41 protein-coding genes, 3 tRNA genes, 1 pseudogene and 1 riboswitch (1 of these 46 running past the window's edge) are annotated in these 57,671 nt (G+C 39.9%); of the genes and pseudogenes, 18 read left to right on the top strand and 27 right to left on the bottom strand.

Annotation, left to right across the window (positions count from 1 at the left end; translation table 11 throughout):
* Positions 1-10: 10 nt before the first annotated feature.
* Positions 11-859, bottom strand: a complete 849-nt coding sequence (gene tcdA, locus GWI58_RS03675) for a tRNA cyclic N6-threonylcarbamoyladenosine(37) synthase TcdA (RefSeq protein WP_161768901.1) — start codon at positions 857-859, stop codon at positions 11-13.
* 108 nt (positions 860-967) lie between these two features.
* The gene (gene mltA, locus GWI58_RS03680) at positions 968-2,062 is read right to left on the bottom strand and encodes a murein transglycosylase A (RefSeq protein WP_004245504.1); all 1,095 of its coding nucleotides are present in this window, start codon (positions 2,060-2,062) and stop codon (positions 968-970) included.
* 257 nt (positions 2,063-2,319) lie between these two features.
* Here mltA and GWI58_RS03685 point away from each other — a divergent pair.
* The 3 genes from GWI58_RS03685 to GWI58_RS03695 all read left to right on the top strand — a co-directional run bounded on the left by GWI58_RS03685 (position 2,320) and on the right by GWI58_RS03695 (position 2,612).
* Positions 2,320-2,396 (top strand) — tRNA-Met (locus tag GWI58_RS03685).
* A 41-nt stretch (positions 2,397-2,437) separates the two neighbouring features.
* Positions 2,438-2,514, top strand: a tRNA-Met gene (locus tag GWI58_RS03690).
* Between the two features lie 21 nt (positions 2,515-2,535).
* Positions 2,536-2,612: transfer RNA gene (locus GWI58_RS03695), tRNA-Met, on the top strand.
* A 198-nt stretch (positions 2,613-2,810) separates the two neighbouring features.
* Here the strand turns inward: GWI58_RS03695 and amiC are convergent.
* Positions 2,811-4,073: an N-acetylmuramoyl-L-alanine amidase AmiC gene (gene amiC, locus GWI58_RS03700; protein ID WP_161768902.1), complete on the bottom strand. Its 1,263-nt coding sequence runs from the start codon at positions 4,071-4,073 to the stop codon at positions 2,811-2,813.
* A 244-nt stretch (positions 4,074-4,317) separates the two neighbouring features.
* Between amiC and argA the strand changes: the two genes are divergently transcribed.
* On the top strand, positions 4,318-5,652 hold the full coding sequence (argA, locus tag GWI58_RS03705; protein ID WP_036895561.1) for an amino-acid N-acetyltransferase: 1,335 nt from the start codon (positions 4,318-4,320) through the stop codon (positions 5,650-5,652).
* Between the two features lie 98 nt (positions 5,653-5,750).
* Here argA and recD read toward each other — a convergent pair whose 3' ends face one another.
* The 14 genes from recD to rppH form a co-directional block, all read right to left on the bottom strand.
* Entirely contained in the window at positions 5,751-7,667 is a 1,917-nt protein-coding gene (gene recD / locus GWI58_RS03710; RefSeq protein WP_161768903.1) for an exodeoxyribonuclease V subunit alpha, read from the bottom strand.
* Positions 7,660-11,298: an exodeoxyribonuclease V subunit beta gene (gene recB, locus GWI58_RS03715; RefSeq protein WP_161768904.1), complete on the bottom strand. Its 3,639-nt coding sequence runs from the start codon at positions 11,296-11,298 to the stop codon at positions 7,660-7,662. Before recB ends, recD begins: the two co-directional genes overlap by 8 nt.
* Positions 11,295-14,183 carry a pitrilysin gene (gene ptrA, locus GWI58_RS03720; RefSeq protein ID WP_161768905.1) on the bottom strand — a complete coding sequence of 963 codons (2,889 nt, stop codon included), beginning with the start codon at positions 14,181-14,183 and terminating at the stop codon, positions 11,295-11,297. The genes recB and ptrA overlap by 4 nt, the downstream gene beginning before the upstream one ends.
* A 15-nt stretch (positions 14,184-14,198) precedes the next feature.
* Entirely contained in the window at positions 14,199-17,576 is a 3,378-nt protein-coding gene (recC, locus tag GWI58_RS03725) for an exodeoxyribonuclease V subunit gamma (protein ID WP_161768906.1), read from the bottom strand.
* A gap of 15 nt (positions 17,577-17,591) precedes the next feature.
* A complete protein-coding gene (locus GWI58_RS03730) occupies positions 17,592-17,876 on the bottom strand; it encodes a hypothetical protein (protein ID WP_004245514.1) in 285 nt (94 codons plus the stop codon).
* A gap of 40 nt (positions 17,877-17,916) precedes the next feature.
* Positions 17,917-18,375, bottom strand: coding sequence for a DUF2509 family protein (locus GWI58_RS03735; RefSeq protein WP_004249493.1), 459 nt, complete (start codon positions 18,373-18,375; stop codon positions 17,917-17,919).
* Entirely contained in the window at positions 18,372-19,010 is a 639-nt protein-coding gene (locus GWI58_RS03740; RefSeq protein ID WP_161768907.1) for a prepilin peptidase-dependent protein, read from the bottom strand. Before GWI58_RS03740 ends, GWI58_RS03735 begins: the two co-directional genes overlap by 4 nt.
* Positions 19,004-19,483, bottom strand: coding sequence for a prepilin-type N-terminal cleavage/methylation domain-containing protein (locus tag GWI58_RS03745; protein ID WP_094959816.1), 480 nt, complete (start codon positions 19,481-19,483; stop codon positions 19,004-19,006). Before GWI58_RS03745 ends, GWI58_RS03740 begins: the two co-directional genes overlap by 7 nt.
* A gap of 245 nt (positions 19,484-19,728) precedes the next feature.
* The gene (locus GWI58_RS03750; protein WP_049199423.1) at positions 19,729-20,658 is read right to left on the bottom strand and encodes a nucleotidyl transferase AbiEii/AbiGii toxin family protein; all 930 of its coding nucleotides are present in this window, start codon (positions 20,656-20,658) and stop codon (positions 19,729-19,731) included.
* A complete protein-coding gene (gene abiEi / locus GWI58_RS03755) occupies positions 20,651-21,184 on the bottom strand; it encodes a type IV toxin-antitoxin system AbiEi family antitoxin (protein ID WP_004245520.1) in 534 nt (177 codons plus the stop codon). The genes GWI58_RS03750 and abiEi overlap by 8 nt, the downstream gene beginning before the upstream one ends.
* A 177-nt stretch (positions 21,185-21,361) precedes the next feature.
* The gene (locus GWI58_RS03760; protein ID WP_161768908.1) at positions 21,362-22,213 is read right to left on the bottom strand and encodes a thymidylate synthase; all 852 of its coding nucleotides are present in this window, start codon (positions 22,211-22,213) and stop codon (positions 21,362-21,364) included.
* Between the two features lie 31 nt (positions 22,214-22,244).
* Complete coding sequence (gene lgt, locus GWI58_RS03765) at positions 22,245-23,129, bottom strand: prolipoprotein diacylglyceryl transferase (protein ID WP_004245522.1); 885 nt, start codon at positions 23,127-23,129, stop codon at positions 22,245-22,247.
* Positions 23,130-23,215: 86 nt separating this feature from the next.
* Positions 23,216-25,462 carry a phosphoenolpyruvate--protein phosphotransferase gene (gene ptsP / locus GWI58_RS03770; protein ID WP_004249490.1) on the bottom strand — a complete coding sequence of 749 codons (2,247 nt, stop codon included), beginning with the start codon at positions 25,460-25,462 and terminating at the stop codon, positions 23,216-23,218.
* Between the two features lie 8 nt (positions 25,463-25,470).
* The gene (gene rppH, locus GWI58_RS03775; protein ID WP_004245524.1) at positions 25,471-26,001 is read right to left on the bottom strand and encodes an RNA pyrophosphohydrolase; all 531 of its coding nucleotides are present in this window, start codon (positions 25,999-26,001) and stop codon (positions 25,471-25,473) included.
* Positions 26,002-26,113: 112 nt separating this feature from the next.
* Positions 26,114-26,205, top strand: a riboswitch (TPP riboswitch).
* 64 nt (positions 26,206-26,269) lie between these two features.
* On the opposite strand from rppH, the gene thiB reads away from it, so the two are divergent.
* The 8 genes from thiB (at position 26,270) to rluA (ending at position 36,983) form a co-directional block, all read left to right on the top strand.
* Complete coding sequence (thiB, locus tag GWI58_RS03780; protein WP_004250228.1) at positions 26,270-27,283, top strand: thiamine ABC transporter substrate binding subunit; 1,014 nt, start codon at positions 26,270-26,272, stop codon at positions 27,281-27,283.
* Entirely contained in the window at positions 27,283-28,863 is a 1,581-nt protein-coding gene (gene thiP / locus GWI58_RS03785) for a thiamine/thiamine pyrophosphate ABC transporter permease ThiP (protein WP_110229491.1), read from the top strand. Before thiB ends, thiP begins: the two co-directional genes overlap by 1 nt.
* The gene (gene thiQ / locus GWI58_RS03790) at positions 28,856-29,557 is read left to right on the top strand and encodes a thiamine ABC transporter ATP-binding protein ThiQ (RefSeq protein WP_004245527.1); all 702 of its coding nucleotides are present in this window, start codon (positions 28,856-28,858) and stop codon (positions 29,555-29,557) included. Before thiP ends, thiQ begins: the two co-directional genes overlap by 8 nt.
* A 127-nt stretch (positions 29,558-29,684) precedes the next feature.
* Positions 29,685-30,137 carry a helix-turn-helix domain-containing protein gene (locus GWI58_RS03795; RefSeq protein ID WP_004245528.1) on the top strand — a complete coding sequence of 151 codons (453 nt, stop codon included), beginning with the start codon at positions 29,685-29,687 and terminating at the stop codon, positions 30,135-30,137.
* Positions 30,137-30,706 carry a PIN domain-containing protein gene (locus GWI58_RS03800; RefSeq protein WP_017827532.1) on the top strand — a complete coding sequence of 190 codons (570 nt, stop codon included), beginning with the start codon at positions 30,137-30,139 and terminating at the stop codon, positions 30,704-30,706. Before GWI58_RS03795 ends, GWI58_RS03800 begins: the two co-directional genes overlap by 1 nt.
* 115 nt (positions 30,707-30,821) lie before the next feature.
* Positions 30,822-33,176, top strand: coding sequence for a DNA polymerase II (locus GWI58_RS03805; RefSeq protein WP_060554859.1), 2,355 nt, complete (start codon positions 30,822-30,824; stop codon positions 33,174-33,176).
* A gap of 191 nt (positions 33,177-33,367) precedes the next feature.
* Positions 33,368-36,271: an RNA polymerase-associated protein RapA gene (gene rapA / locus GWI58_RS03810; protein WP_004249485.1), complete on the top strand. Its 2,904-nt coding sequence runs from the start codon at positions 33,368-33,370 to the stop codon at positions 36,269-36,271.
* 58 nt (positions 36,272-36,329) lie between these two features.
* On the top strand, positions 36,330-36,983 hold the full coding sequence (gene rluA / locus GWI58_RS03815; RefSeq protein ID WP_004245532.1) for a bifunctional tRNA pseudouridine(32) synthase/23S rRNA pseudouridine(746) synthase RluA: 654 nt from the start codon (positions 36,330-36,332) through the stop codon (positions 36,981-36,983).
* Between the two features lie 244 nt (positions 36,984-37,227).
* On the opposite strand, the gene djlA is transcribed toward rluA, so the two are convergent.
* Entirely contained in the window at positions 37,228-38,028 is an 801-nt protein-coding gene (gene djlA / locus GWI58_RS03820; protein ID WP_094959820.1) for a co-chaperone DjlA, read from the bottom strand.
* 425 nt (positions 38,029-38,453) lie between these two features.
* On the opposite strand from djlA, the gene lptD reads away from it, so the two are divergent.
* The 6 genes from lptD to apaH are packed head-to-tail and all read left to right on the top strand — an operon-like array spanning position 38,454 to position 45,235.
* Positions 38,454-40,817 (top strand): LPS assembly protein LptD, encoded by a 2,364-nt coding sequence (gene lptD, locus GWI58_RS03825; protein ID WP_161768909.1) that lies wholly within the window; start codon positions 38,454-38,456, stop codon positions 40,815-40,817.
* Between the two features lie 47 nt (positions 40,818-40,864).
* Positions 40,865-42,202 (top strand): peptidylprolyl isomerase SurA, encoded by a 1,338-nt coding sequence (gene surA / locus GWI58_RS03830; protein WP_094959824.1) that lies wholly within the window; start codon positions 40,865-40,867, stop codon positions 42,200-42,202.
* Positions 42,192-43,193, top strand: a complete 1,002-nt coding sequence (pdxA, locus tag GWI58_RS03835; RefSeq protein ID WP_161768910.1) for a 4-hydroxythreonine-4-phosphate dehydrogenase PdxA — start codon at positions 42,192-42,194, stop codon at positions 43,191-43,193. The genes surA and pdxA overlap by 11 nt, the downstream gene beginning before the upstream one ends.
* Entirely contained in the window at positions 43,186-44,004 is an 819-nt protein-coding gene (rsmA, locus tag GWI58_RS03840) for a 16S rRNA (adenine(1518)-N(6)/adenine(1519)-N(6))-dimethyltransferase RsmA (RefSeq protein ID WP_004245541.1), read from the top strand. Before pdxA ends, rsmA begins: the two co-directional genes overlap by 8 nt.
* A 29-nt stretch (positions 44,005-44,033) precedes the next feature.
* On the top strand, positions 44,034-44,411 hold the full coding sequence (apaG, locus tag GWI58_RS03845) for a Co2+/Mg2+ efflux protein ApaG (protein WP_004245543.1): 378 nt from the start codon (positions 44,034-44,036) through the stop codon (positions 44,409-44,411).
* Positions 44,412-44,413: 2 nt separating this feature from the next.
* On the top strand, positions 44,414-45,235 hold the full coding sequence (gene apaH / locus GWI58_RS03850; RefSeq protein WP_004245544.1) for a bis(5'-nucleosyl)-tetraphosphatase (symmetrical) ApaH: 822 nt from the start codon (positions 44,414-44,416) through the stop codon (positions 45,233-45,235).
* Positions 45,236-45,602: 367 nt separating this feature from the next.
* On the opposite strand, the gene folA is transcribed toward apaH, so the two are convergent.
* The 9 genes and pseudogenes from folA to cpdA all read right to left on the bottom strand — a co-directional run.
* On the bottom strand, positions 45,603-46,088 hold the full coding sequence (folA, locus tag GWI58_RS03855) for a type 3 dihydrofolate reductase (protein WP_004245545.1): 486 nt from the start codon (positions 46,086-46,088) through the stop codon (positions 45,603-45,605).
* Between the two features lie 674 nt (positions 46,089-46,762).
* Entirely contained in the window at positions 46,763-47,956 is a 1,194-nt protein-coding gene (locus tag GWI58_RS03860; RefSeq protein ID WP_161768911.1) for a hypothetical protein, read from the bottom strand.
* A 106-nt stretch (positions 47,957-48,062) separates the two neighbouring features.
* Positions 48,063-49,013 (bottom strand): annotated as a pseudogene (locus GWI58_RS03865) (autotransporter outer membrane beta-barrel domain-containing protein); the annotation flags it as partial.
* A gap of 171 nt (positions 49,014-49,184) precedes the next feature.
* Entirely contained in the window at positions 49,185-50,606 is a 1,422-nt protein-coding gene (gene ftsP, locus GWI58_RS03870; protein ID WP_017628569.1) for a cell division protein FtsP, read from the bottom strand.
* Positions 50,607-50,960: 354 nt separating this feature from the next.
* Positions 50,961-51,710 (bottom strand): 1-acylglycerol-3-phosphate O-acyltransferase, encoded by a 750-nt coding sequence (locus tag GWI58_RS03875; protein ID WP_004249478.1) that lies wholly within the window; start codon positions 51,708-51,710, stop codon positions 50,961-50,963.
* 64 nt (positions 51,711-51,774) lie between these two features.
* Positions 51,775-54,732: a DNA topoisomerase IV subunit A gene (gene parC / locus GWI58_RS03880; RefSeq protein WP_094959271.1), complete on the bottom strand. Its 2,958-nt coding sequence runs from the start codon at positions 54,730-54,732 to the stop codon at positions 51,775-51,777.
* A 33-nt stretch (positions 54,733-54,765) separates the two neighbouring features.
* On the bottom strand, positions 54,766-56,661 hold the full coding sequence (parE, locus tag GWI58_RS03885; protein WP_004245554.1) for a DNA topoisomerase IV subunit B: 1,896 nt from the start codon (positions 56,659-56,661) through the stop codon (positions 54,766-54,768).
* A gap of 107 nt (positions 56,662-56,768) precedes the next feature.
* Positions 56,769-57,359, bottom strand: a complete 591-nt coding sequence (gene yqiA / locus GWI58_RS03890; protein ID WP_004245556.1) for an esterase YqiA — start codon at positions 57,357-57,359, stop codon at positions 56,769-56,771.
* A 3-nt stretch (positions 57,360-57,362) separates the two neighbouring features.
* Positions 57,363-57,671: the 3' end of a 3',5'-cyclic-AMP phosphodiesterase gene (gene cpdA, locus GWI58_RS03895; RefSeq protein WP_004250217.1), read on the bottom strand. The gene runs 531 nt beyond the window's last position; the window shows 309 of its 840 coding nt (coding positions 532-840); its start codon lies off the right edge, out of view; the stop codon is at positions 57,363-57,365.

Consider the following 57,671-nt stretch of genomic DNA (forward strand, 5'->3'; position numbering starts at 1 on the left):
CAGTATGTGACTAGTGCGAATGAATGCGGTCAACAACGCTACAACTTGAAGTATGACGAGTACGTTGCGCCTTAGCTAACATCTTCTTCAATGCATGAGAAACGGCAATAAAACCAAAGGAAGCAGTTACCATTGTCACCGCGCCAAAACCCGCTGAGCAGTCCATACGCTTGACACCATCGGCAGTACTTTTGGCCCCACACACCATACCATCTCCTTGAGGGTAGACTAATTGCTCGGTTGAAAAAACACAATCTATGCCTAATTTACCTTTGCTATTTTTCACAACATTAAAATCAGATTTTAAACGCTCTCGTAATTTAGCGGCTAATGGATCTTGAATGGTTTTCGCTAAATCAACGACTTGGATTTGAGTTGGATCAATCTGTCCGCCTGCACCGCCTGTGGTGATAACAGGAATTTTATAACGACGACAGTAAGCTAATAATGCAGCCTTTGGTCTAACACTATCAATAGCATCAATCACATAATCAAATGAGTTTTGCATCATTTCTGCCACATTATCAACCGTAACAAAATCATCAATACAAGTAACTTTGCATTCAGGATTAATTTGCAAAATTCGCTGCTTCATCACTTCACATTTAGGCTGCCCGACATGCTCTTTTAGCGCATGAATTTGTCGATTGGTATTGGTGACACACACATCATCCATATCAATTAACGTAATAGCGCCGATCCCACTGCGAGCTAAGGCTTCTGCAGCCCAGCTACCAACGCCACCAATACCGACAACACAAATATGTGCCTGAGAAAAATAATACAGCGCTTGTTGTCCATAAAGACGGCCAATACCAGAAAAGCGTTGCAGATAGGAGTCTGATAATGAATTTTGCATAATGCGATAACAACCTAGATAGCAGAAATAATCATGGCTATTGTTAATCAATAGCCATGGCGTTTGCTCATTTTACCGTTAATATGACAATATAAATAGTCAATCGTTTTACTGTATGGGGTTCAGTAAGGTGGGTTGCGATTTTTTTAATACCCATACACGTCCATAATGATTATAAAAACCCGCCATTTGTCCGGCTTCTTTACCAATACCATGATAAATATCGAAATGATGTCCTTTAATGGCTCCCCCTACATCCAAAGCAACCATTAAACGCATTTGGTATTGTCCAGTAAACTTACCGGTATTATCTAAAATAGGGATTTCCGCTAATAATACGGTTCCTGCGGGGATAATACTTCTATCCGAAGCCACTGACGCTTTAGCAATCAGCGGAATAGCACTTGCCCCTCTTACTGGCGTAAAAGGTTCAGGTTTAAAGAAAACGAAAGAGGGGTTCTGTTCTAATAATTTTCTGACTTCTTGTTCACTATGCTTATCAGCCCACTCTCTAATCGCCAACATTGACATCGCTTCTTTTTCAACTTCACCATTGTCAATCAGCACTTTGCCAATACTGCGGTAAGGATGACCATTTTTCCCAGCATAACCAAAGAAGGTTAAAGGTTTACCATCACCATAATCGACATAGCCACTGCCTTGCACTTCCATCATAAAGTTATCCATGATGGAATTACTATAAGCGGCAATTAAAGTGGGACTTAAAGCACCGTTATAGATAGCCGCTCGTGAAGGCAATTTACCACGCACTTTGGCTGGCATGCGGTAGAGCGGATATTTAAAGTCACCTTGTGGCGTTAAACGTGCTTCTAAAACAGGGGTATAATATCCGGTAAATTTTACATTCCCATAATTATCTTCCCCTTCCATTTGAAAGGCTGCGATATTAAATTGACGTAATTGACGCGTATCTGCCCCTGAGCGTAACCAATTTTCCACTGCTTGATAAGTATCTTGATTACTATTGTATAGACGTGAAGATGTTTGATTTATTTGGTTGATTTGTTCAAGGTAATCTGAGCCATTAATGGGCTTGCCTTGCGTATTTGGCGAGTTAACTTCAATAAGATCTTGCTTAAGCTTACCATCTTTATACTGTTGTCCCTGATCTGTTGGACGATGGCAGCCTGTTAAGGCAAGCGCTAATATCCCCAAAAGCAACGATTTTCGCCAAGTAACCATTTTTTACTTATATTCCTACTTTAAAAAGAGTTGATGACAAGAAAGATACCAAAGCCAAATCAAGAAAGATATCGATACAGAAGTGGTTGCGGTTTTTTTAATTATCGGCTTCACCATTTAGTGTGTTATCTAAAGTATAACTGTCTAAAATTACACCTCTATGTATTATTTCTGACCGTTTTTAAAAGAAAATGGCAAAAATTACATAAAAAACTTGCAAGTTATCAGATCCTGAGTATAGTGCCCCTCTGTGGAGACGCGGGGTGGAGCAGCTTGGTAGCTCGTCGGGCTCATAACCCGAAGGTCGTTGGTTCAAATCCGGCCCCCGCAACCAATTCACAACATACGCAGTAAGTTAAAATTTATAGATTCAGTCGCGGGATGGAGCAGTCTGGTAGCTCGTCGGGCTCATAACCCGAAGGTCGTTGGTTCAAATCCGGCTCCCGCAACCAATTTCTATAAATATTTTCGGACGCGGGGTGGAGCAGCATGGTAGCTCGTCGGGCTCATAACCCGAAGGTCGTTGGTTCAAATCCGGCCCCCGCAACCAATCCTTTCCTAATTTTATTTTCTACGAATTCCCATTAAATACTCTCTTAATCCCTACTCTATTTACAATAACCAATAGGCTCCCTGTTACTGAGTTATAATTTAACTTATCGGATAAAAAACAATAAGTTGTTACCTCTAGTAGAAAATAACTATTTTTTTCCCACTAGAAGTCTCAAAAATAAGTTGTATAGCGAGATCAGCTTCGATCAGCTAATGTCAGTTCACCACCATTAGCAAAATAGGCTTTAATACCTTTGAAAATAGATTCAGCAACTTGTTGCTGGAATTTAGCCGTTTTGAGCTTTCGCTCTTCTTCAATATTACTAATAAAAGCCGTCTCTACTAAAATAGAAGGGATCTCAGGGGCTTTTAAAACCGCAAATCCGGCTTGATCGACCTTATTTTTATGTAGCTTATTCACGCCACCTAATAATTTTAATACCTCACTACCAAATTTTAGGCTGTCATTAATTGTCGCGGTCTGTACTAAATCAAGCATTGCGTGATCAACATAGCGATCACCACTTCGACTCACCCCACCAATTAAATCCGCTTCATTTTGGGTTTGAGCAAGGTAACGTGCGGTATTACTTGTTGCACCTGTTTTGGATAGCGCGAAAACCGAAGAGCCTCTAGCCGAGCGATTGGTAAATGCGTCTGCATGAATAGAGACAAAGAGATCAGCCTGCATTTTACGCGCTTTCGCTACTCGCACTTTTAAGGGGATAAACACATCCTCATTACGCGTCATATACGCTTTCATTTTGGCATCTTTATCAATCAATGCTCTTAAGCGACGGGCAATTTGTAGTACAACATCTTTCTCACGAGTTTTATATTTCCCCATCGCTCCCGGATCTTCACCACCATGGCCGGGGTCAATCATGATAATAATCGGCCTATCTCGTCCTGCTCTTCCGGGCTTACGCGTATCCGTTTGTTCAGGCACAGCTTGTTGTAAATCACCTTCGTTATATTCACGCAATAGCGCTAATAGCGGATCATCTTCACTCGTCGCCGCATGGCTTGGATAGAAATCGAGTACTAAGCGATTTTTAAATTCAGCAACTGGTTTTAAAGTAAACATTTGTGGCTGAACGGGGGTTTTAATTTCAAACACTAAACGAACCGTAGTTGGGGTATTTTGACCGACACGAATAAGTTTTAAGTAAGGATCGTTTGTTTGCACTTGACTAGCCATACCTTTCAGAACGCTATTCAGTTGGATACCTTCAAGATCAACCACAATTCTATCTGGTGCTGATAACGCAAACTGGCGATATTTCAAGGGTCTACTTGATTCGATAGTCACACGTGTATAAGTCGATGCAGGCCATACCCTGACGGCAACCACTGATGATGTTGCCGCTAAGCCAACAGGACTAACACTTAATAACAATAACGCGCCAATTCCTTTAATAAGACGACGACGTGTTTGATTATGTTCTGAATGACTCATGAAAATATTCCAAAAAAAACGATTAACATCAAAAAGTGCTAAAACAGACGGTCAAAAAATATCTGAACGAAAAACTTTACCGAATCCACACTTCACTGTCACTTAAAAACAGCACAATTACACACTTTTATACAAATATTCTGCCTTCTGTTAAAACAGTAAGATCGGATTTTACTTGCCATTTCCGCTCAAAAAGAATAAAAATACATTAAATGCGAATAAAAATTCACTTGAGAGGGGCTTTATGAAAGAGCGTAGCACCGAATTGGTCGATGGTTTTCGACACTCGGTTCCGTATATTAATGCACATAGAGGTAAAACATTTGTCATTATGCTAGGGGGAGAAGCAATAGCCCATGAGAACTTTCCCTCTATCATTAACGATATTGGTTTATTGCATAGTTTAGGAATACGGTTAGTGGTGGTTTACGGCGCTAGACCACAAATCGACATGGCTCTTGAAGAGCAAAAAATTTCTCCGCTCTATCATAAACACACACGAATTACTGATAGTAAAACCCTTGAAGTCGTTAAACAATCTGCCGGTACCTTACAACTCGATATTACTGCTCGTTTATCAATGAGTTTAAGTAATACGCCCTTGCAAGGAGCGCATATTAATGTGGTTAGCGGTAATTTTGTCATTGCCCAACCTTTAGGTGTCGATGATGGGGTTGATTATTGCCATAGCGGTAAAATTCGCCGTATTGATGAAGAAGCCATTCATCGTCAGTTGGATAACAATGCCATTGTGTTAATCGGCCCTGTTGCCGTCTCTGTTACAGGGGAAAGTTTTAATTTAACCTCTGAAGAGGTCGCAACCCAGCTAGCTATCAAACTTAAAGCACAAAAGCTTATTGGCTTTTGCTCTTCGCAAGGGGTTGTAGATGCAAGTGGCCAGATTGTGTCTGAACTCTTACCTAATCAAGCAGAAGAACGAATTCAAGCATTACAAACTACAGGCGATTATCACTCAGGTACTGTACGTTTTTTACGAGGTGCGGTAACAGCCTGCCGTCGTGGTGTTGAGCGTAGCCATTTATTAAGCTATCAAGCGGATGGTGCCATTGTTCAAGAGTTATTTTCTCGTGACGGTATTGGTACGCAGATTGTGATGGAAAGTGCCGAGAAAGTCCGCCGCGCCAATATTAATGATATTGGTGGCATATTAGAGCTTATTCGTCCATTAGAGCAACAAGGCATTTTAGTACGTCGCTCAAGAGAGCAACTTGAGATGGAAATTGATCAATTCACTATTATTGAGCGCGATAATCTCACCATTGCTTGTGCCGCCCTCTATCCTTATCAGTCTGAAAAAATAGGTGAAATGGCCTGTGTCGCCGTTCATCCTGATTATCGTAGCTCTTGTCGAGGTGAAGTGTTGTTACAACGCATATCAACCCAAGCTAAACAGATGGGGTTAGATAAATTATTTGTGCTCACGACTCGTAGTATTCATTGGTTCCAAGAAAAAGGCTTTACGCCTGCTGAAATCGATAAATTACCTATTGAAAAACAGGCTCTGTATAATTATCAGCGCCGCTCTAAGATCTTAATTTTAGATCTACATAAAGAGTAGTTTTATTAATAAAGTAAAAAAGACAGGCTCCCCCTCTCAAAGCCTGTCTTTTGCTATTCACTATAATTATATTAATTCGTATTAAATTAAAAAATCACTCAGTAACGCAGTTTTTCAACTAATCCACTGCGGCGTTGAATACGTGTCTGGATCGCCATTTTCACCATATATTCAGAAGAATAAAGTGATAGCTTCTGCTTGGCTCGCGTTATCGCCGTATAGAGTAATTCTCGGCTAACAATAGGAGAAAATTGTGTCGGCAATACCAATGCCGTATGGGTAAATTCCGAACCTTGTGATTTATGCACTGTCATCACATAAGCAGTCTCATGTTGCGGTAAACGACTAGGTTGGATAGCTTTCAATGTGCCATCAGGCAACTGAAAGAAGGCTTTCATTTCTCCTTCATCGTTATTAAGCATAATGCCGATATCACCATTAAATAGCCCCAATGTGCTGTCATTACGCTGGATCATAATTGGTCGCCCAATATACTCTCGCTGATAGCTATTTATAGGTCGTCGTATCAAGCGTTGGCGATGTAACAGCATCTCAATACGTTCATTTAACCCTGTGACACCAAAAGGTCCTTCTCGTAAGGCGCACAATAAACGATATTGATTAAAGCTATGAAGAATAGTTTCTGGTGCTGCTTTTTGTGCGACTAACGATAGATAGTGATGATAAGCCTTAGCAACATCTTGAAGCATCTTCATATAGCTCTCATCGGTGTCTAATGAGATAAATTCGATGTCCTGCGGATCGGTATGTTTTTCTCGCTCAGTGCTCTCTTGTGTTACTGTCGCTTTTTTCAGTAATGTCATAGCACTCTTCACTTGTCCTTGATTAACCGCAAAAGCTAATTGACCAATACCTGAATGTGAGCCAAAACGATAACTTTTACGCAGTAAACATAGTGAATCACTGACCACCGAAACTGGCGTAGTAGAAGTCGTCATAGAAGCGAGATCTTTCTGTAATTCACCTTGTGTTAAGCGATCAATCTGCTCAAAACGGCGTTGGCTAAACCCCTGATCCGCAAAACGACAAATATCCCCTAAAACAGCTCCCGCCTCTACCGAAGCGAGCTGATCTTTATCGCCCAGAAAAATAACATGGCAATGTTCCGGTAAAGCCTCAATTAAACGCGCCATCATCGGTAAATCCACCATAGAAGCTTCATCTATAACCAAGATATCAAGTTGTAGCGGATTATCGCGATGATAACGAACTTGCTGACTTTCCGGTTGGGCACCTAATAAACGATGAATGGTTTGCGCTTGATCGGGCATCCATTTTAACTCTTCTTCACTTAGTGCCAATTGCGCTAATGCTTTACCTAATGATTCGGTCAATCTAGCTGCCGCTTTTCCCGTGGGTGCGGCTAGTTGAATAATGGGTTTTTCATTCGCCGTTAGCATGACAAAAGCAGCTAAAATCTTTGCTACTGTCGTGGTTTTCCCTGTTCCTGGGCCACCCGAAATAATCGAAATAGGGCTTGTAATAGCAACCGCTGCGGCGACTTTTTGCCAGTTAGTTTCAGCATCTGTCTTAACACTTGGGAAAAGTTGATTTAATACGTTTGTTAATTGATTTTCATCGATATCAACCCCCCGTTGCTCTTGGCGAAAAAATTGCGCAATTTGCTCTTCATAACGCCACATTCTTTGTAGATAAAGTAATCCGTTATCGAGAATAATAGGTGAAGGTAAGTCACTATGGCCTTGATTAACACACTCGCTCTGATTAAGCTCTGCCAGTATTTCTTTCGCTGATGGTTGCGCCATTTCCTGCCAAATGGCTTGTGAAAGCTCGGTGTGTCGTCCATCAAACAATTTATCTTGTTGTATGATATTTAACGGTAAGCAAACATGGCCCGCCCCTGTTTGAGCACTGAGATAGGCAAAAATAAACAGTAGGATAGGATTTTCATCTGCCACCAGCATTTGAGCAAAACGTAAATCTAACGGGCGCAATAGGTTTTGTGCAATTGCTTGTTCTAATAATTTAATCATTTGAATTGTTCTCACCCAGCACGTTCACTTTACTGCCGTTAACCTCAAGCGCTTCCCCTTTAAATAGCGCATCTAATGCCTCTACAAACTTTTCTTCAGGGAGATAGGTATAGACGCCATTGCCCGGGTAGTCAGCATCAATACCACGTAAGAAGAGATAGCAGATCCCACCAAAATGACGTTGATAATCATAATCAGGTAAGCGTTGTTGTAAAAATCGATGTAGCGCTAAAGTATAGAGTTGATACTGTAAATCATAACGATGATCGCGCATTGCATTGCTCATCGCCTCTTGCGTGTAATCCTCACTCGATTCACCAAGCCAGTTAGATTTATAGTCAACCACATAATACTTACCCTCCCAACAAAATACTAAGTCAATAAAACCTTTTAGCATGCCTTGCACTTGCTGAAAATTGAGGGCTGGACATTGTGCAGATAAAGGATCGTATTGACGGGTTAATGCTGTTAACTGTGTCGCCGACATCTCCTTTTCAATAGGCAGATAGAATTGTAGCTCATCGAGTTGATGCTCCTTGGGAATATCAGCTAAACATAAGCCTTGCGTATTTAATGGGGTGTGAAAAAGGGTTTCCATCCAACCCACCAACAATGGCGTCCATTTCTCCTCAAAACCTTGGGCAATAAGTTGCTCTTGCATCCAACTTTCATCAATAGGCTGTGAAAAATCAAGCTCTTCAAGCAAACTATGTAAAAATGTCCCCGCGACTGCACCACGAGGGAAGTGATGAATAGAGAGTTCATCGCTGTATTGCGCTGTTTTCTCACCTTTAGCATCGGTATCTAAGCCCGGAGCGATAGATTGCACCAAGGCATCCAAATCAGCACTATCAAATAGATATCCACGAGCAGAGTGTTGTGCCGTTAATCCCGAATAACTGGTGATACGCCAATTATCATTAATTTTTCGCTTAAATATGGCGGCATCTAAAGCAATATCCGTTGTATGTGGAGATTGATATCGATGCGTTGAGGGATCACCTAACGTGATCACTTTTATATTATCATCAAGCAATTGATTAATGGATTGATGTAATAGCTCACTATTACCCTCTTCCCCATGCTGCAACAGATATCCCAGCGCATTTTTATGCAAATCAGTTAATCCTGACTTACGTTTATTTCCTTTAACCAAAGGCGCAACACCAACATAACAACAAAATTTCGCCCGAGTTAATGCCACATACAACAAGCGTAAATCCTCTGCCAATCGCTCTTCATCAGCAAGACGCACGCTATCAGGTTGATTAAAAATATCTAATTTTGCGTAAAATTCATCTCTATCATGATAAAGCGCGCCCTTTTGTTCTTGATAATTACAGGCAAAAGGTAGACAAACAATGGGATATTCCAATCCTTTAGATTTATGAATGGTACAAATTTGCACTAGATTTTTATCACTTTCCAAACGCATTTGCTGACTTTCCGCTTGTGCATCTGGTCGAGAAATTTGCTGGGCTAACCAACGAATAAGGGCGTGTTCGCTATCAAGCTGTAATGATGTTTCTTGTAGCAACTCGCCAATATGCATGATATCGGTTAAACGTCGTTCTCCTGCTTGGCTTGCGAGTAAGTTCTCAGCGATTTGGTTTTCTATCATGACTTTACGTAGCATAGGTAACACACCACGTTTTTGCCACAAGACAAAATAATCAGCGAATTGCTCCACATAGCGGTTCCAACGCTGTTCATCTTGATTAAGTTCGTCAATTTGTTGTGCGTTAAATCCAAATAGTGCACTGGCAAGAGAAGCTCTTAACACCCGTTCTTTTTCAGGGGTTACCACTGCTTGTAGTAACCAAAGTAGATCTTTGGCTTCATTGGTTTCAAACACACTTTCTCTATTGGATAAAAATACTGATTGGATAGATAACAGATCTAATGCATCTCTGATCAATAATGCTTCTCGGCGACTACGCACTAGCACCACAATATCGGCAGATGTAACAGCGCTTTTATTATCTTGTTCGATTAACCAAGCTTGTTGATTGTCACCGGCTGATAACCAGTCACGAATTTGCATCGCACATTGCGAGGCCATTAATTGTTCATAATTACCAGTTGAAAGGCTTTCACCTTCAGCTAACCAAAAATTTAATGGGGCAACCGTTTTTTGCTGGTAAATAAACTTCATATGCTGATTTTTTTCAGCCGAATTGACCTCAATAAAAGGAATATGATCAAACAAAAAAGGGGTTTTAGAACGTAAAAACAGTTTATTAACTGCACTTACCATACCCGGAGCCGAGCGCCAGTTAGTATTCAATGTATAGTGGTGATCGGTTTGTTGCCTTGCCCGAATATAGGTAAAGATATCTGCACCACGAAATGCGTAAATGGCTTGTTTGGGATCACCAATAAATAGCAAACCACTCTCTGTATGCTCACCATAGATAGTATCAAAAATACGATACTGCTGAGGATCGGTATCCTGAAATTCGTCAATCATCGCGACGGGATAACGTTGGCGAATAGCATCTGCTAATGCTTCGCCACCTTCTCGTTGCAATGCCTTATCGAGACGCGTTAACAGATCATCAAATCCCAACTCACCACGACGCATTTTTTCATTTTCTATCCCTTGGCGTATTTCAGGGATGGCATTAGCAATGATCACATCACGTAACGTTAAACTTTGTTGGCAAAGTAGTTCGATTTCCGCAAATAAAGCGTGCTCAGGCGCAGCACCCTTTGTAGTTTTTTCATGTAGGGTTGCTTGCGAAAAACGACTTAAACAGTCAGGTAACTGATAACTTTTGGTTTCGAGTGGAGTGGCCCATGCGGTGATTTCATCGATCCATTTAGGTAAGAAACGACTACTGTAACTGCGTTTATCAACACCAGATGAAGTTATCCAATCTGCAATTTCATTGCAATGATGACGCCATAGTGCTTTAACTTTATCAATAGCCTCAATGACTGCTTGATGACGCTGTTCAACAGTCTCTTTTTTAGCGTCGAAATCAATACCTTGAATTTCGGGGCATTCACCTTGTAAATAGGGTTGAATTTCATAAAGCAGTTGCTCAGGGCCAGACCAAATTTCGCTTACCGCATAGGCAACATCATAAGAAAGGGGATAACAGTGCCTGCGCCAAAAATCAGCGCAGACACGTTTTTTTAACTCATATTCATCTTGGATCAACACCTGTTCAAACAATACACCAGATTCAAAGGCGTTAGTGGCTAACATGCGCTGACAAAAACCATGAATAGTATAAATGGCGGCTTCATCCATTTGACGCTCAGCTTCTAGTAGCCATTGCGCCGCCACCATTTTATTCGGGATTTGATCTAATAATATTTGGTAAGCGTTATTGTCATTTTCTACTTGATGACGGATACAGGCTAGCCTTAACTGATGAATATTTTGACGAATACGGGCGCGTAATTCATCCGTTGCCGCTTCGGTAAAAGTAACGACTAAGATCTCTTCAACACTTAAGGGGCGATGAAATGCTGATTCGCCCCCTAATCCAAGCAGTAATCGTAAATACAATAACCCTATAGTGTACGTTTTCCCTGTTCCCGCAGACGCCTCAATGAGGCGTCTTTGATACAAAGGAAGTGTATAGGGATCTAATACCTGTGCCTGTATCACTTCACTCACTCTTTAATTTCCTCAACAGGTAATGTTTTTTGTAATTCACTCACGGTTGAATAGATTTTCCACTGTTTATTTTGCGCATAATCAGCGTTGTTACCCTCTTTCCCGATTATTTGTGAAACAAACACGAGTCCTGTCGGTTTAATTATCGCTTTTTCATAAAATTCGATTGCTTGTTTTAGCGTTACATTATTCAGTTGGGCTAAAAACTTCTCACGACCATCATATTTTAAGTTATTACGATAGAAATCATTACGATAAAGAGAAACCTCTTCATAAAATGTTTGCGGTGGTTGTTTTACTTCATCAATAATGGCTTTTTTATATTGATTAAATTCAGCTTCACTTAGCTTTTTCAAGCGATCATAAGCTTGTTGATAAAATGCATGATAGCGCTCATTGAGATAAACAGGTGGTTTAGCATTACTTTGCAGTAAAAAGCCTAAACCGGACTGCTCACCCATTGAAGCTTGGAAAGCAAAGACCGCATAACCTAATTGCTCTTCTGTTCTGAGTTGTTCAAAGAACCAAGGATGCACGATAGAGGATAATACTGATGTAATTGCTTTTCCTTGTAGACGCTCATAGCCAACAGGGATAAACAATTCACCTAGCGCATTATCGGTGCTTTTAGATTTATTTTGGAATGTAACTTGATTTAATTTATCAAAAACTAATGTGTCGCCAATCCAATATTCTGTTCCTTTATTGCCTAATAATGCCTGTGCCGATTTAACTATCTCACGGCTCTGCTCTGGCGTTAAATTACCGATAATTAATGCTTGAAGCGCTGCATTTTCAATGACATCACGACGATTATCTTTAATATCTTGTAACGTTATCGACTCTAACGCCTTAAGTTTATCGGCTTCTTCATAATAAGGGATCGTATTTAGGCGGCGGGCAGGTAACATTGCAGCATCATACGCTTTAAGGTTATGCGTCACTTCCAGTTGTTCACGATACCAAGATTTAGCTTGATCAAGCTCTTGCTGAGTAGCTTCAAACGTTATATAGCTTTTTAGTGTGGCATTCACTAGCTCTGGTAAATGTTGAGTATAACCATTGACTGAGAAATCGACTCCACGCCCAGAAGAAGAGGAGATATTCATGCCGGCAACAGAAGCTTGATAAGCCAGTTCACTAGAGGTTAGATCAGCAAGGTAATTGGTCAATGTTTGTATGACTTGCTGTTTAACTGTGCGATCTGCATTTTTGTTCACTAAACTTAACGTCACACTGGCTTTCGGCTCATCAGAAAAATAGTGCGATGGCATATAGAATAACCGAGCATGACTGTCTTGCCATAATAATTGAGGCTTAGTGATGTTACTATCAGCATCAATAAGTGACAGATTATCAGGAATATAAGGGTTTAGTGTCGGTAATGACAATGAGATGTCGCTGGCTAATTCCTGCCATGAAGCTAATTGCTTCGCAGTAATTTTATCCACTTGATAAGGTGCATGAACAAAATAGGCTTGCTTATTTGAAGGCTCATTAGGGCTAATCACCCAAATACGCGCATTTTCTGGTGTAAGCGATTCTAGACGAGAAAGGATCGCAGAAGGTTGATAATCATCGGCAATAAAATCTGCATTAAGAATATTTTTAATCGGATAGCGCAGCATCATATCGGAGATATCTTCAATATAGTTCATATCTCTAACAATAGAGCCATAGCGGAATGAGAGGTCAAGCACATTGGCTATTTCTTTAAAATAGCGCTCACTGACCCCTTTATTTTGGATCAGTTGAATATAAGAAAAAATCGCTGAAATAACTTTATCTTTCTCAGCAAGGCCTTTGTCTGTTAGAGAAACATAAATGGTAAATGAACCTTGGTTGCGATCGATATAGGATTCAGATGAAGCACTAATATTCTCTGCTAATCCTTGCTCTTGTAACCAAGTTGCTAGTGTTCCCGTGCTACGATTGCTAATAAGGTAGCCAATATATTCATCTGATTTACTGCGAAAATCGGCAAGATTATTATCAATACCAAATTCGATTTGTAAGGTTTTTTGTGGCTGAGCTGGGACTAAGTGGATCATTATCCCTTTTTCTTTTTCTGTCATCGCAGGCACCGTCGTTACTGGTGCTTGGGTGTTTTTATTAGGAATACGGGAAAAAGTATCAGCCGCTAATTTAGCGAGTTCGTCCAGTGATTTATTACTATAAATCACCCCATTCATTAAGTTACCAGAATAGTATGTTTGATAGAATTTCACTAATTCATCTTGTAATTTACTCTCTGGCTTATCACTTAATGTTTCTAAGTTTCCTCCCATAAAACGAGAGCTTGGATGAGCCGGATTCAAGGTTTCAGCTCTCACTTGCCAAAAACGCATTCCATCGCGGGAGCGAGCCATGGTTAATTCCGCATTAACCGCATTACGTTCACGATCGGCATATTTAGGATCAAGTAATGGCTCCGCTAATGCATCTGCCAAGCGATCGACTGCTTCATTAATGGCGCTATTTTCAACTTCTAAATAAAATGCGGTGCGGTAAGTGGTTGTGCTGGCATTATGAGAGCCACCATTTTTATTTAAAAACTCTGTCAGATCCCCTGATTTTGGGTATTTGGTCGAGCCCATTAACACCATATGTTCTAAATAGTGGGCAAGACCTTGTTGGCTATCTGGATCTTCTAATGCACCGACAGGCAGAGCAACGGCGGTTAATGATTTGACCGCTTTTTTATCTGAAACCAGTAATACGGTCATATCATTAGCTAATTTAATAGCCTGATAATCACGTGGATCACTTTCACTTTTTTCAATGCTATCCGGCAATACTTGCCAAAGTGGATCTGTTGCGAAGCTGTTGATACTGACTAGCATCAATAGCAACATAATCCAAAGTTGCGATAAGTATTTTCTCATCTGATATGAGCTCCCTTATTTTTTTATAAATGGAATGATTGGCTTAAATATGGCTAACGTGGTCTGTTTTACTGCCTCAAGAAAAGGTGCATCAAGCTGATGAAATACACGTTGAATATAGATATCATTCATTTCACCTTCTCGGTTATAGCTATCGGTTAAATATTGCGTTAATACCAATTCTGCCTTGTTTTGTATCTCTTCATCATCAAATAAAAACGTCTGTGTTTTTTTATCGAAGCAAGCTTGTAACCAAGCCCAACCACTGTTGGCGAATAAGGCTAAAGGTGTATTCATCCCTGTTTGATAATCTTGGATCAATCTTTCAAGGGTTGAATACGCAATATCCGCAGACACCGGTGATAGACACCATTGCGACTCTTTTCTACCATAAAAACGGCTTTCGCCAGTTCCACCACTTAAGCAGTACACGAGATGTTCTATCCATAATTGCAGTAGATCATTAGCTGTTAATGTGGCGGGTCGCCAACGGAGTAACCCATCGGCTTGTACTTCATTTAAACGACCAATTAATGGGATCGTATTAAATTGGTATTCTATTGTGACAGAATGGGTTGCTAAACGTTCACTTCTGACTTTTTCGGCTAAAGGTTGCAACGTTTCTATTTGTTGCTCCCAATAAATTTGACCAAACGCACTAGCTGGTAATTTTCCAGCAGCTTTAATGCGTTCATAAAGTGCTTCTGTTGATGTCCCTTCGATTAAGGCTTTTAATAACCATTGGTTTAATAGATAACGTTGTAATGCATTAATGACAAAAGGCTCTTCTTCCGGTAGCTCGGTCTCTTCAATAACAAAATTCGTTTTTAGACTTTGCTGGAAAAAAGCGCGTACGGGATGGCGATAAAAGCGTGATAGTTCATCTAAAGAGACTTTCTCAATTTTTTTATTTAATGGCGTTGAAAATGCTTGGTGAGCAGTCCCTTTCCCACTTGCTGCCGGTAACCATTCAGCGGCATAAGAGCGATATAGAGCATCCGTTTTAAAGTTTTCTGGCGCAAAAGGCACTCGACTATGTTGGGTTAATAAGTGGCTGATGATACGCTGCGCACTGTCATCAACATTTAATGATGCATCTTCCCTTAAACGGAAATTTTGCCCAATATAATCTTGTAACTCTTTAATCAATACCGAAGGATTACATTCGCGATCGTCACGAATAGATTTACCAATATAACTGATATAAAGGTATTTTTCTGCTGAGCTTAATGCTTCTAAAAACAGGTAGCGATCATCATCACGACGTTTTCTATCACCTCGACGACGTTTTTCTGCCATTAAATCAAATCCTAATGGCTGAATATTACGTGGGTAGACCCCATCATTCATTCCCAATAAACAGACTGCTTTAAATGGAATTGAACGCATTGGCATTAAGGTGCAAAAATTAAGGCTTCCGGCTAAAAAGCGTTGGCTAATTTTCTCATCATCAAAACGCACTGTAAGTTCATCGCGGATCAGCACTAATGGAATTTCATGTTGATAGTGCGCCTCTAGACCATTTTTTATCACCTTTTGCCACTGTTGCGTGATAAGCGCCAATACCAGTTCTGTCTCTTCATCTGTGTCAAAAAAGGCATCAACAAGCTGTTGACCGATATCAAGCCACTCTTCTAAGTTGCGAGTTTCGCTTAATCGTGTTCGCCATTCACTTAAGGTATATAAAAAATCTGCTAGATGCCCTGCTAACTCAGCGACTAGGCCACTTGATTCATCGTAAGGCAGTACCCCTTGCCACGGCCCTGCCTCACTGTCCATCGCATAACCAAGAAGCATCCTTAATAACCCAAACTCCCACGTATTTTTTCCTGTCACAGGTAATAAAAAGGAGGCCACATTTTCATCATCTAACCCCCAACGTATACCTGACTCTTCAACCCAGCGCCGTAGTAGCTTCAACTCATTTTCAAAAATGGCAAAATGTGCAGCTAAGGCGGGTACTTCAAGTAATGCAAGCACTTGCTCTGCGGTAAAACGGCTTTGAGGTAATTCTAATAAAGTGATAAAAGCTTGTAAGACAGGATGTACTTGGCGAGCTTTTCGGTCTGAAATGGCAAAAGGAATATAACGCTCTGCGGGCGCATTACCAAATACGGCTTGAATATAGGGCGTATAGCTATCAATATCCGCCACCATAACAATAATATCTCGCGGTAATAAATCAGCATCTTGCTCGAGGAGATGCAGTAATTGGTCTTGTAATACCTCAACTTCCCGTTGTGGGCTATGGCTAGCATGAAAGGTCAAAGAACGATCATCATTGGCGATGATCCGTTTTTTTTCACTACTTTGGTAATCCTCAAGCGTCTGACCTATTTGTGAAAAATCCTCTAAATCGAGTATATCGGCCTGAAGTTGATGCAGTAAATTATCTCTTGGTATATCAACAAAAGCATCTAACACATCGCTATATTCAAGCTCAGAAAGAAAATAGAGATTATCTTTACCTAACTTTCCCCAAGACGCTAATAGTGGATTGCCGACATTTTGCTCCCCTTCTTCATTAAATAGTGTCGATGCATTTTGTTCATCTTTAAACCAAGGTAGTTCATGAAGTTGCTGATAATGTCGAGGCTTTCTACTATTTAGACGAGCGAGGAATTTTGGATCTTGAATATCTCCCCAGTAATAGCGGCAAGGATTAGTAAACAATAAATAGATTTCGGTATGTCTGCCGATTGCTTGCAGTGCTTGCAAATAGACTTGTGGCAATGCTGAAATACCACAAATAAAAATACGCGATGGAAAACAGTGCGCTAGCGCCCCCACTGGCGCATCATTCAAAGTAGAAATAAATTGTTGATAAAGATTAGCACGATGCCATTTGGGTTGCGCAAGATCTTCTGTATAGCGTTGCAGTGCCAACCACAGTGTTTTTTGCCAGTATTGATTGTCACTCAAGCCATCAATTAGTTGATCATTTTCCCATGCCGACAACCAATCGGGACGATAAACCAGATATTGGTCAAAGAGATCCGCCACACGCCCCGCTAGTTGATGTAATTTACGTTTGTCTTCATCATCTTTAAGATAATGTAGCAAGGGTTTAAATACCGGATCATCAAGGTAATTAGGCAATAATGCCATTAGTTTCCATGTCATGGCATCTTTAGAAAACGCACTTTCTTTAGGTATACCTGATAATACCCGAGTAAACATTTCCCAAATAAAAGTAGCGGGTAATGGATAACGGATATTAGCAGCAATACCCAAACTTTCTGCTAATTGGATTTGTAACCACTGCGACATTCCGGGACTTTGCACTAAAATCACTTCTTGCTCAAAAGGCGATGATAGTGGCCGATTTTGCATAAAATGTACCATCAGTGATTTAAGTAGTGATAATTGATTTGAATGGTAAATATGGAACATCAGATCCTCATTTTATTAATCACATGACCAATGGTATAAGCGTGTCACATAACCTGAATGGTGGGTTATCGATCCCTCTATTTTTTGACAGCCTTCCGCTTCAATAAGTGATTGTGTCATTATTTTAAGGTTATCAACAGAGTTGAATGACATTTGCCCATAAAAAGCAAAAAGAGACGCTCCGGCTTGTTGGATAGCCACTAAGCGCTGAAAATCAACTTTTAAGGCTTGGCTATACCCTATAATAGCGACAAAGCTAATATTAAAGAATAGCAATACTGACACCATATTAATTAGCATACTATCTTCTTTTCTTTCATGATTAATTAAGTATTTATTATCAAATACAGCCTTCTTTAACTAGTGGACAGTAGTCTAGCCAACCATTATGTTGTGCTTCAATATGCAGTTTTTCCTTACCCACCAGATTAATCCATTGATAATGAGATATCTTATCTCCGCTATGACTTTTAGCCTCTCCGAGTAGTAAAGCGCTTGTCTTTCCTCTCAAAGAGAAACAGCTTTTCATATTAGGTTCAGCAGTAAAAGTCCGACATTGCCATTGGTAAAGACGAGAAGGCGATAAATCCCATGTTAAGGTCATTCCCCATGACAACGCAGATCCAGCGAATAAAAAGGTCTGCTTTGCTTGTAACTCTTGCATCACCATTAATTGACATTGACGATAGTGATAAGCAAAACTTGTCAGTAACGATAAACTTATCACCATAAAACCTACTGCAGCCATCAGACCGATGACACCCTGTTGCTCCTTTATTGTTCCCTGTGTCGTTATCACGAAATATTCCTTAATAGTATTGATGTTTGATAGTGCACCTTTAGGTTAATATTTTGTTTTGCTTGGAATTTTAATGATAATGATAGATAGTTAAATGCACGTTTTTTTATTGGAGAATAGTGTGTATAGGGAGTTAAGATAAATTCTGTCACCTCAATTTCTTCTTTTTCGAAGATCTGGTGCCATCCTGTTGAATCACAATTTTGCACACCACGACGTTGTTCAAGCTGACCGTTTTTTAATCTAAAACCAAAGTAATCACTCTCTTGTTCTTCTGGACTCTCCCAACGGCCGTTATTGTTCATATCGTAAACAAACAAAACACAAGAGCCATGAGGGTGATAAGGATAATGACCTATTTTAAGTGATGCAGGTAAAGAAGCTTTTTTAACAGTGCAATCACCATTGCAGTACCCTGCTCGCCTTAATTGCGTTTCCAGTAACTGCAAACGCTGTTTTAGATAAATCTCTAAACGATATTGTTGATAAGAAGAAGTTAACTCATTGATAATATAAGGATAAGCACGTCCAATACAAACTAATAAAATACTACTTATCGTCATCACAAAGAGGCACTCCATCAACATAAAACCCGCAAAATCATGATGTTGAATAGACAAAGGACGCTTTAGCATACTGAAAATGCCTTTATTGTCTGACTGCACGCTCGAATACGCCCTAATGAAGAGATAATAATTTTGACCTCTTCATCACCATTTGACAGCACAAAATGCATCGGTCGTAATGTTTGGCGTAAGCCACAAAATGTAAAGCGTGTTGCTGTAGAGCGAATAAGCTGATTGCTTAACCCTAATTGAATACTGTCTTTGGTTGTGGATGATGTTAACGATTTTGCCTCTAATTTATTGATAGGTGATAGCCACAATACAATTTGCACTTTGCAATTAAAGAGCAGTGAGCGTTGTTGTTGATAAGCTAAAAACGCCATCACTTCTCTTACACTTTGAACTAACTGGCGTTGGCGTAACAACTGATGATATGAGTTCAAGGATAAAGCGCTCAATATTGCTACTATAGCCATAACAATAAGCACCTCGAATAAGCTACTCCCTAAATGTTTAGAGTGGGAATAATGATTGCCTGTCATCCATGCCTCCTGCTTGTTTTCCTTGTCATTTTTACTGTTTTATCTCAATAACAATGCAGGCAAAAACCAGATAGGTAAATAAAAGCTCATCAAATTTAAGAGAGGTTACGCAATACGATATTTTTTTAAGTTAATAACAATAAAATGACGATTTTTTGATATCAAAAACCCCCAATAATCGAATTCAACTATTGGGGGTCACTTCAAATGGGGGTCACTTCAAAGGTTCGGGCTTAGCTGGAGTGCTACATTTCAAATTTTTTTACTAGCTTCGGATCTTTACTTCCATAAATATCTGTTTGGATAGTGACTAGCAGTTCATGAAGAGTAATTTGTAAAAATTCAAGAAAATCTGGGTGAAGGAGAGTTCTATCTACGACAGACACAGGTAAGAATCGCTTCATCTCTCCCTTAAACTTTTCACTCGCAACCAATGCAGGCAAAGACTCAATTCTTGCTTGCAACCATTCCTCAAAATGCTCATTGAGCTTATAATCGGCAACCTTTTTCATTACCAGTTCAGCGTCTGGTTTAACCCCTTTCTGGTGCAACCACACCAAATCCCACATATCTCTATACCGAATACGTGAGGTTGTTGCTGGGAATGAAACCAATTTATCAGCCATGACCTCCGTGAGCTCTTCCACTCTAATAATCAGGTCAGAATAGCCACTAGGAAGCTGCTCATAGTTTTTAACAAGCGTTCGAAGGGTGTTGGTGTATGCAGGAATGTTGGCTATTTCCACTTTGATCTTCTGCTTTGGTAGGTCTTTTTTTCCTGGATTGGTAGTCACTGATATTTGCCACTTATCGACTTTTACATCTGCATAATCAGGTTCTTTTCTTAGCTCTTTTGGCTCTTTAACCACAACCTCCAAGCCATATCGCTCACCAACATATTTCTCAATACACGCTTTAATCTCAAGCAGTTGCGCTGAACAGAAGTCACGACCACCAGCAAAGTCCAGATCTTCACTAAATCTGTTTGATCCATAGCAAAGCCTAAGCGATGTACCGCCCTGAAATGTGATGTGCTTTAAAAGCCCTGTGGCGGAAAGAGCATAAAGAATGTCATAATGTAGCAATTCTTTTTCCACGACAGGCCTGTTCGCGCCGTAATCCTTTTCGATGACAATGCTGTCAACCAGCTCATTAAAATTGACAAAATCAGACATAGTTTAATTCCTCACGTTGGATGAGGTGTGTATTCCTGCCAACCTTCATTAGATCCTTAATGGCAGTCTCCTTTGTTGCAATTCTTAATGGCCCCCTTCCTTCCACCGTAGTATTGAGTATTTCAAGAGGCTTCTTGGCAGTATGGGTAACCTCAATAACGCCCCAAGGCGTTACAAACTCTCCAGACCGGCCTGTGGACATAATCGTAAGTCTGTCGATGGGGATCTGTGAAATTACACCGTACTGAGATAGAGCGGATTCCAAACTAATGTAGTTGTAGTGGCCTCGTCGAATATTTTCGGCCAGACGTTCTAAAGGGTAAGGCCCCAATGAACCTTGAGTATAGATATATACACCTTTTGATGCTCGGCGTAGCACATCATGCGCGATCAGCCGGTCAACTGATTTTTGTAATGTTTTCGGAGACTCATCAGGAAAAAGCATTTTTAAATCTTTGGTGAGGAAGATATTTCTACCTTGCTTACTGAATTTGTTAAAAACATTAATTGCTCTTATTAACTCCATATCAACCTCTACTAAATCACCCCCAACGAGGGGTTATTTTGTATATTTGAGTATAGTACATTACCTTGATATACAAATAAACCCCAATAAAGGGGGTGTTTTGTATATCAAAAACCCCCAATAATCGAATTCAACTATTGGGGGTTGTTAAGTGTTAAACCAAATCAGTGAGTTAAACTACACCGTGAACGGGTATTTTATCGCCTCGTGACACTGATAACCTTCGACACTAAAGTCATCTGTCGTGACCCAAGTTTCTATATCATCTAATGTATTAATGTTTGGATTAATATGTAGCTTAGGTAATGGCAATGGCTCTCTTTTTAGTTGAACATCGCGCATCAGAGGTAATTGGTTCTCATAAATGTGAGCATTAACTATCTTATGGAATGCTTTACCTGGTTTATGCCCTGTGATTTGAGCCACCAGCGCTAATAATACAAAGCATTGAATTTGATTAAAATTCAACCCTAATGGGACATCACAGCTACGTTGATATGAGGTTAAATAAAGCCTGTCACCGAGCAATGAAAAAGTATGTGTATGCATGCATGGACGTAAACACCCTAACGCTGTTTCTCCGGGATTATAAAAAGTGACTATCTCACCACGATCGTCAATACCGTTAGTTAAGTTATCTACCACTTTACGTAATTGATCAAAGTGCGAGCCATCAGGGCGTTGCCATTGGCGTCCTTGAACACCATAGACTCGGCCCATATCATCTTCACCCTTACGATGCGGATTATTTAACCATGCGCTATTTTCATTAGCATTCGCGTTCCACGTATTACAGCCAATAGCACGAAATTGTGCTGCATTATCATAACCACGTAAGTACCCTAATAGTTCCGCAATCGCGGCTTTGTAAAAACTTTTACGCGTTGTTATGAGTGGAAATTGGTTATTGGCAACATCATATTCCAGATCGGCATTTATCACCGTTAAACAACGGGTTCCTGTCCGTTTATTATCAATCCATTCACCTTCATCGATAATGCGTTGACACAATGCCAGATACTGCTTCATGTAGTCTCTCTTTTTTGTTAGCTAATAATAGTTAGTGTGTTGTTGGCGTCTGTGGAGTGGCTTTATCGCGACGATACGCCCACACCATAAAGATAATGCCTAATATTATCATTGGAATGGAAAGAATTTGCCCCATGCTGATACCGCTAAATAAACCTAATTGCGCATCAGGTTGGCGGAAGAATTCAACAATAATACGGAAAGCACCATAACCAATTAAGAATAACCCCGATACACTGCCCATAGGACGATTTTTGCGTACAAAGATATTCAGAATAATAAATAATACCACGCCTTCTAGGAACATTTCATAGAGTTGCGATGGGTGGCGAGGCAATACGCCGTATTGCTGAATGATAGGTAATAGTGTAGTGGGATCTTGCGCGACAAGCTGTAGATCTTCTGCACGGGAGCCTGGGAATAAAATCGCCCAAGGGGTATCTAAGGTGACTCTCCCCCAAAGCTCTCCATTAATAAAGTTACCAATACGTCCTAAACCTAAACCAAATGGAATTAATGGAGCAACAAAGTCTGCGACTTGAAAAAAGTGACGTTTAGTGCGACGAGCAAACCAAATCATGGCGCAGATCACCCCAATTAAGCCACCGTGGAAGGACATTCCGCCATCCCAGACTTTAAATAGGTAAAGTGGATTGTCTAAAAATACCGGTAAGTTATAGAATAAAACATATCCTAGACGCCCACCAATAAACACGCCCACAAACCCTACATAAAGTAATGTTTCGACTTCACTTTTTTGCCAACCACTGTTAGGTTTTGCCGCTCTGCGGTTTGCTAGCCATAATGCAAATACGAATCCAATCAAATACATCATGCCGTACCAGTGCAAAGATACTGGCCCGATAGAAAACATAACTGGATCGATTTCTGGAAATTTAAGGTAGTTTATACTCATTCTTCCCTACTTCACTTTATTAATGATTTTCTATCTATGGGTCGATGTGGATAACCCCTTAGACAAAAAGTTTATACGAAGGCCTATCAGATACCTCCGCGAATTAATCCACCTAATCCTTGTCTTTCCATAAAATCAGCAGACAATTTTTTTATCTCTATTGCCGTTTCAGCTTTCAACACCTGTTGCATAAAAGGCTGTAAGATAGCAGGATCTAGATGGCGCAATAAGTATTTTACCCTAGGTAAACTACGGCCACTCATGCTTAACTGACGAAAACCTAGCCCTATTAGTAGCAATGCCCCCATCGGCGTACCCGCCATTTCGCCACAAACACTGACTGGTAACTGATAACGTTGGCATTCTAAAGCAATAATATTAAGCGAACGCAGTAATGCAGGATGCAAATTATCATAGAGCAGTGCTACATGGGTATTATTACGATCGACTGCAAGTAAATATTGCGTTAAATCATTGGTACCAATCGAGATAAAATCTACTCGATGTGCTAATTGCGGTAACATAAAGACCAATGAGGGGACTTCAAGCATGATCCCCACAGGTGGTAGAATGCATTCGCATTTCATTTCTCGGCTAACTTCAGCACATGCTCTTAGTAACAATGCTTTCGCTTCTTCAATTTCATCAATACTTGTCACCATCGGCAACAATATTTTCAAATTTTTAAATTCAAGATTAGCTTTTAACATCGCTCGTAGTTGGATCAGAAATATTTCTGGCTGATCGAGTAATATTCTGATCCCCCGCCACCCTAAACAAGGGTTCTCCTCATTTATCGGCATATAAGGAAGCTGTTTATCTGCACCTATATCTAAAGCACGTAGTACGACGGGTTTATTGGGAAAAAATGATAAGATTTCACGATAACGGTTTTTTTGTTCATCTTCGGAAGGAAAACCGCTTTGTAACATAAAAGGGATTTCTGTGCGATAAAGACCGACACCATCTATGCCAACGCTAATACGTTGTTCATATTTAATGCTTAGCCCTGCATTTAATTGCACACTGATGGATTCACCATTTTTTAATACCGCTTGCTGTTCAAGCTGCTCTTCAGCAAGTTGACTCAATACTCTTTCTTCATCAATAATTTGCCGATATTCCTGCATGATAAAGGGTTCTGGTTCAATAAAAATCTCACCACGATAACCATCAAGAATCAGCATTCGGTTGTGAAGTAGCTCCGGTTGAATATCTGCCCCCATAATGGCAGGGATCCCCATTGCTCGAACTAAAATCGCTGAGTGTGAATGAGTCGCACCATCACGAACTATCACCCCTGCCAGTTGTTGTTCTGGCAACTCAGCCAATAAATTGGCACTAAGCTCATCCGCCACAAGAATAAAGCGATCTGGCCATGTATTTGTCGTGCTGAGATCATCATCTAAATGAAATAGTAAGCGCTGACCTAATGCTTTTAAATCTGAAGCTCGTTCTCGCATATAACTATCTTTAAGACTTGAGAACTGTGCAGAAAACTTCTCTATCACCACTTTTACTGCCCACTCAGCAACGTAGCCTTGTTGTATAACCCCAGTCATTTTTTGTCTTAATTGGGGATCGTTAAGTAAATGCGAATAGAGATCGAAAATAGCCGCACTCTCTTTTTGTGAATTTGCCATAAAGCGCTTACTAAAACGGCGACACTCCGATGTCGCATCTTCTAAGGCGACCGTTAATCGGTTTAATTCACTTTTTATATCCAGTGCACTTGCTTTAAAAACATGATCTAAGGTTGGCTGAGACATCTCTTGCCAACCATATGCCATCACTACCCCCGTAGAAACGGATAGGGCTTTAATACGGCTTTGACGATATTGTCCAAATAATCCTTTCGTTTGCACTTGCGACAATATCGCCCCTAATTGGGTGGCTAGTGTCACCATAAAAGATTCTTCGCTTTCATTAAATAAGCGTCGCTCTTTTTGCTGAACCACCAGCACCCCAAGTAACTGACGACGATAGACAATGGGCACGCCGAGAAAAGCGCGCAGATCATCCTCTTTTACTTGTGGCAGATAGGTAAAATTAGGGTGTTCACGAATATCAGCCAGATTAATCAGCTCAGAAAGACGTCCTACTTCACCCACCACCCCCTCATCAAATGAGAGGCTGACGGCACGTCCTTTCGGCTTTTTCAATCCCTTTGTGGCCATTAAATAGAAACAGCGATGAGGAATATCGGCAAGATAAATAGAACACACATCCGTGTGCATGGCTTGACACGTTTCTTTCACTAATAGTTCAAGTGCTTCTGGCAGACTCGCTGCCATAGCCACTTTTTCTACAATTTCCCGCAAACGTGTCAGCATAGTGTTATCTAATACCTTTTACGGCGATATCCATAGGAAGGACGAGACATAGACACTTGTTCTTGTAATGGCATAACTACTGGTGCGAACTCTTTCATCACGCGACGATATACATCTCGTTTAAAAGAGACGACTTGACGAACAGGATACCAATAGCTAACCCAACGCCAACCATCAAACTCTGGCGTTTTGCTCTGCTGAACATTAATGTCCTTGTCGTTACTTGTTAACTGCAAAAGGAACCAACGCTGTTTTTGTCCAATACAAACAGGTTTTGTGTCCCAACGCACCAAACGCTTAGGTAACTTGTAACGTAACCAGTTACGCGTGGAGGCAAGGATTTTAACATCCTTACGACTTAATCCAACTTCTTCGAACAACTCACGATACATGGCTTGTTCTGGTGATTCTCCAGGATTAATTCCCCCTTGAGGAAATTGCCATGAATGTTGTCCATAGCGACGGGCCCAAAGCACTTGCCCTTGCCGATTACAAATTACAATCCCCACATTCGGGCGGTAGCCATCATCATCGATCACCAGACTACCTCAATAACCAAACTTGAAAGATAACTCATTGTTTCATACTACCCACAAACGGTAAACCACTATCAACAGACTTTGCACAACGTGAGTATTTATCTACAATGGGAATGTCTCAACGGGGTGCTTTTTTAAGCTGAGAAAAACTCGTGGAACCTGATCCAGCTAATACTGGCGTAGGGATTTGAGTCAGGATGGCGCAATAATAACTCATTTGCCTCCTCACTCCTCAGATCCTACTTGACTTTTTACTGAGGAAAATAGCGTGTTAATAAATTCTCTTCGTTCAACTCTCTTATTCAGTGCACTAGGTTTGTTCAGTGCTTTTGCCGCAAATGCACAACAAACCAAACCCACACTGACCGTCTATACCTATGACTCTTTTACCGCGGATTGGGGGCCTGGTCCGGCAATTAAAAAAGCATTTGAACAGCAATGTGATTGTGAGCTAAAACTGGTTGCCCTTTCGGATGGGGTTTCTCTCCTTAATCGTTTACGTATGGAAGGGAGTAAAAGTAAGGCAGATATTATTTTAGGGCTAGATAACAATCTTATTCATGCGGCAAAACAGACCGGACTTTTTGCACCAAGCAATATTGATACATCAAAACTGGCATTACCTGAAAAATGGACTGATGACACTTTTGTGCCTTATGACTACGGTTATTTTGCTTTTATTTACGATAAAAATCGTATTACTCATCCCCCTAAAAGCATGGATGAGCTGTTAAATAGCCAACAGCCGTGGAAAATCCTTTATCAAGATCCACGTACCAGTACCCCCGGCTTAGGCTTAATGTTATGGATGCAATCACTGTATCCAAACAATACCGCTGAGCAGTGGCAAAAATTGGCGAATAAAACACTGACAGTAACCAAAGGCTGGAGTGAGTCCTATGGCTTATTCTTGAAAGGAGAAGGGGATTTTGTGCTTAGTTACACCTCATCTCCGGGCTACCATATTTTGGCTGATAAAAAAGACAATTATGCAGCTGCTATTTTTGATGAAGGACACTATTTACAGGTAGAAGTTGCAGCCAAGCTAAAATCCAGCAAACAGCCAGAATTAGCTCAGCAATTTATGCAATTTATGCTAACCCCCGCTTTCCAAGAAACCATCCCAACCACTAATTGGATGTATCCTGTTATTGATATGCCACTACCTGAGGTCTACTCCGTTATGCCTAAACCGCAAAAGTCATTACAATTTGATGCTGATGTGGTAGCCAAAGAGCGCCAAACATGGACTCGCAATTGGCAATCTGCGGTTAGCCGCTAATGGGTAAATGGCTTATCCCGGGGCTATGCGCCTCGGGATTATTACTTACCGTCGCCCTTCTCTCCTTCGGTGCTTTATGGTTTAACGCGCCAAGTGGTGATTTATCGACTATTTTTGCTGATAGTTACCTATGGCATGTGGTTCGCTTTACTTTTTGGCAAGCATTTTTATCCGCGCTATTTTCCATTTTACCGGCAATTTGGTTAGCAAAAGCGCTCTATCGACGCCAGTTTGTTGGCAGAACGCTCTTCTTACGCTTATGTGCTATGAGTTTAGTTCTACCGGTGTTGGTGGCGCTATTTGGCATTTTAACTGTGTATGGTCGCATGGGGTGGCTGGCTCAAATATGCCAATGGTTAGGGATTGATTACCATTTTACGCCTTATGGTTTACAAGGCATTTTACTCGCACATATTTTTTTCAATATGCCACTGGCTACCAGAATGTTGTTACAAGCCTTGGAAAGTATTTCTACCGAGCAACGCCAATTAGCATCACAATTGGGAATGAATGGCTGGCAACGTTTTCGTTTTCTCGAGTGGCCCTATTTATGGCGACAAATCCTGCCTACTGCATCACTGATTTTTATGCTCTGCTTTGCAAGTTTCGCGACTGTATTAGCGCTTGGAGGTGGGCCTGCGGCAACAACTGTTGAATTGGCAATTTATCAAGCATTAAGTTATGACTACGATTTACATCGTGCAGCGCTATTAGCATTAATTCAGCTATTTTGCTGCTTAGGATTAGTACTTGTTAGCCAAAAATTAAAGGGAACACTCTTTGTCGGTAGTCATCAAAAACTAAGCTGGCGTGATCCTAGCGACTCATTAATTAATAAAATAACGGATAGTTTAATTATCGTACTTGCTATGCTCTTTTTACTTCCTCCGTTATTAGCGGTGATAAGTGATGGCTTAAACAGTCAATTATTAGGTGTTCTACAACAGCCGGTACTTTGGCAAGCCTTTACAACATCATTAATTATTGCACTTGGCGCTGGGGGACTTTGTGTTATTTTAACGATGATGTTGCTCTGGAGTAGTCGAGAATTACGCTTACGCCATTTTAAAAAGGCCGGACAAGCGCTGGAAATGAGTGGACTCATTATTTTGGCTATGCCGGGCATTGTATTAGCGACGGGCTTTTTTCTATTATTAAACAGCACAACCGGATTACCTGAATCCCCCTATCTTTTAGTGATCCTCACTAATGCGCTTATGGCTATTCCTTATGCTTTAAAAGTACTTGAAAACCCGATGAATGATATTGCAACCCGCTATAATCTATTATGTGCTTCCCTTAATTTGCGAGGTATTAATCGTCTACGTTGGATAGAGCTACGCGCTTTGAAAAAACCACTATCACAAGCACTGGCTTTTGCTTGTGTCATTTCCATTGGTGATTTTGGTATTGTTGCCTTATTTGGAAATGAAACTTTTAGAACATTACCTTTTTACCTCTATCAGCAAATCGGGGCTTATCACACACAAGATGGCGCTGTCACCGCGATGCTCCTTTTGCTGTTATGTTTCACGCTTTTTAGCCTTATCGAACGCGTTTCAGGAAAATCCCATGATTAAGTTAGAGCAGCTTTCTTACACCTATGAGCACCAACATCTGACCTTTAATTTAACGGTAAAAGCGGGGGAGCGTATTGCTATTTTAGGTCCCAGTGGTGCAGGTAAAAGCTCATTACTCAGCTTAATAGCGGGTTTTCTGCCCTCAGAGTCAGGCTCATTATTTTTAAAAGGGAAAGATCATACCAAAACAGCCCCTGCCCAACGCCCTATCTCGATGTTATTTCAAGATAACAATCTTTTTCCTCATCTCACGGTAAGACAAAATATTGGTTTAGGGCTAGATCCGGGACTAAAGCTCACTGTGGCACAGAAAGCACTATTAGAAAGTCGAGCCAAACAGGTTTCTTTAAGTGATTATCTAGAGCGTTTACCTTCACAGCTATCAGGAGGTCAACGTCAACGAGTGGCAATTGCCCGTTGTCTGGTACGTGAACAGCCTATTTTATTGTTAGACGAACCTTTTTCCGCCCTTGATCCCGCATTACGTATCGAAATGCTGACATTATTAGAACAAATTTGTGATGAAAAAAATCTCACTTTACTCATGGTGTCTCACAGCTTAGAAGATGCTCATAAAATCGCACCAAGAGCGCTTGTTATTGATAATGGCACCATTGTCTATGATGGAAATACAGCGTCATTAATCAAAGGCGAAGTGGATCAATCACTGCTTTTAGGGATACCTTTTAATTAATCTATTGAAATATAGCGATATCGAAAGAAGCTTATTCCCCCCTACAAGCCTCTTTCGAATATTTCGAATACTTGACTATTTTTCGAATATTTCAGATAATCTAGTTATTAAAAAGGGGGAAATACTAATGAATACGATAAGTGAGAGACTTAGTGCTGAAGATATTGCATTAGCAAAATTAAGTAGCCAAGAGCTATCCGCTGTTATGGATATTAATGGCAAAACGCAGAAGCTATCCATTATAGATAAGACGGGTAATAATCATATTGTACAAATACCAAATAGTGCATTACGCCTAATGATTGAAATTCTTACTCAACTAGGGCAAGGGAATACTGTTAGTATCACACCAATCCATGCTGAGCTAACGACACAGGAAGCGGCTGATATACTCAATATGTCCCGTCCTACATTTGTAAAATTATTAGATACACGAGCGATACCCTACTCTAGAAAAGGAAATCGTAGGAAAGTTGCTTATGCTGATATTGTTGCTTATAAAAATGAATTGGAGCAAAAACGACTTGATGCCCTTGCTGAATTATCGCAATTAGATCAAGAAATGGATATGGGGTATTAATGACAAACTATACTGTTTTGCTTGATGCCTGTGTCATGTATCCAGCCCCTCTTAGAAGTTATTTAATGTATCTTGCTAATACTGGTTTATTTAGAGCACGTTGGAGTAATCAGATCCATGATGAATGGATCACTAATTTATTAGTCAACAATCCAACATTAACAGCTGAGCGACTAATACGAACCAGAGATTTAATGAATGCACATGTTCCTGATTGTTTAGTAGAAGGCTACGAACCGCTTATTTGTGGTTTAAAGCTACCTGATCCTAATGATCGTCATGTGCTAGCAGCAGCAATAAAAGGACAGGCTCAAGCTATAATTACATTTAACTTAAAAGATTTTCCGCAAAAATACCTTAATTCTTTTGATATTTCAGCTATCCATCCTGATGAATTTTTGAGTGACATGTTTGAATTAAATCCTAGTAGCTGTATTAAAGCGGCGCAACAACATAGACAAAGCCTAAAGGATCCACCAATGACCGTAGAGACCTTTTTAGGTTGTTTACAAAAGCAGAAATTACCCCAGTTTATTTCCCATTTACGGGCATTCCAGATATTATTATAAGTACATCAACCCGTGTAATATCCCATTTCCTATCATAACAAGGCTATGATTAATATTATAATTAATAGTTAACGATCTCTTTTTCAAGCTTCAATATCTCGCTTATTAGGAAATTATGACAATTCACACAGAGCAAGGCTTTATTCTTACCCGCCATTGGAGTGACACCCCACAAGGTATCGCTGTCTCCTATTGGTTGGCGACAGAAAATGGACCGCGTAAAGTCACGGTTGCAAAGCAGTATGCTATTGGTTTTGTTGCTCAACAAAATGAAAGTATATTACGCTCAGTGGTTGGTCATAATCGCGATATTGATATTCGTCCTCTGGCGTTAAAAGACTTTGAAAGACAACCTGTTTTGGGGGTTTATTGTAAACAATACCGCCAACTTACCCAGCTTGAACAGCAATTAAAACAGCATAATATTCGCCTATATGAAGCCGATATCCGCCCACATGAACGCTATATGATGGAGCGTTTTATCACCGCGCCTGTATGGTTTCGTTATCAAAATAGTCATACTGTCACGCTAAAACCTGCCAGTGATTATCGTCCTACATTACGTACCGTCTCTTTAGATATTGAAACCAGTGAGTTTGGTGAGCTTTATTCTATTGGATTGGCCGGTTGCGGTGATAACGTTGTTTTTATGCTTAGTGACACCCTCCCAGAAGTTCAAGAAAGCCAACAACCTGAAGGATATCGTCTGTGCTATGTAAGTAGTCGATTACAACTCCTTGAAAAACTAAATGCTTGGATACAAGAGTACGATCCTGATGCGATTATTGGTTGGAATCTTATTCAATTTGATTTGCGTATCTTGCATACCCATGCTCAGCGTTACGGGATCAATTTATTATTAGGACGACAAAATACCCCATTAGAGTGGCGTGAACATGGTTTTAAAGCGGGGCACTTTTTTGCCTCAGCACAAGGGCGTTTAATTATTGATGGTATTGATGCGTTAAAAATGGCGACATGGAATTTTCCCTCTTTTAGCCTAGAGTCGGTCGCTCAAACACTGTTAGGGGAAGGGAAAGCGATTGATACACCTTATGCCAGAATGGACGAAATCAATCGCCGTTTTAAAGAGGATAAGCCCGCCTTAGCGTATTATAACTGGCAAGATTGTGTCTTGGTTAATCGTATCTTTGATACCACACACTTAATGGAATTCTTATTAGAAAGAGCCAGTGTAACAGGACTGGCAGCAGATAGAAGTGGTGGCTCTGTCGCAGCATTTACTCACCTCTATTTACCCTCAATGCATCGTCTTGGTTATGTTGCCCCCAATCAAGGTGAAAAACCCGAAGAGCATAGCCCTGGTGGTTTTGTCATGGACTCAACACCGGGTCTCTATGACTCAGTGGTGGTACTGGACTATAAAAGCCTATATCCCTCTATTATTCGCACCTTTTTAATCGATCCGGTGGGAATGATTGAAGGTATGCATCACCCTGATAGCACACATGCCGTTCCCGGTTTTCGTCAAGCGTGGTTTTCACGAGAAAAACACTGTTTACCCACCATTGTTTCACAAATCTGGCATGAACGAGATAATGCTAAACGTCATAACAACGCCCCGCTCTCTCAAGCATTGAAAATTATTATGAATGCTTTTTATGGTGTATTAGGCTCGGTAGGCTGTCGTTTTTTTGATCCTCGATTGGCTTCATCAATTACTTTACGTGGTCATGAAATAATGAAAAAGACCCGTGAATTAATTGAGTCAAAAGGCTATCAAGTGATTTATGGTGATACTGATTCTACTTTTGTTTGGCTTAAAGCCGCTCATAACGAAGTACAAGCAGAGCAGATCGGCCGTCAATTAGCGCAAGATGTTAATCAATGGTGGAAAAGCTATCTGACTGAAACTTACCAGCTTGATAGCCAATTAGAGCTTGAGTACGAAACCCATTATCGCCGATTCTTGATGCCCACTATTCGAGGCATGGAAACCGGAAGTAAAAAACGTTATGCAGGGCTAAGTCATGATAAAATGGTGTTTAAAGGATTGGAAACAGTCAGAACAGACTGGACACCACTGGCGCAAGCGTTTCAAAAAGAGCTTTATACACGCATCTTTAATCAGCAACCTTATCAACAGTTTATTCGTGATTATGTTGCTGATACGCTATTAGGAAAATATGATGATAGGCTGGTTTATCGAAAAAGATTGCGACGAAAATTATCAGACTACCAGCACCATATCCCCCCTCACGTCAAAGCAGCTCGATTAGCGGATGACTATAATCAGTTACAAAATAGGCCGCAACAATATCAGCAAGGCGGTTGGATTAGTTATATAATTACTCACTTGGGGCCAGAGCCGTTAGAGCATATCACTTCGACACCTGACTATGAACACTACATTAATAAGCAATTAATGCCGATAGCAGATGCTATTTTGCCATTTCTACAAGATGATTTTTCTACCTTGTTAAATGGGCAAATGACGCTCTCTTTTTAAGATGTGTTATTTTGCAGGTGACGGCTTGCTTTGCATCTATTAACATAACGCCCCTTTGGTGATAATCACCTTTTTTCTCATCTTGAGAAAGATACTATTTTTTATCCCGTAGATTGGATGACAACACCGCAATACTGCATTCATTAATAATGATTTTATAAATTATATATTTGAGAGCTGAGTTTATATATATGCCTTTTACTCTTGGTCAACGTTGGATTAGCGATACAGAAAGCGAACTTGGACTAGGTACTGTTGTGGCAATTGATGCCCGTATGGTGACCTTACTTTTTCCTGCATGTGGCGAAAATCGTCTTTATTCCCGCCATGATGCCCCAATAACGCGGGTGATGTTTAATGTGGGGGATACTGTCACCAGTCATGAAGGCTGGAAGCTCGCCATCGACAACGTTGTGGAAGATAATGGCTTACTTATTTATCACGGCGTACGTTTAGATACCGAAGAGCCAGCACAACTGCGTGAAGTATTCTTAGATAACAAACTCACTTTTAATAAGCCACAAGATCGTCTTTTTGCCGGTCAAATAGACCGTATGGATCGTTTTGCTTTACGCTATCGTGCGCGTAAATTTATGAGCGAACAGTTTAAGCAAGCACAAAGTGGTCTACGTGGTATTCGCGCAAGTCTTATTCCTCATCAGCTCTATATTGCTAATGAAGTGGGTAAACGTCATAACCCACGCGTTTTATTAGCGGATGAAGTTGGGCTGGGTAAAACTATCGAAGCGGGTATGATAATCCACCAGCAAATCATGGATGGACGCGCTGAGCGTGTTTTAATTATCGTTCCTGAAAGCTTACAACATCAGTGGTTAGTTGAGATGTTACGTCGTTTCAACCTACGTTTTTCACTGTTTGATGATAGCCGTTATAGCGAATCTTTATTAGATAGCGATAATCCTTTCGAAACAGAGCAGATGATCATTTGCTCATTAGACTTTGTGCGTAAAAACAAACAACGCTTTGAACACCTTGTTGAAGCGACTTGGGATATGTTAGTTGTCGATGAAGCCCACCATCTGGTATGGAGTGAAAAGGCACCAAGCCGAGAATACCAAGTTATCGAAACGCTGGCTGAAGCGATCCCTTCTGTATTGTTATTAACCGCAACACCGGAGCAACTTGGTCAAGAGAGCCATTTTGCCCGCTTACGTTTGCTCGATCCTAATCGTTTCCACGATTACAACGAATTTATTAATGAACAACAAAAATATCGCCCCGTGGCCGATGCGGTAACCATTTTGCTTTCAGAAGATGATTTAAATAACGAACAGCAAAATAGCATCAGTGAGATGATCAGCGAGCAAGATATAGAGCCGTTGCTAAAAGCCTCTAATACCCAAGGTGAAGAGCGTACAAAATCTCGCCAAGCACTTATTCATATGTTGATGGATAGACACGGTACGGGTCGTCTGTTATTTCGCAATACTCGCTCCGGCGTCAAAGGCTTCCCTAACCGACTGTTGCACGCAATAAAAATGCCACTACCAACTCAGTATCAAACCGCCATTAAGGTGGCTGAGATTATGGCAGCGAAAAAGAGCCTCGAAGTACGAGCAAAAGAGATGCTCTATCCTGAACGTATCTACCAAGAGTTTGAAGGTGAAAATGCCACATGGTGGAACTTTGATCCACGCGTTGAATGGCTACTAGGCTTTTTAACCGCCAATCGTCATGAAAAAGTATTAGTCATTTGTGCTCAAGCCGCCACAGCACTGCAATTAGAACAAGTTTTACGTGAACGTGAAGGTATTCGTGCTGCAGTATTCCATGAAGGGATGTCTTTACTTGAACGAGATCGTGCAGCCGCTTATTTCGCCTCAGAAGAGGAAGGCGCACAAGTGTTACTATGTTCTGAAATCGGTTCAGAAGGGCGTAACTTCCAATTTGCTAATCAACTAGTGATGTTTGATCTCCCCTTTAATCCTGATTTATTAGAACAACGTATTGGTCGTCTTGATCGTATCGGTCAAAACCGCGACATTGATATCAGTGTGCCTTATCTTGAAGGAACCGCTCAATCTGTTCTATTACGTTGGTATCACGAAGGGTTAGATGCATTTGAACATACCTGCCCGACGGGTCGTACAATTTATGACAACGAATATGATGCGCTAGTCAATTATCTTGCTCAACCTAATGAACTAGGTGATTTTGATAAGTTTATCGTTTCTTGTCGTAAGCAACATGATGAGATGAAACTCAAACTAGAGCAAGGTCGTGACCGTCTATTAGAAATGCACTCTAACGGCGGTGAAGTTGGCGTTGAGTTAGCGAATAAGATTGCAGAGCAAGATAACGATCCCGATCTGGTTAACTTCGCCTTAAACTTATTTGATATTGTGGGCATTAACCAAGAAGATCGTAGTGATAGCTTAATTGTATTAACGCCATCAGATCATATGTTAGTTCCTGACTTCCCAGGATTACCACAAGATGGTTGCACAATTACCTTTGATAGAGAGCATGCACTCTCTCGTGAAGATACGCAATTTATCAGTTGGGAACATCCTATTATCCGTAATGGTTTAGATTTAGTCTTATCTGGTGATACAGGTAGTTGTGCGGTTTCTTTATTGAAAAACAAAGCATTACCTGTAGGTACGCTATTAGTTGAACTGATTTATGTCGTAGAAGCGCAAGCCCCTAAACACCTTCATTTAACTCGCTTCTTACCGGCAACTCCAGTACGCTTATTACTTGATTTAAAAGGTAATAATCTTGCATCACAAGTTGAATTTGAAAGTTTTAACCGCCAATTAAATGCGGTAAATCGCCACACATCCAGCAAATTGGTCAATGCGGTACAAAATGAAGTTCATCATGTACTAAAAGCATCTGAATCCTTAATGGAAGCGGAAGCGAAAACGCTAATTGAACAAGCGAAGCAAGAAGCAGACAACGCATTAACACATGAGTTATCACGCTTAGAGGCATTACGTGCCGTTAACCCAAATATACGTGATGACGAAGTTGAAGCAATTGAAAATGAGCGTACGCATATTCTTAACCACTTAGATGAAGCGACATGGCGCTTAGATGCGATCCGTTTAATTGTTGTTACCCACCAATAATCACTGTTAAAACGGGGGAAAGCTTTATCTCCCCCGTTATTTTGCTGAGATATCCACTATGATGGAAGTTTATAACCCCCCCACTGATCCTTGGTTACACGTTTTATATCAAGATGAGCATATTATTGTTGTTAATAAACCCAGTGGATTGCTATCTGTACCCGGTAAAGCGCTAGAACATCACGACAGCATTATGTCGCGTATAAAAGCCGATTTTCCTGATGCGGAATCTGTTCATCGCCTTGATATGGCCACGAGTGGTGTGATGGTTGTTGCGCTTAATAAAGCCGCCGAGCGTGAATTAAAACGCCAATTTCGTGAACGAGAGCCGAAAAAAACCTATATTGCCCGTGTCTGGGGAAAGCTTGAAAAACCACAAGGATTAGTTGATCTGCCTTTGATCTGCGATTGGCCTAATCGACCTAAGCAAAAAGTGTGTTATGAAACAGGAAAGTCTGCACAAACTTTTTATGAAGTGTTGGAATATGAAGAAAATGCAACGCGGGTAAAACTATCACCAATAACCGGACGCTCCCATCAGCTACGGGTTCATATGCTAGCATTAGGTCATCCTATTTTAGGGGATCGTTTTTATGCTCATCCGCAGGCAAGAGCACTCGCACCTCGCCTGCAGTTACATGCTCAGGAATTATTTATTACGCATCCGGCCTTTCATTCACCGATACATTTTGAATGCCTGGCAGATTTTTAACCTGTCTTACGACACTAAAACGGTCACCGAACTTAGTGAAGCAAGGAGCAGACAGAGCGCTAATCCTATAACCCCAACAAGAACACGGACGTTTGACATTGATATAGTTCCTTTTATAAGAGAATGAGAGTGAAATAATTAAATTTCACTTATATTTTACCGTGACAAATAATAATCTCAACTAAGACTGAGTTATCTTCATCACGGATTAATTCTCTCTTTTCTCATCTTTATTTACAAGATGTTAACGAAATCCTTTTTCTTTTTTAATCAAATCGTAAGCAACTTGGATAGCTTGTGCTTTTTGTTTTGCAATTTCCATCATCTCCGGTGGTAAACCTTTTGCAACCAATTTATCAGGATGATGTTCTCCCATTAATTTTCGATAAGCTCTTTTTATTGTTTTAACATCATCACCCTCTTTAATACCTAACACTTTATAGGCGTCAGAAAGCGTTGGGCCTTGAGTTTGTGGCTGATAATTTTGCCCTTGTTGATAATGAAAACTTTGTCCCGCCTGCATCATGGCTAATATATGTTCAAAACGGGCGCGAGAAAATCCGAGCTCATCAATAATAATAAACAGCATCTTACGTTCGTTAGGATGTAACTGCCCATCAGCAAATGCAGCTTGTAATTGAATTTCCAGAAACATCTGCAGTAAATCACGGCGACCAGCACAAATTTGGCGAACACGTTGTAAGGTGGCTCTAAGTGGGAAATCAACCTCTTTACCTTCTCGAAACGCCTGTTGTGCTGCTTGACGTGCTGCCCCATGTAAATTCATTCTATCCATTAACGTACTGGCTAATGTGATATCGGTTCGTGTCACTCGTCCTTTGGATTTGGTTAAATGCCCTAAGACTTGGAATGTGGCAGCAAAGAAATAGGCTTGTCTATCACGATTATAGCGCCCACCATAGCTTAATTTACTTCTTTGTACGTCATAAAGGTGTCCTAGAAAAACCCCAATCACAATGCCCCAAAAGCCGATCCCGGCAAAACTACCGATGATAAGGCCTAATAATTTTCCCCAATAGCGCATAGACTCCTCAAATCTTCAATGCCCTGCTCACAATTTTGCATTATCATACTATTCATTTGCTTTCACACCTAACATCAAGCAAGCTCAAATAAACTTTTTCTTAAAATGATGAGGTTTTCGCTAGCTGCTTGCACAGAGATAATGCTGTTTTCGTTTAAATTGTGTTAAAGTAAAATAAGTGACCAAACGAATAACTTTAGCGTTGTTATGCAGCACGAAATACCGCACAAGCGCGGTGTTTTTTTGTTTCTAATAAAGCTATAAACCGATTTCAACATAGAAACATCGAAAAAAGGGAACTGCTCTTTTTTCGGTTACCGTTAGAACAATGTTCAGGACGTTGGGCTAGTGTTGCATAACTCCCTGCGTTAGTTTCTCGCTATTTAGCAGTAGAAGCCACTGATGACGGAAGCACATAAATACTCATGAAAAAAAGTTATCCCACACTGCTGGCCACCTTAGTTTGGGCCACAATTTATGCTCAGCCTGCATATGCTGATCTTGCCTCTCAATGTTTACTGGGAGTCCCTGTTTATAATAAGCCATTAGTCGAAGGCGATCCTAACTCATTACCTGTCACCATTACGGCTAAGGATATGCAAGGGGAATATCCACGCATGATCCAATATAGAGGCAATGTGGACATTAAACAGGGAAATCAAACATTAAGCGCAGATAATGTTGAGTTGACCCAAACAGAAGGTGAAACACCATTAAGAATGGTCACCGCGACAGGTAATGTCTCTTATGATGATCCACAAATCATCTTAAAAGGCCCACGTGCTTGGTCTAATCTTAATAACAAAGATACTGATATCGAAGAAGGTAAATACCAAATGGTGGGCCGACAAGGCCGTGGCTACGCGAATAAAATGCAATTGCGTGGCGAAAACCGCTATACCATTATGGATAAAGGGATGTTTACCTCTTGTCTACCCGGTGATGATAGTTGGAGTGTTGTCGGCTCTGAGGTTATCTTAGATCGTGAAGAGCAAGTAGCAGAAATTTGGAATGCACGTTTTCGTGTTGCTAACGTCCCTGTTTTCTATAGTCCTTATCTGCAATTACCGATTGGCGATAAACGTCGCTCTGGTTTCTTAATTCCTAATGGTAACTATTCTCGTAGTTCTGGGTTTGACTTCCAACTGCCTTACTATTGGAATATTGCCCCTAATTATGATGCAACTATTACCACGAATTATATTAGTCGCCGTGGTTTAAAATTTGATAATGAATTTCGTTATTTAACAAAACCGGGTCGCGGTACGATTGCGGTTGATTGGATCCACCACGACAGTCAATACAATAAAGATAAAGCCGAAAAAAATGATTATTTGGCGCGTGATTCTGCTACACGCTGGTTATTCTATTGGGGTCACAGTGGAGTGATGAACAATGTGTGGCGCTTTAATATCGACTACACAAAAGTCAGTGATAACAAATATTTCACTGACTTTACTTCTCAATATGGTAATACCACTGATGGTTATGCGACGCAAAAATTCAGTACCGGTTATGCTCAGCAAAATTGGAATGCCACATTAACCACTAAACAGTTCCAAATTTTCTCAGATAATAAATATGCAAGGGCTTATCGAGCCGAACCACAGCTTGATCTTAATTATTATAAAAATGATATTGGCCCATTTGATTTTCGTACTTATGCACAATTTGCCCGCTTTACCAGTGTCGGAGAAAACACCCCTGAAGCGAACCGTTATCATATAGAGCCAACCATTTCCTTACCTGCCTCCACTGGCTGGGCAAGCTTTAATAATGAGTTTAAATTGATGGCGACTCATTATGATCAAGATATTCCTGATGCTTATAAAAAGGATTATCCACATCAAAAACTTGATGATAGTGTCAACCGCGTACTACCACAATTTAAGTCAGATATGAAAGTGGTGTTTGAGCGCCAATATGACACTAACGATATTACGCAAACGTTAGAGCCACGAGTACAATATCTGTATGTACCGTATAAAGATCAGTCTAATATCAATAACTTTGACTCAGCGCTATTACAATCCAACTATAGCGGACTTTTCCGTGACAGAATGTACGGTGGTCTAGATCGCATTGCTTCTGCAAACCAATTAACGACGGGTGTTACTTCACGTTTTTATGATAGTGAACTGGTTGAACGTTTTAATATTTCTGTTGGTCAAATCTATTTCTTTGAGCGTCCTAAAACAGGTTCATCGAATGAAATTATCAATAGCAAAGATGAAACCGGATCTATGGTATGGGCAGGCGATGCATATTGGCGCATTACTGATACTTTAGGTATGCGTGGTGGTTTACAATATGACCGTCGTTTAGGCAGTGTCTCTATGGGTGATGCGATTATGGAGTATCGCCGTGATAGCGACCATCTCTTACAATTAAGCTATCGTTATGTAGACCGTGATTATATTCAAGCAACACGGGTTCGCCCTTATGATGGCGTGGTCAATCAACTACCAGAATACCAAAAAGGCATTTCTCAAATTGGTGTTGTCGGCAGTTGGCCTTTAGCAGAACGTTGGGGATTGGTCGGCGCTTATTACTTTGATACCAAAGATTCAGAGCCAGTAAGCCAAATGGTCGGCTTGCAATATAACACCTGTTGCTGGGCGGTAAACGTTGGTTATGAACGTAAAATTGTTGGCTGGAAAGAAGACCACAGCGATATTGACAACAAATGGTCAATCAATTTGGAACTCAGAGGCCTAAGTAACAATCATAGTTTAGGTAGTCAAAAAATGCTTGAGCGCGGTATCTTACCTTATCAAAGAGCGTTTTGATTAACCCAAACGACAAAATTGGCTGAATGAATATGTCATCGCGCAAAATGCGGAAAACACATAATGGGAAACTTATGAAAAATTGGAAAACGCTGGTTATCGGCTTAATGATCACGGTTGGTGCAGCCACCAGCACAACCACTTTTGCAGCACAAGAACTCAACCGCGTATCGGCTATCGTCAATAACGGTGTCGTTCTGGAAAGCGACGTCAATAGAATGTTACAAACGGTGCAAATGAATGCTAAAAATGCCGGGCAAGAAATGCCTGATGAGCAAGTTTTGCGCCAACAAATCTTAGAGCGCTTGGTGATGGATAACATCATCTTGCAAATGGCTCAACAGATGCAAATTGATATTCCTGAAGCTGCCGTTGAGTCAACCATTCAAGGGATTGCCGCAGAAAATAACCTGACACTAGAGCAGTTAAAAAAACGTCTTGCTGCCGATGGCATTGCTTATAACGATTATCGTCAAGATATTCGTAAAGAGATGATGTTAGCAGAAGTGCGTAATAACGAAGTTCGTCGTCGTATTACGATTTTGCCACAAGAAGTGGACTCATTAGCTAAACAAATTGAAAGCCAAGCAAGCCAAAGTATTGATCTTAATCTTAGCCATATCTTAATTCCATTATCAGAAAATCCATCACCTGCAGAAATTGAAAAAGCACAGCAAGTGGTGAACCGTATTAAGAGCCAGCTAAAAAACGGTGCTGATTTCGGAAAATTAGCCGCCACTTATTCAGCCGATCCGCAAGCACTTAATGGTGGTAATATGGGATGGGCATCAATTGATGAGTTACCGACAATCTTTGCTAAACAGCTTGCTAATGCACAAAAAGGTGAAATTGTCGGGCCACTGCAATCAGGTGTTGGTCTACATATTATTAAAGTCAATGATATACGTGGTGCTTCAAAAACCGTTTCTGTAACTGAAGTAAAAGCACGCCATATCTTACTAAAAAGCTCGCCTATCATGAATGATGAGCAAGCTTATGCCAAACTACAGAAAATTTCTGCCGATATTCGTAGCGGTAAAATCAGTTTTGCGGATGCGGCTAAAGAGTATTCTGAAGATCCCGGTTCTGCATTACGTGGCGGTGAGTTAGGATGGTCAATGCCTGATATTTATGATCCAGCTTTCCGTGACGCGTTGATGCGTTTAAACAAAAATGAATTAAGCCAACCTGTTCGCTCTAATTTTGGCTGGCACTTAATTGAACTTGAAGATACGCGTAGCGTTGATAAAACAGATGCAGCGAATAAAGAACAAGCTTACCGCTTACTGTTTAACCGCAAGTTTAATGAAGAAGTACAAAACTGGATGCAAGAGTTGCGTGCAGGCGCTTATGTGAAAATAATGAACGAGAATAATGCAAACTAAGCTAAAAAAACCCCTCGTTATCACCCCCGGCGAACCCGCCGGGGTTGGTCCTGACCTGATTATTTCATTAGCACAGTCACAGTGGGCACTTCCTTGGGTAGTATGCGCTGATCCTCAATTATTACGAGCAAGAGCACAGCAACTCAATCTCCCACTCACTTTAGTTGAATATTCCCCAGATAATCCACCTACAGCACATATCCCTGGCCAAATTTGTGTACTTGCCGTTGAATTAACCGACCCTTCGGTTGTCGCAGGTACACTTAATACTGCCAATGGCCACTATGTGGTACAAACGCTTGCTCGCGCTTGTGACGGATGTTTAAACGGAGAGTTTTCTGCTTTAGTCACAGGGCCGGTACATAAAGGGGTTATTAATGATGCCGGTGTGCCATTTACAGGGCATACTGAGTTCTTTGCCGATCGCAGCCATTGTCAACGAGTGGTGATGATGCTGGCAACGGACACTTTAAGAGTCGCTCTCGCCACCACACACCTGCCCTTAAGAGAAGTTGCTGATGCGATTACGGGTGAGTTGCTTAATGAGATCATCACCATTTTAAACCATGATCTAAAAACCAAATTAGGCATCTCATCACCACATATTTACGTATGCGGTCTAAATCCTCATGCTGGAGAAGGCGGTCATATGGGGCGTGAGGAGATCGATATTATTGAACCCGCATTAGAGCAATTACGCCAACAAGGTATTCAACTTCATGGGCCTTACCCTGCGGACACCTTATTCCAGCCTAAATATTTAACACATGCAGATGCTGTGCTTGCGATGTATCACGATCAAGGATTACCTGTGCTAAAATATGAAGGTTTCGGTCGTGCTGTGAATATCACGCTCGGTCTACCTTTTATTCGTACATCTGTTGATCATGGGACAGCCCTTGAACTTGCAGGTACTAAAAGCGCAGATGCTGGCAGTTTTCGCACCGCATTAAATTTAGCCATTAATATGATACAAAATTGTAATGAATAATAGAGTCCATCAGGGGCACTTTGCCCGCAAACGCTTCGGGCAGAACTTTTTAACAGACAGCTATATTATTGAAAGTATTGTTGAATCTATTTATCCACAACCCGGTGAAGCCGTTATTGAAATCGGTCCTGGTTTAGGCGCGCTTACTGAGCCGGTGGGGGAAAGAATGGATAAAATGACGGTCGTCGAAATTGACCGTGATTTAGCTGCACGCTTAGAAGTTCACCCTACATTAAAAGATAAGCTAACCATTATTCAGCAAGATGCGATGACGATTGATTTTGCCCAATTAGCAAAAGAGCGTCAGCAACCTCTGCGGGTTTTTGGTAACCTACCTTATAATATTTCAACGCCATTAATGTTCCATCTATTTAGTTTTGCTGATGCCATTTCTGACATGACTTTTATGTTGCAAAAAGAGGTGGTTAATCGCCTAGTGGCAAGTCATGGTAGTAAAACTTATGGCCGCTTAAGTGTCATGGCACAATACCACTGCCAAGTCATTCCTATTATTGAAGTGCCACCAAGCTCATTTAAGCCAGCCCCGAAAGTAGATTCTGCCGTTGTGCGTCTGATCCCTTATAAGGAAAAACCCTATCCGGTGACAGATATTGCTATGTTAAGCCGTATCACATCACAAGCCTTTAATCAGCGCCGTAAAACGTTACGTAATAGCTTAGGTGGACTACTTACAGCAGAAGATATGCTGGCATTAGATATCGATCCCACTGCACGCGCAGAAAATATTTCTGTTGAGCAATACTGTAAAGTGGCAAACTGGTTATCATCACAACAGCAACACGCTGAGTGAAATAGCGCACACTAGACCTAGGAGGTATTATGTTTACTTCATCCAAAGTGGCGATACAGGTACAAAGCGTTTACATTGAGAGCCAATCTTCACCAGAAGAACAGCGCTATGTTTTTGCTTATACCATCACCATACATAACTTGAATAAACATGCTATTCGCCTCCTACGTCGCTATTGGTTGATCACCAATGCACAAGGAAATACCACTGAAGTTCAAGGTGAAGGGGTTGTTGGTGAACAACCTCTGATTGAAGCTGGCTCACGGTATCGTTATACTAGTGGCGCAGTTCTTGAAACGCCGATGGGCACCATGGAAGGTCATTATGAAATGATTGACGCACAAGGACGTCTGTTTCAAATTGACATCCCTGTTTTCCGCCTTGCTATCCCTACATTGATAAATTAATTATGGCTACTTATTTAATTGGCGATGTTCACGGCTGTTATCGTGAATTACGCCAACTTCTCAATCAAGTTAATTTCGACGCCAATCAAGATACACTTTGGTTAACGGGGGATCTGGTTGCTCGAGGACCTGATTCACTTGAAGTATTGCGTTTTGTCAAAAGCTTAGGCTCAGCGTTAAAACTCGTATTAGGGAATCACGATCTGCATCTACTGGGTGTATTTGCAAAGATTAGTCGTAATAAACCCAAAGATAAGCTTAATGAATTACTCAATGCACCAGATGCTGATGAATTAATTAATTGGTTACGACGTCAACCGCTATTACAAGTTGATGAAGAAAAGAAAATCGTTATGGCACACGCAGGTATTACCCCTCAGTGGGATTTAGCAACAGCTAAAAAATGTGCCCGAGAAGTAGAAGCCATATTAAGTAGCGATAGTTACCCCCTTTTCATTAATTCTATGTATGGTGATATGCCCAATAATTGGTCACCCGAATTAACTGGCTTACCGCGATTACGCTTTAGCACCAATGCTTTTACTCGTATGCGCTATTGTTTTCCTAACGGGCAGTTGGATATGATTTGTAAAGATAAGCCTGAAAATGCGCCTGCGCCATTAAAACCTTGGTTTGATTTACCTAATCAGCTACCAAATGATTACAGTATTATCTTTGGCCACTGGGCCTCTTTAGAGGGAAAAGGCACCCCTGAAAATATCTATGCGCTAGATACTGGGTGTTGCTGGGGCGGTGTTCTAACCTGTTTACGTTGGGAAGACAAACGTTATTTTATCCAACCTAGTCTCACACACTTACCATAATTTTGTAGCGTCAAGATAGCATCGGTATTGATTTATTTTACTATGCTATCTGGGCTATCTACTCTCTTCTGAGAGCCATCACAAAGATAACTTGATTTAAATCAATAGGTTATTTTTTCTCAAAACAAATTAAGTAGCTTTTTTATAACAACAAGCAGAATTCACCGCTATATTGCGCTATTTATTATAGATTATTCTTTATAAAGATATTTATTAAAAGATAAATAATGAATATTTAATTATAGGGTACTCTTTATAGCTAATTATATTTTAGTTATAGTAACTATTCATATTTAAATATGAATATATTAATAAATTAATAAAAATAAAAAGGAGATATTTAATCTCCTTTTTTATTTAAATTTTGTTATTTTCTTCTTTTTAATATTTCAAAACAGTAGTTATGCGAATTATTTTCATCTGCCTCATGGTATTCCATAAAAGTAGAATCCCACTCATCAGGCTCATAATCGGGGAAGGTTGTATCACCAATCACTTCAGCATCAATATGGGTAAGGTATAATTTATTCGCCATTGGTAGGAATTGCTCATAAACCTTACCGCCACCAATCACCATGATTTCATCATTATTTTCAGCAGCTTGAAGTGCTTCTTCAACGGATTTCACCCAAACAACATTGTCATCATTTCCAGGCTGACTGCTTAATACAATATTGAGTCGATTAGGTAAAGGACGCCCGATAGACTCATAAGTCACCCGGCCCATAATAACGGGTTTATTTAATGTATTTTTTTTAAACCATGCGAGATCACCCGGTAATGTCCAAGGCATCGCCTTTTCCATACCAATAATACGATCCGCCGCTAATGCTGCGATTAAACTAATATTCATTTACATACCTACGGGTAAAAATGGGAAAATTATTTATACTATACGGAAAGCGAAAACTTGAGTCGATACAATTTATGCTTCACCGATAATAAATAATTGCTTTATACAGGAAGTGTTAACTTAATCATGAAAGCTTTAAGCATTATAATAGTGCTATATGGCAGTTGCTATTATATTTGAAAATTCTTTAGGTGTTTTTACAATTACTTTACGCTCATTACAGGCGCGAGAACCTTACTTTTTTCTCATCGTAAAAAATGTAGCACCTTATCAATAACATGCGAAAAGAGGCACTGCCACTTCTCATTGACTGGCTTATAGCACTTTTAACATTAAAGTATCACCTTTCGTTAAGGCAATCATGCGATTGATAAAAATAGAGAGTATTAGTTGCAAATCTACGTTAAAAAGACTCTTATACCATTTTCTCTTTCATCAACACTCTCTTAAGCTCCCCTCTTTTTTATCGCTATATAACATCAATATGAGTCAGCTCGAGTACAGGTGAAAAATTGTGATACGCTTTTATTACTTAGGATTAATAGTCGTTTACTTGCCTTTGTTAGTTAAAGTTTGTCAATAAAAAATGGCTCAATAAAGAGCTAAGTGTTGTGCTGGTTGGTTTAAAGATTAAAGTAGTGTTAAAGAAACAAAGATCTCTTTAATAAAAAGAACTAAAATAGGTGTAAATAATTATTAATGAAATAGCTGTAACTGCTTATTAATGAATCAAAATTCCAATCCTTATCGTCCCTTAAGTAATCAATAATATCCTGTAAAATATCTTTATATTTATCTTTAAGATCACCACACTCATTGTCTATTTGTTCTAAAATATTCTCATAATTATTTCTAATAGTATTAGCAATGGTATATTTCATTTCATCACTATTTTCATTCTTAGTAAAAATATTTTGCATTCTTCTATTATGTTTAGTGATAAAACTCTCGTCTTCTATTGTCATTTCTTTAGCTTTAATAATATCTTTTTTTTCTAACACTCCTAATGTAAGCATATCATCTACAAACTTTTGAACGTCTTCATTATTTCTTAATTTATTAGTCAAAAAATTTAATATTGACTTTTTAAAAGCATCGTTAATATAGTTTACCGTATTATATTTCATTGCTTTATCAATAAAACATTTAGTTATATTGACAATAAACGCTTTATCCATCTCCACCGAATAAATATTATACATTATAGTGACTAAATTCATTATTGAATTAATTAATTCATTATTATCTTTTCTATTAATCACTTTACAAATACAACTTAGTGCCATATCAATATGTTTTTTATAGTTAAAATCACTATAATATACCATGTCATCACACTTTGGATGATGTTTATTCAATTGTTCAAACATTTCTTTTGGATAATGATTAATTACATTGAAAGCAATGTTCATTATAGTAATAAAGTCTCCTTTTGTTTTTGATTTTTCATAAAGATAATATTGTATTAATCTTTTAGCATCATCATGACAACCATTTTTTATTGCAATACTTAAATTTAAAAAAAATGTATCTAAATGTTTGTTCTTAAAGCTAACAAAATCTGAGTTAATTAGCTTACAATTTTTAAAATATATTTTCTCTCCATTTTTTATCAAAATAGATAATTTATTAATTTTAGCATGTTGGCTTTTGTCTAATAGAAAAACTACCCCAACATTAATATTGAAAATATTCTTTATAAAAAATGATATTTTAGATAGTAAAGTAATCTTTTCCCTTTCAATATAAAGACTTGAAAGCGTATTTAACACATCATTGATTTTATTTTTTATTTGGTATTTCTCTTTTATATTTTCATGGTATTTTTTTATTGAAGTAACGCTATCAAAATTATTTTTTATATGCATAAAAACTCCTTATCTTATAGTAAAACTATCTTTTATTTATCTACATATTCATACAAAAAAAAGCCCTTATTACTAAGGGCTATAAATATCAAAAAACAAATAAGGTTTAGAAATTAATTTTCAATATTGCATTAATACCACTCGAATTGATATCACTATTATATTGACCTTGATAAGAGATACCGAAAGTGGTTGATTTACTTAACTGCGCATCAACACCTAGACCAACACCAAATAAATTATCTAGTTTACCACCTCGTAGTGATGCCTCACCTGAATTGGATAACCATAGACGTGATTCAGGGCGATTATCACCAAACAGATGACTTGCTGATATATCACCTTTTAATGCCATATTAATATTGCCTGCCATAAATGGATATCCACCACGTAAACCAACCGTAGCAACTTGAATATCTTGTGCATCTGTTTTAGTGGTAAACTTCATATTACCCACATTTTCATTGATATTATCAGTGGATACTCTTAACCAACTAAATCCAGCATAAGGTTCAATTGAGTACTGGCTAGTATTCAATTGAGTATAAGCGCCTTCTAAAAAGAATTGACTAATTTTCGCATCGTAACTAGTTGAGTTATAACCTGCAGTTTGTCCTATCCAGAGTGTTCTTTTGGCATCTCTATCTTGGTTTGTATGTGTAAATCCATAATTTAATGAGGCAACATCATAAAGATTAGAGATCCCATAAGCACCAATATGAATATCATTACTATCTATCTTTCCATATTGATTGCCTTTATATTTGGTGGAGCCTGCACCGAAAAATAGACCCGCTTTAGTATTTTCAGTAACATCAATTTCAGCACCTAATAACCCAACATAGAAACCAACATCCATATCACTGTGGCCATAATCCGTCTTACCCCACTGACCCATGCCGCTGATCCAAATACGCGCATTACTATTACCCAGTTGTGCATGACGACCATCACCGATACCAATAGCCTGATCTTTCACTGTACGAGTTAAACCCAATACATTAACAATACTGGCATTATTGGCATTTAAATACATATCACTACCCAATGATTGATAAAAAAACATAATAGCTAAATTAATTAACAATTTATTTTATAATCTGATTTAGCTATTTAATTCTAGTATGAAAAATTTATTTTTCTTAATTTTATAGTAATAAAAAAAACAGTATCTTTATTTTAAAAATACTGTTTTTATTTTAATTTTTGACGTGATATTACTTAATTTTTATTCTGATGGCGTGATTTCCATTTGCCCCGCAATCCCTTTATCCGCATTTTCGAGTATTTGGCTATAATAAACAAAAGGGAAATGGGAATAAGAAGGCTGTTTTAGCTCAACTAATAATTCACTCTGTTTTTCGATCCACACTGTATCTTTCCAACCAAAATCAGCAGGCGCTGGTTTTTGTCCATCATGATTAATCACTTTAAAACGTGCACCTTCAATATGAAAAGGTTGTGGTGTTTCCACTGTCACTAACCAACGTTCCCAGCCATTTTGTTTACCGACAAGATCGATCCTTGATAACTCCCAACGAGCATTATTAATACCAGGAGGACTGTTTTGTAATTGGATCGTTCTCGGTTGAATTGAGGTGGTAATTTGTGTGTCATCCACCACCAACTGTTGTGGAACTTTATCGGTAACCAGTGACATCAGTCCAGTAGGCTTGATGGTTAGCACATTGGTATTGCGCAATAAGTTAGAAGGTTCAAAAATACCACGTAATCTGTCCATAAATCCGGCACTTTGCCCAGCAGTGATAGTCACTTCTTCGCCTTCTGATAGATCAATAAGAATTTCACGTCGCTCACCCGGTGCCATAGGAATAGATTTCAATTCTACCGGTGACGTTAACAAACCTTGATCAGAAGCTATCAGATAGAGTGAGCGACCATCATTCGCCGATAACTCATAACGTCGGGCATTCGAGGCATTAACTAAGCGTAAACGAATCCAACCTCGTGATACTTCAATATAGGGATCTTCACAGCCATTCACTAATAATGTGTCACCATAAAAGCCCTCTGTCGCGGCTTCTTTGTCGTATTGTGGAGTTCCAAAGTTATCAAGGCGTTTATCTTGAAGAATAATAGGAAAGTCATTTACCCCATAATGTTTAGGCAATGGTAACGATTTGCTCTCTTCGTCTTCAACAATCCACATGCCTACCAATCCGTTATAGACATGAGGCGCCATTTTAAAAGGCGTATTCGCATGATACCAGCAGGTGGTCGCTTTTTGACGAATAGGCAACACCGGTGACCAATAGGCTCCCGGAGACATCATCCTTGCAGCTCCACCTATTTGTGTTCCCGGAACTAATAAGCCACTTACGGTCATAGAAACGGGTTCATTAAGGCGATTGCTATAAATCAGTTTGACATCATCACCGCTTTTTACTTTGATTGTCGGACCCGGCATTGAGCCATTAATGCCCCAGACTTCTGTTTTTTGTGTGCCATCAAAGGCCCAATGCACTTTTTGTAACGTTACAAAAAGAGGCTGACCATTACGTGATTCAAGTAATGGGGGAATAGGTAGTTTTCTATCACTAACTGATCCTGCACGAACAGATGAAGATAATGAGCCCAGACATACCGCTAAGCCTGAAGCCTGTAAAAACTGGCGACGACTAAATGACATACTTTCTCCGCAACAAAATACCCATATTCCTATCCCACGAGTGAGGATCAACTGATAGGAAAAAAGCTGCTGTGATATTTAAAGACAAAAGACTTAAATCAAATTATGACAGCATAATAACGCGGATATGACATAAATCCTAAAAATAGTTGATAACTTAGTGCATTTTAATTTATTAAAGACAATATCCGTCCGAAAATCGGGATATATTCAAACTATCAATCAACCTATAAGGTTTATTGTTATCCATTATAAAGTATATAATTAAACCATTAAAATCATGATGTTATAAAAATGCCAAATCAAATCGATTTGGCATTAGGTATGATAAACAATTAAATAAATTACAGACTGTTAATTTAACTTACCTGCAAAATCGCGTTTATTCATTTCTTCCACTTCTTTATCAAGCTCTTCAATTTTAGCCTTCATGATCTGACGACAATCTTCAGCTAATTCTCTCACCTGATCTTTGTTATATTTTGATACATCAATCGGTGGCAACATTTCAACAATAACGTAGCCATTATTCCAGCGATTTAATTTTATCTTACCTTGTGTGGTAGAGACACAAACAGGCACAATAGGTACCCCCGCTTGCATCGCCGCGTGAAAAGCCCCTGTTTTAAAAGGTAATAAACCACGTCCTCGGCTACGAGTTCCTTCAGGAAACATCCATACAGAGATTTTTTTCGCTTTGATTTGCTCTGCAACCTGAGTGATGGTGCTATGGGCTTTAGAGCGATTACCTCTATCAATCAAAATATTGCCAGTGATCCAATAAAGCTGTCCAAAAAAAGGAATAAACACCAAGCTTTTTTTACCCACCGTCACGGTATTAGGTTGTACCGCATTCGACATTGTCACCATATCAAAGTTATTTTGATGGTTACCAATATAAATACTGGGTCCATAACTTTTAGCTTCTTTAGGAAAACGCTCAACTAATTTGATCCCAAAGATATGTGATAATTTGCCGAATAAACGTCCATAAGTCATTACGTGTTTCGGATTTCTGGGAGAAAACATGCAATAGATCATCCCAAAAGTCACCACAATAATGGTGTACAGAATGACAATAATGCCTCGAATAATGGCTAGCATAAGCTTTTAGCGTCCTAATAATAAGTGGGTCATATGACCCACTAATCTACATTGAAAGTTAAAATTAATGAGTTTCGATATCTATATGATCGATACTTTGTGCACCACGAGGGAGCGATGTTCCACGACGACCACGTTTGGCTTTAAATGTCTGTAATTCATTCATCGACATCGTGAGTTTACGTTTACCAAAATGCAATGTAACACTGGCATTTTCTGGTAATACCCGCAACCAAGCGACTTTATCTTCACCACTTGCAGCCTGTGAAGCAGGAATAGAAACCATTTGGTTACCTTTTCCTTTTACCATAGTTGGCAACTCAGAGGCTTCAAAAATCAGCATTCGCCCACCCTGAGTAATGATCATGATCAAATCACTCAATTCATCATTTAAGCGTTGAGGTGGTAATGGTAATGCATTTTCAGGTAATGTTAATAATGATTTACCAGCTCTATTTTTAGAGGTTAAGTCATCAATACTACAGATAAACCCATAACCAGCGTCGGATGCCATTAAGATCTTATCGCTACTTTCCCCCATCACTACATGACGTAATTGAGCCCCTTTTTGGACTTTTAATCGTCCAGTTAAATCATCACCTTTACTACGGCCTGATGGTAATGCGTCAACATCAACAGTATAACTTTGACCCGTGGTATCAATCAGATGTACCGCTTGATTGCTCATCCCTTCAACTGCATCAAAATAATCATCCCCTGTTTTAAAGCCCACTGATTTCGCATCAATGTTATGGCCTTTTTGGCAACGGATAAGCCCTTTTTCGGACATGATCACTGTAACCGCTTCAGGGTGAAGATGTTTTAATGGGATAGGCTCATCGCCAACATCACCACTAAAATAGCTAATCTCTTCTGCTTTTAATGTTTGTTGTTGACCATCAACAGTAAAAGTGAGGGCTTCATTTTTTGCTATTAACACGATTTGTTCGATAACATCACTTTGCTCTTTGCCTAATGCAACTAAGCGAGTGCCTCGACCTTTCTTATTCATCTCATTTAGATGTTCTGCAGATATCGCCAGAATACGTGTTTTATCGGTGATAATAACTAACCAATGTTGATTGTTTTTCTTTTCTGCATCGACTAAGAAAGGCGCTAGCAATTCTGTTTCATCTGAAACCGTTAACAACCCTTTACCGGTTTTATTTTTTGTCTCCATCTCTTCATAACTGAGTACGGAGCCATAACCCTCTTTCGTTGCCAGTAAATACTCCTGTTTAGCGGCTCCCGCTAACATATATTTTACGCTGGCGTCAGGTGGGAAGGTCAATTTACCGGTTAAAGGCTCACCTTGGCTACGACCTGATGGCATGTCATTGGGACTTAAACTATAGCTTCTACCCGTTGAATCAAGGAACAGTACTGGCTGGTTGCTCATACCCCGTACCGCACTATGATAACTGTCTCCGGCACGATAACTCATGGTACTAGGATCAATTTCGTGCCCTTTCGCACTACGCACCCATCCCATTTCAGAAAGCACAATAGTCACAGGCTCTGATGGCAACATATCTTGTTCATTAACCACTTTCGCCTCTTCTTGAGGTCGAATAGGAGAACGTCGTTCATCACCAAACTCTTTAGCGTCCGCCTCTATCTCTTTTTTCAATAACGTATTGAGACGGCGAGGAGAATTTAACAGTTTTTCAATACTGTCGCGCTCTTTTTCCAGTTCATCACTTTCAGCTTGCAGTTTTATCTCTTCAAGCTTAGCTAAGTGACGTAAACGTAACTCTAAAATCGCTTCTGCTTGAATATCTGATAATGCAAAACGACGCATTAATTCCGCTTTTGGCTCATCTTCATAACGGATGATCTCAATCACTTCATCAATATTGAGATAAGCGATTAATAAACCTTTTAGAATTTCTAAACGACGTAATACTTTTTCTAAGCGATGGTTTAAACGATTGGTTACGGTTTGACGGCGATAAACTAACCACTCATTTAAAATGGTTAATAGCCCTTTCACAGCAGGACGGTTATCTAACCCAATCATATTGAGGTTAACGCGATAACTTTTCTCTAAGTCTGTATTTACAAATAAGTAATACATGACTTGTTCTAAATCGACGCGATTACTACGGGGAACAATTACCAATCGAGTAGGATTTTCATGATCTGACTCATCACGTAAATCATCAACTAAAGGCAATTTTTTCGCTCGCATTAATGCAGCAATTTGTTCAAGTACCTTAGCACCAGAGACTTGATGAGGGAGAGCTGTTATCACCGCACAACCCTCTTCTTTTTGCCAAACAGCACGCATTCTAATAGAACCACGTCCTGTTTTATAAATCTTTTTGATATCCTCAGGAGCGGTGATCACTTCCGCTTCTGTTGGATAATCAGGTCCTTGTACATATTGCATAATATCAGATAACCCAGCATCAGGATTATCTAATAGCATGGTTAATGCTTGGCCGATTTCCCGCGCATTATGTGGCGGAATATCCGTTGCCATACCGACGGCAATCCCCGTTGTCCCATTTAATAAAATATTAGGTAAACGAGCAGGCAACATTTTTGGCTCTTGCAGGGTGCCATCAAAATTTGGGATCCAATCAACAGTACCATGTCCCAATTCGCTTAGCAGGATCTGTGAATATTTAGATAAGCGAGACTCGGTATAACGCATAGCTGCGAAAGATTTTGGATCATCCGGAGCCCCCCAGTTACCTTGCCCATCAATTAATGGATAACGATAAGAGAAGGGTTGCGCCATCAACACCATGGCTTCATAACAGGCGCTATCTCCGTGGGGATGATATTTACCTAATACATCCCCCACTGTTCGTGCTGATTTTTTAAATTTAGCACTGCTGTTTAAACCTAATTCAGACATCGCATAGACGATACGACGCTGTACTGGCTTTAACCCATCGCCAATAAAAGGCAATGCACGATCCATAATCACGTACATTGAATAATTGAGATAGGCATTTTCCGTAAATAAGTGGAGCGGTTGGCGCTCTACACCATCATGAGTCAGTTCACTCATTCAATATTTTCCTCAGACGCTTGGTGAGTTCCATTACACTTCGATGTCAACTTCGTCGCCTTTTTCTTGCAACCAGTTACGGCGATCTTCAGAACGTTTTTTGGCAAGTAACATATCCATCATGCCCAACGTTTCTTGATAATTTTCATCATCAATCACCAATTGCACTAAGCGACGTGTATTAGGATCAAGCGTTGTCTCACGTAATTGCAGTGGATTCATCTCACCTAAGCCTTTAAAGCGTTGCACATTTGGCTTACCTTTTTTACGGCTAAGGCGTTGCAAAATAGCGTTCTTTTCTGCTTCATCAAGGGCATAACTCACTTCTTTACCTAAGTCGATACGATAAAGAGGTGGCATAGCCATATAGACATGACCTTGCTTTACTAATGCCGGGAAATGACGAACAAATAAAGCACAAAGCAAAGTGGCGATATGTAAACCATCGGAGTCCGCATCCGCAAGGATACAAATTTTTCCGTAACGTAATTGGCTTAAATCATCACTATCAGGATCCATCCCGATCGCCACAGAAATATCATGCACTTCTTGTGACGCTAATACTTCATCAGAAGAGACTTCCCAAGTATTAAGAATTTTACCACGTAGAGGCATAATCGCTTGATATTCACGATCGCGAGCTTGTTTAGCAGAGCCCCCCGCAGAGTCCCCTTCAACTAAGAAGAGTTCGGTATAACGTAAATCTTGCGAAGTACAATCTGCTAATTTACCCGGCAATGCAGGCCCCGAAGTCAGTTTTTTTCTCACCACTTTTTTAGCCGCACGCATACGTCGTTGCGCACTGCTAATAGCCATTTCTGCGAGTAATTCACCGACTTGAACGTTTTGGTTTAACCATAAACTAAATGCATTTTTTACTGCACTAGCAACAAAGGCACTGGTTTGACGTGACGATAGACGCTCTTTGGTTTGTCCTGCAAATTGAGGATCTTGCATTTTTACTGATAACACATAAGCACAACGCTCCCATGTATCATCTGCGGTTAATTTAATGCCTCTTGGCAATAAATTATGGAATTCACAAAATTCGCGCATGGCATCTAATACACCTTGGCGCAAACCATTAACGTGTGTACCACCTTGTACGGTTGGAATGAGGTTCACATAACTTTCTGTGAGTAAATCGCCTCCTTCCGGCAACCAAAGCATTGACCATTCAACGGCTTCGTTATCACCTTCAAATTTCCCTGTAAATGGCTCTTCAGGCAGGCGAACAAATTCAGCGACAGCTTCACTTAAATAGTCTGTTAAACCATCAGCGTAACACCACGTTTCTTGGGTATTATTGACTTTATCGGTAAAAGAGACATTAACGCCTGGGCACAACACCGCTTTGGCTTTTAATACATGAGATAAGCTTTTTGATGAGAAACGAGGAATATCAAAGTAAGTGCTATCCGGCCAGAAATGAACACTGGTTCCTGTATCTCGTTTAGCACACGTACCTATTTGATGTAGCTCTTCAACTTTATCACCGTTCTCAAAAGCAATTTGATATATTTTGCCTTCTCGGCGCACGGTGACTTCAATACGCTTTGATAACGCATTAACCACTGAGATCCCGACACCATGCAAGCCACCAGAGTATTGGTAGTTTTTATTGGAGAATTTTCCTCCGGCATGAAGATGGGCAAGGATCAGCTCAATAGCAGAGACTTTCAGTTCTGGATGGATATCAACCGGCATTCCTCGCCCATTGTCGATAACCTCAATAGATTGGTCTGCATATAAGATAACTTCGACCTTGGTTGCATGCCCCGCAAGCGCCTCGTCCACGCTATTATCTATCACTTCCTGTGCCAAATGGTTCGGTCTAGTGGTATCGGTATACATACCAGGACGCCGACGTACAGGCTCTAGACCATTAAGAACCTCAATATCCTTTGCATTATAACTTGATTGAGTCATTGTTTTAATCTGCGGTTCACTGTTTGAGAATACTGTTTATAATAACAGGTGTTAGCGGTAATATGATATTCATTTTTGAATTGAGACATCAACCCCAGTATTGCAGGTTAATGAGTCGAAAACGATGTTATTTTCAAAAACTGAACAATTTCCGGGAAAAAACGTTCAAAATTAACAAAAGCATGGTTTCCTCCCTGCTCTACTGTTTGCTTACAAGCGCCAAGATATGAAACCGCTTGACGATAATCAAGTATTTCATCTCCAGTTTGTTGAAGCAACCAAATAAGATCGGGGGAAGTTATCGTAGGAATACGTAAGGCAAGTAACTCATCCATATGGTGAGGTGCTAATCTATACTTTTGATGAGTATAAGGATTTTCATTATCGCCTAAAAAATCCTGTAGCAAATCAAACGGGCGAACCGCAGGATTCACCACCACTGCAGGTAAATGAAAACGTTGTGATAACCAAATAGCAAGATAGCCCCCCAGCGACGAGCCAATTAATCCTAACTTATCATTGGCATTATCTTTTACTAATTTTTCAATTAATTGAGCGGCTTGCTGAGGATAAGGGGGTAATTGGGGTACAAGTAGCTCAATATCAGGATGAGTGACTGATAACCATTGTTTAAACCCTTGCGCCTTGGCTGATTGAGGCGAGCTATTAAAACCATGTAAATAGAGGATACGAGACATGACTTAATAGCCATCCGCGTCAAGATCTGGACAAAAATCTTTACCCGCTAGACGATGTACTTGAGTATCAATATTCCTCTTACCCTGTGCAGATAATGATAACTCCAAATAGCGCCAACCTGGCGAAACGGTATCTAAAGAAAAATTAGTACAATGCGGGCGAAACTGAATACAGGTAGAGGGTGTTGCTAATAAGCGAATACCATTCCACATTTCATCCATTTCTTGATGAATATGACCACATAGCATCATTTTTATTTGAGGGTGATCTTTAACACGCTCAGCTAACTGGTGAGAGTTTCTTAAACTATG

This window comes from Proteus sp. G2674 (assembly GCF_009915195.1).
In the GTDB taxonomy this organism is placed as follows: domain Bacteria; phylum Pseudomonadota; class Gammaproteobacteria; order Enterobacterales; family Enterobacteriaceae; genus Proteus; species Proteus mirabilis.

Bases quoted from the DNA above. Each gene is read 5' to 3' on its own strand.
- tcdA (WP_161768901.1), bottom strand. From the start codon at position 859: ATGCAAAATTCATTATCAGACTCCTATCTGCAACGCTTTTCTGGTATT.
- mltA (WP_004245504.1), bottom strand. From the start codon at position 2,062: ATGGTTACTTGGCGAAAATCGTTGCTTTTGGGGATATTAGCGCTTGCC.
- amiC (WP_161768902.1), bottom strand. From the start codon at position 4,073: ATGAGTCATTCAGAACATAATCAAACACGTCGTCGTCTTATTAAAGGA.
- argA (WP_036895561.1), top strand. From the start codon at position 4,318: ATGAAAGAGCGTAGCACCGAATTGGTCGATGGTTTTCGACACTCGGTT.
- recD (WP_161768903.1), bottom strand. From the start codon at position 7,667: ATGATTAAATTATTAGAACAAGCAATTGCACAAAACCTATTGCGCCCG.
- ptrA (WP_161768905.1), bottom strand. From the start codon at position 14,183: ATGAGAAAATACTTATCGCAACTTTGGATTATGTTGCTATTGATGCTA.
- recC (WP_161768906.1), bottom strand. From the start codon at position 17,576: ATGTTCCATATTTACCATTCAAATCAATTATCACTACTTAAATCACTG.
- GWI58_RS03730 (WP_004245514.1), bottom strand. From the start codon at position 17,876: ATGCTAATTAATATGGTGTCAGTATTGCTATTCTTTAATATTAGCTTT.
- GWI58_RS03740 (WP_161768907.1), bottom strand. From the start codon at position 19,010: ATGCTAAAGCGTCCTTTGTCTATTCAACATCATGATTTTGCGGGTTTT.
- GWI58_RS03745 (WP_094959816.1), bottom strand. From the start codon at position 19,483: ATGACAGGCAATCATTATTCCCACTCTAAACATTTAGGGAGTAGCTTA.
- GWI58_RS03750 (WP_049199423.1), bottom strand. From the start codon at position 20,658: ATGTCTGATTTTGTCAATTTTAATGAGCTGGTTGACAGCATTGTCATC.
- abiEi (WP_004245520.1), bottom strand. From the start codon at position 21,184: ATGGAGTTAATAAGAGCAATTAATGTTTTTAACAAATTCAGTAAGCAA.
- GWI58_RS03760 (WP_161768908.1), bottom strand. From the start codon at position 22,213: ATGAAGCAGTATCTGGCATTGTGTCAACGCATTATCGATGAAGGTGAA.
- lgt (WP_004245522.1), bottom strand. From the start codon at position 23,129: ATGAGTATAAACTACCTTAAATTTCCAGAAATCGATCCAGTTATGTTT.
- ptsP (WP_004249490.1), bottom strand. From the start codon at position 25,462: ATGCTGACACGTTTGCGGGAAATTGTAGAAAAAGTGGCTATGGCAGCG.
- thiP (WP_110229491.1), top strand. From the start codon at position 27,283: ATGGGTAAATGGCTTATCCCGGGGCTATGCGCCTCGGGATTATTACTT.
- thiQ (WP_004245527.1), top strand. From the start codon at position 28,856: ATGATTAAGTTAGAGCAGCTTTCTTACACCTATGAGCACCAACATCTG.
- GWI58_RS03795 (WP_004245528.1), top strand. From the start codon at position 29,685: ATGAATACGATAAGTGAGAGACTTAGTGCTGAAGATATTGCATTAGCA.
- GWI58_RS03800 (WP_017827532.1), top strand. From the start codon at position 30,137: ATGACAAACTATACTGTTTTGCTTGATGCCTGTGTCATGTATCCAGCC.
- GWI58_RS03805 (WP_060554859.1), top strand. From the start codon at position 30,822: ATGACAATTCACACAGAGCAAGGCTTTATTCTTACCCGCCATTGGAGT.
- rapA (WP_004249485.1), top strand. From the start codon at position 33,368: ATGCCTTTTACTCTTGGTCAACGTTGGATTAGCGATACAGAAAGCGAA.
- rluA (WP_004245532.1), top strand. From the start codon at position 36,330: ATGATGGAAGTTTATAACCCCCCCACTGATCCTTGGTTACACGTTTTA.
- djlA (WP_094959820.1), bottom strand. From the start codon at position 38,028: ATGCGCTATTGGGGAAAATTATTAGGCCTTATCATCGGTAGTTTTGCC.
- lptD (WP_161768909.1), top strand. From the start codon at position 38,454: ATGAAAAAAAGTTATCCCACACTGCTGGCCACCTTAGTTTGGGCCACA.
- surA (WP_094959824.1), top strand. From the start codon at position 40,865: ATGCGGAAAACACATAATGGGAAACTTATGAAAAATTGGAAAACGCTG.
- pdxA (WP_161768910.1), top strand. From the start codon at position 42,192: ATGCAAACTAAGCTAAAAAAACCCCTCGTTATCACCCCCGGCGAACCC.
- rsmA (WP_004245541.1), top strand. From the start codon at position 43,186: ATGAATAATAGAGTCCATCAGGGGCACTTTGCCCGCAAACGCTTCGGG.
- apaG (WP_004245543.1), top strand. From the start codon at position 44,034: ATGTTTACTTCATCCAAAGTGGCGATACAGGTACAAAGCGTTTACATT.
- apaH (WP_004245544.1), top strand. From the start codon at position 44,414: ATGGCTACTTATTTAATTGGCGATGTTCACGGCTGTTATCGTGAATTA.
- folA (WP_004245545.1), bottom strand. From the start codon at position 46,088: ATGAATATTAGTTTAATCGCAGCATTAGCGGCGGATCGTATTATTGGT.
- GWI58_RS03860 (WP_161768911.1), bottom strand. From the start codon at position 47,956: ATGCATATAAAAAATAATTTTGATAGCGTTACTTCAATAAAAAAATAC.
- ftsP (WP_017628569.1), bottom strand. From the start codon at position 50,606: ATGTCATTTAGTCGTCGCCAGTTTTTACAGGCTTCAGGCTTAGCGGTA.
- GWI58_RS03875 (WP_004249478.1), bottom strand. From the start codon at position 51,710: ATGCTAGCCATTATTCGAGGCATTATTGTCATTCTGTACACCATTATT.
- parC (WP_094959271.1), bottom strand. From the start codon at position 54,732: ATGAGTGAACTGACTCATGATGGTGTAGAGCGCCAACCGCTCCACTTA.
- parE (WP_004245554.1), bottom strand. From the start codon at position 56,661: ATGACTCAATCAAGTTATAATGCAAAGGATATTGAGGTTCTTAATGGT.
- yqiA (WP_004245556.1), bottom strand. From the start codon at position 57,359: ATGTCTCGTATCCTCTATTTACATGGTTTTAATAGCTCGCCTCAATCA.